At 49.1% G+C, this 57,671-nt stretch carries 38 protein-coding genes (2 of these 38 running past the window's edge); 17 read left to right on the plus strand and 21 right to left on the minus strand.

Going from position 1 to position 57,671, the window contains the following annotated elements; all coding sequences use genetic code 11:
• Positions 1-66: the start of a glycoside hydrolase family 5 protein gene (locus IE065_RS08975; RefSeq protein WP_189514174.1), read on the minus strand. The gene continues 1,566 nt to the left of window position 1, outside the view; 66 of the gene's 1,632 nt are visible here — the first part of the coding sequence; it begins with the start codon at positions 64-66; the stop codon falls past the left edge of the window.
• A 607-nt stretch (positions 67-673) separates the two neighbouring features.
• Here IE065_RS08975 and IE065_RS08980 point away from each other — a divergent pair.
• Positions 674-3,673, plus strand: coding sequence for a discoidin domain-containing protein (locus IE065_RS08980; protein WP_189514176.1), 3,000 nt, complete (start codon positions 674-676; stop codon positions 3,671-3,673).
• A 363-nt stretch (positions 3,674-4,036) separates the two neighbouring features.
• Here the strand turns inward: IE065_RS08980 and IE065_RS08985 are convergent, their stop codons facing one another.
• The 3 genes from IE065_RS08985 to IE065_RS08995 all read right to left on the minus strand — a co-directional run bounded on the left by IE065_RS08985 (position 4,037) and on the right by IE065_RS08995 (position 9,775).
• Positions 4,037-5,062 (minus strand): translocation/assembly module TamB domain-containing protein, encoded by a 1,026-nt coding sequence (locus IE065_RS08985; protein ID WP_189514178.1) that lies wholly within the window; start codon positions 5,060-5,062, stop codon positions 4,037-4,039.
• A gap of 187 nt (positions 5,063-5,249) precedes the next feature.
• Positions 5,250-6,380: a hypothetical protein gene (locus tag IE065_RS08990; RefSeq protein WP_189514180.1), complete on the minus strand. Its 1,131-nt coding sequence runs from the start codon at positions 6,378-6,380 to the stop codon at positions 5,250-5,252.
• 134 nt (positions 6,381-6,514) lie between these two features.
• Positions 6,515-9,775 (minus strand): right-handed parallel beta-helix repeat-containing protein, encoded by a 3,261-nt coding sequence (locus tag IE065_RS08995; protein ID WP_189514182.1) that lies wholly within the window; start codon positions 9,773-9,775, stop codon positions 6,515-6,517.
• 381 nt (positions 9,776-10,156) lie between these two features.
• Between IE065_RS08995 and IE065_RS09000 the strand changes: the two genes are divergently transcribed.
• Together IE065_RS09000 and IE065_RS09005 are read left to right on the plus strand one after the other, a co-directional pair.
• Positions 10,157-13,201, plus strand: coding sequence for an alpha-mannosidase (locus IE065_RS09000; protein WP_189514184.1), 3,045 nt, complete (start codon positions 10,157-10,159; stop codon positions 13,199-13,201).
• 253 nt (positions 13,202-13,454) lie between these two features.
• Entirely contained in the window at positions 13,455-14,225 is a 771-nt protein-coding gene (locus tag IE065_RS09005) for a hydroxypyruvate isomerase family protein (protein ID WP_189514186.1), read from the plus strand.
• Positions 14,226-14,385: 160 nt separating this feature from the next.
• Here IE065_RS09005 and IE065_RS09010 read toward each other — a convergent pair whose 3' ends face one another.
• Positions 14,386-14,802 (minus strand): hypothetical protein, encoded by a 417-nt coding sequence (locus tag IE065_RS09010; RefSeq protein ID WP_189514188.1) that lies wholly within the window; start codon positions 14,800-14,802, stop codon positions 14,386-14,388.
• A 722-nt stretch (positions 14,803-15,524) separates the two neighbouring features.
• On the opposite strand from IE065_RS09010, the gene IE065_RS09015 reads away from it, so the two are divergent.
• Positions 15,525-19,088, plus strand: a complete 3,564-nt coding sequence (locus IE065_RS09015; protein ID WP_189514190.1) for a hypothetical protein — start codon at positions 15,525-15,527, stop codon at positions 19,086-19,088.
• A gap of 101 nt (positions 19,089-19,189) precedes the next feature.
• The gene (locus tag IE065_RS09020) at positions 19,190-19,756 is read left to right on the plus strand and encodes a hypothetical protein (RefSeq protein WP_200163375.1); all 567 of its coding nucleotides are present in this window, start codon (positions 19,190-19,192) and stop codon (positions 19,754-19,756) included.
• A 73-nt stretch (positions 19,757-19,829) separates the two neighbouring features.
• Here the strand turns inward: IE065_RS09020 and IE065_RS09025 are convergent, their stop codons facing one another.
• The 3 genes from IE065_RS09025 to IE065_RS09035 are packed head-to-tail and all read right to left on the minus strand — an operon-like array spanning position 19,830 to position 22,646.
• Positions 19,830-20,624, minus strand: a complete 795-nt coding sequence (locus IE065_RS09025; RefSeq protein ID WP_189514193.1) for an enoyl-CoA hydratase/isomerase family protein — start codon at positions 20,622-20,624, stop codon at positions 19,830-19,832.
• 26 nt (positions 20,625-20,650) lie between these two features.
• Complete coding sequence (locus tag IE065_RS09030; protein WP_200163374.1) at positions 20,651-21,877, minus strand: CaiB/BaiF CoA transferase family protein; 1,227 nt, start codon at positions 21,875-21,877, stop codon at positions 20,651-20,653.
• Positions 21,861-22,646 carry an SDR family NAD(P)-dependent oxidoreductase gene (locus tag IE065_RS09035; protein ID WP_189514195.1) on the minus strand — a complete coding sequence of 262 codons (786 nt, stop codon included), beginning with the start codon at positions 22,644-22,646 and terminating at the stop codon, positions 21,861-21,863. Before IE065_RS09035 ends, IE065_RS09030 begins: the two co-directional genes overlap by 17 nt.
• A 195-nt stretch (positions 22,647-22,841) precedes the next feature.
• On the opposite strand from IE065_RS09035, the gene IE065_RS09040 reads away from it, so the two are divergent.
• On the plus strand, positions 22,842-23,855 hold the full coding sequence (locus IE065_RS09040; RefSeq protein WP_189514197.1) for a LacI family DNA-binding transcriptional regulator: 1,014 nt from the start codon (positions 22,842-22,844) through the stop codon (positions 23,853-23,855).
• A gap of 22 nt (positions 23,856-23,877) precedes the next feature.
• Positions 23,878-24,972, plus strand: a complete 1,095-nt coding sequence (locus IE065_RS09045) for a lactonase family protein (RefSeq protein WP_189514199.1) — start codon at positions 23,878-23,880, stop codon at positions 24,970-24,972.
• Between the two features lie 98 nt (positions 24,973-25,070).
• Here the strand turns inward: IE065_RS09045 and IE065_RS18365 are convergent, their stop codons facing one another.
• The 5 genes from IE065_RS18365 to IE065_RS09060 form a co-directional block, all read right to left on the minus strand.
• The gene (locus IE065_RS18365; protein WP_425491893.1) at positions 25,071-25,280 is read right to left on the minus strand and encodes a DUF6298 domain-containing protein; all 210 of its coding nucleotides are present in this window, start codon (positions 25,278-25,280) and stop codon (positions 25,071-25,073) included.
• Positions 25,281-25,418: 138 nt separating this feature from the next.
• Positions 25,419-25,706 (minus strand): DUF6298 domain-containing protein, encoded by a 288-nt coding sequence (locus IE065_RS18370; protein ID WP_425491894.1) that lies wholly within the window; start codon positions 25,704-25,706, stop codon positions 25,419-25,421.
• A gap of 82 nt (positions 25,707-25,788) precedes the next feature.
• Entirely contained in the window at positions 25,789-28,248 is a 2,460-nt protein-coding gene (locus IE065_RS09050; protein WP_189514200.1) for a glycoside hydrolase family 38 N-terminal domain-containing protein, read from the minus strand.
• A gap of 24 nt (positions 28,249-28,272) precedes the next feature.
• Positions 28,273-29,397: a glycoside hydrolase family 130 protein gene (locus IE065_RS09055; RefSeq protein ID WP_229792081.1), complete on the minus strand. Its 1,125-nt coding sequence runs from the start codon at positions 29,395-29,397 to the stop codon at positions 28,273-28,275.
• A gap of 199 nt (positions 29,398-29,596) precedes the next feature.
• On the minus strand, positions 29,597-30,730 hold the full coding sequence (locus IE065_RS09060; protein WP_189514202.1) for an extracellular solute-binding protein: 1,134 nt from the start codon (positions 30,728-30,730) through the stop codon (positions 29,597-29,599).
• Positions 30,731-30,973: 243 nt separating this feature from the next.
• On the opposite strand from IE065_RS09060, the gene IE065_RS09065 reads away from it, so the two are divergent.
• Together IE065_RS09065 and IE065_RS09070 are read left to right on the plus strand one after the other, a co-directional pair.
• Positions 30,974-31,441, plus strand: a complete 468-nt coding sequence (locus IE065_RS09065) for a hypothetical protein (protein ID WP_194500020.1) — start codon at positions 30,974-30,976, stop codon at positions 31,439-31,441.
• A gap of 118 nt (positions 31,442-31,559) precedes the next feature.
• Entirely contained in the window at positions 31,560-32,537 is a 978-nt protein-coding gene (locus IE065_RS09070; protein ID WP_189514204.1) for a Gfo/Idh/MocA family protein, read from the plus strand.
• Between the two features lie 95 nt (positions 32,538-32,632).
• On the opposite strand, the gene IE065_RS09075 is transcribed toward IE065_RS09070, so the two are convergent.
• A complete protein-coding gene (locus tag IE065_RS09075) occupies positions 32,633-33,373 on the minus strand; it encodes a hypothetical protein (RefSeq protein ID WP_189514205.1) in 741 nt (246 codons plus the stop codon).
• A gap of 104 nt (positions 33,374-33,477) precedes the next feature.
• Between IE065_RS09075 and IE065_RS09080 the strand changes: the two genes are divergently transcribed.
• Genes IE065_RS09080 through IE065_RS09090 form a run of 3 tightly spaced genes read left to right on the plus strand, consistent with a single transcriptional unit; the run spans position 33,478 to position 37,023 of the window.
• Positions 33,478-34,515, plus strand: a complete 1,038-nt coding sequence (locus IE065_RS09080; RefSeq protein ID WP_189514207.1) for a LacI family DNA-binding transcriptional regulator — start codon at positions 33,478-33,480, stop codon at positions 34,513-34,515.
• The gene (locus IE065_RS09085) at positions 34,512-35,807 is read left to right on the plus strand and encodes a Gfo/Idh/MocA family protein (RefSeq protein WP_189514209.1); all 1,296 of its coding nucleotides are present in this window, start codon (positions 34,512-34,514) and stop codon (positions 35,805-35,807) included. The genes IE065_RS09080 and IE065_RS09085 overlap by 4 nt, the downstream gene beginning before the upstream one ends.
• 16 nt (positions 35,808-35,823) lie before the next feature.
• Complete coding sequence (locus tag IE065_RS09090; RefSeq protein ID WP_189514211.1) at positions 35,824-37,023, plus strand: hypothetical protein; 1,200 nt, start codon at positions 35,824-35,826, stop codon at positions 37,021-37,023.
• A gap of 76 nt (positions 37,024-37,099) precedes the next feature.
• On the opposite strand, the gene IE065_RS09095 is transcribed toward IE065_RS09090, so the two are convergent.
• Entirely contained in the window at positions 37,100-41,002 is a 3,903-nt protein-coding gene (locus IE065_RS09095) for a DNRLRE domain-containing protein (RefSeq protein ID WP_189514213.1), read from the minus strand.
• Between the two features lie 76 nt (positions 41,003-41,078).
• Here IE065_RS09095 and IE065_RS09100 point away from each other — a divergent pair, with 76 nt between their 5' ends.
• On the plus strand, positions 41,079-42,392 hold the full coding sequence (locus tag IE065_RS09100; protein ID WP_200163373.1) for a substrate-binding domain-containing protein: 1,314 nt from the start codon (positions 41,079-41,081) through the stop codon (positions 42,390-42,392).
• 121 nt (positions 42,393-42,513) lie between these two features.
• Positions 42,514-44,526, plus strand: coding sequence for a hypothetical protein (locus IE065_RS09105; protein ID WP_200163372.1), 2,013 nt, complete (start codon positions 42,514-42,516; stop codon positions 44,524-44,526).
• A gap of 195 nt (positions 44,527-44,721) precedes the next feature.
• On the opposite strand, the gene IE065_RS09110 is transcribed toward IE065_RS09105, so the two are convergent.
• A complete protein-coding gene (locus tag IE065_RS09110) occupies positions 44,722-47,847 on the minus strand; it encodes an alpha-mannosidase (RefSeq protein ID WP_189514215.1) in 3,126 nt (1,041 codons plus the stop codon).
• 160 nt (positions 47,848-48,007) lie between these two features.
• On the opposite strand from IE065_RS09110, the gene IE065_RS09115 reads away from it, so the two are divergent.
• Positions 48,008-48,769, plus strand: a complete 762-nt coding sequence (locus IE065_RS09115) for a prepilin-type N-terminal cleavage/methylation domain-containing protein (protein ID WP_189514217.1) — start codon at positions 48,008-48,010, stop codon at positions 48,767-48,769.
• A 222-nt stretch (positions 48,770-48,991) separates the two neighbouring features.
• On the opposite strand, the gene IE065_RS09120 is transcribed toward IE065_RS09115, so the two are convergent.
• A complete protein-coding gene (locus IE065_RS09120; RefSeq protein WP_189514219.1) occupies positions 48,992-50,359 on the minus strand; it encodes an FAD-dependent oxidoreductase in 1,368 nt (455 codons plus the stop codon).
• 141 nt (positions 50,360-50,500) lie between these two features.
• Here IE065_RS09120 and IE065_RS09125 point away from each other — a divergent pair, with 141 nt between their 5' ends.
• The gene (locus IE065_RS09125) at positions 50,501-51,250 is read left to right on the plus strand and encodes an IclR family transcriptional regulator (RefSeq protein ID WP_200163371.1); all 750 of its coding nucleotides are present in this window, start codon (positions 50,501-50,503) and stop codon (positions 51,248-51,250) included.
• A 53-nt stretch (positions 51,251-51,303) separates the two neighbouring features.
• Here IE065_RS09125 and IE065_RS09130 read toward each other — a convergent pair whose 3' ends face one another.
• From IE065_RS09130 to IE065_RS09145, 4 genes are read right to left on the minus strand one after another with little or no spacing between them, the layout of a single operon-like run.
• Positions 51,304-52,638 (minus strand): Gfo/Idh/MocA family protein, encoded by a 1,335-nt coding sequence (locus IE065_RS09130; RefSeq protein WP_189514220.1) that lies wholly within the window; start codon positions 52,636-52,638, stop codon positions 51,304-51,306.
• A 5-nt stretch (positions 52,639-52,643) separates the two neighbouring features.
• Positions 52,644-53,306: a type II secretion system protein gene (locus tag IE065_RS09135; RefSeq protein WP_189514222.1), complete on the minus strand. Its 663-nt coding sequence runs from the start codon at positions 53,304-53,306 to the stop codon at positions 52,644-52,646.
• Complete coding sequence (locus IE065_RS09140) at positions 53,293-54,318, minus strand: right-handed parallel beta-helix repeat-containing protein (RefSeq protein WP_189514223.1); 1,026 nt, start codon at positions 54,316-54,318, stop codon at positions 53,293-53,295. The genes IE065_RS09135 and IE065_RS09140 overlap by 14 nt, the downstream gene beginning before the upstream one ends.
• 11 nt (positions 54,319-54,329) lie before the next feature.
• Entirely contained in the window at positions 54,330-55,982 is a 1,653-nt protein-coding gene (locus IE065_RS09145; RefSeq protein ID WP_189514225.1) for a right-handed parallel beta-helix repeat-containing protein, read from the minus strand.
• A gap of 432 nt (positions 55,983-56,414) precedes the next feature.
• Between IE065_RS09145 and IE065_RS09150 the strand changes: the two genes are divergently transcribed.
• Positions 56,415-57,671: the start of a hypothetical protein gene (locus IE065_RS09150; protein WP_189514227.1), read on the plus strand. 1,263 nt of this gene lie beyond the right edge of the window; the window shows 1,257 of its 2,520 coding nt (coding positions 1-1,257); its start codon is at positions 56,415-56,417; the stop codon falls past the right edge of the window.

Consider the following 57,671-nt stretch of genomic DNA (forward strand, 5'->3'; position numbering starts at 1 on the left):
AAAAATCGATCCGAAGCCCACTGAGAACAAGATTAAGAATAAGGATATTTTTCTTTTAATATTCATTACTAATTAAATTCAATAAATTCAAAATCAGCAAAACAGACGCTAAATCCGAACAGAATACTCGCAGCGCGAATTACCGAATGATGCATTGATCAAAAAGGGTTGTTTTTTTGGGAGGGGGGGAGGTTGTGCGCTCAGCAGTTAAGAAACAGGACAAGCACTGAGCTAACGGATTTCCTTTTGTCTTGGCTTTAATCGATTCCAGAAAGATGGAACGAGCAACACATACAGCCCGCAACTAGTTGCACAGACCAAGGCACAGATAGATGAAAACAGAATTATTTTGATTACTTATATCCCAAAATACATGAGTTTTAATTATCATTTTCTGACTAAAATCCATTAGCCTACTGGCATGATCCTGCAATCAATTGCGCAATGCTGACGTTGATCAGTAGCGACGTGTGTGCTTATCTGCTGGCACTAAGCAATCATTGTATTGCAATCCCCCGCCTCTCCCACTCGCCCCCCTACTAGCCTCACGTGCTCCCCTACTCATCCGTGCTCAATTCGCACCTCTCTACGCGTACCCCGAGCACTGGACACGAGAAGCTACTCCATTTTTTAGTATATTAACCCTAATAATAACAACTAAAAACAACAAGATATGTCCCCCCTATCTAAAATAAAAACGCGCGCTTTGCTCATCGTGATTACGATGTTCATGGCTTCTTGGCTACACGCCGAAACTGTCTATCTAGGTTCCCCGCACATACTACAATACTTCCATCAAGGTCCTTGGAATGTACAAGGTGGCGAATCCACAGTCGCCCATACATTCACCTTGCCAGACAATGGTGGCACACAGGTGAATTTCTCATTCGAGAATGCCCTGAAAGGGGTAGATGTCACGGATCCAAATGCTCCTGACACCACAGGTGCCCTACCCGCAACTTGGAGTCATCATGGCACCAACGGTATGGCGGCTGGTGAAGCGACGGTTGCCCGCTTCGATAGCGGCGACCAATTCTCACTCGTTGTAGACCATCAGATTGCGATTGAGGCATTCACCATGCATGAATACCAAGGCGGTGAAGAAGTTCGCATTACCTGGACCGACGAGGGTATCGCCAAATCTCTGAATCTCATTATGACCACCGCAAACGGTGTCATCACAATTGGAGGCAGAAGAGGCAATTACCCCCTATCCGATCCCATCATCGCTGATGCTAACACGCCGATTATATTCACAAATGTGACTCCTCCAAGCTCTGACCACTTGAGGCTCTGCAGCATCGCGTGCTCGTTGGTTCTCAATGCACCGCCTTACTACGAACCAAGTGATGACGGATTTGTCCAAATGTTTGGCGTCAACATTGCTGGAGCTGAATTCAATTCCGGCAATTTACCAGGAACTCATGGATACAACTACTTCTATCCCAATGAGGACGAAGTGGAGTATTATCACAGCAAGGGACTGAACTTAATTCGCCTGCCCTTCAAATGGAAGCGCCTACAGAATTCACTCTATGCGCCACTAAGCACCAACGAACTGGCTTTAATCGATGGCGTCCTTGCGCTCGCGGCAGCACGCGATATGAAGGTCATCCTCGATATGCATGACTATGGTCATTATGATGATGATGACATTAAAATCGGGAACCCTGCTCTGCCCCACAGTGCTTATGCTGACGTATGGCTGAAAATCGCAGATCACTTCAAGAATAACGATGCCATCTATGGCTACGGCTTAATGAATGAACCAGTCGGAATGGCCGCCGGAGGCGGCAACTGGCCAGTCGCTGCACAAACAGCAACGGACGCTATTCGTTCCGTGGATGCAAAAACATGGATCATCGTTGGAGGTGAAAACTGGAGTAGCGCCACTAAATGGCGTGCATCAAACCCCAATCTCGATGTGATCGATCCATCAGACAAACTGATCTATGAAGCCCACTGCTATTTTAGCAATGCAGGAAACGATAATTACGGCTCCTGGAGTGCAGAGCAAGTCTACCCCTATGAAGCCATCCACCGCGTGGAGCCATTCGTCCAATGGCTTAAGGAACGTGACGCACGCGGTTTCGTCGGAGAATATGGTATTCCCGGAAACGAGCCGCGCTGGAACGACGTCTTGGAAAACTTTATGGAGTACCTAGGTGCTAATGGCTTGAGCGCCACATACTGGGCAGGTGGCCGCTACTGGAACAACTATTCTCTCGGTGTCCATCCCTCAAGCAACTATACGGTCGACCGCCCACAGATGGCCGTTCTGACAAAAGACTTCGCCTACACCGTCACGCAGGAAGAGGTAGATATCGCCTATGCCAAGATCGCAGTCGCCAGCTCCATTCAAAATAGCTCCAAGAGTGCAGACAAGGCAGTCGATGGTGATGATGCCACATTCTGGAGCAGTTCATTTGCTGACGACGAATGGATCTACGTCGACCTTGAGCAGTCCTACGGCTTCGATCGCGTCGAAATCGTTTGGGAAAATGCCTATGCCAGTGAATATCGCATTCAGGTATCCAATGACGCCGCAAGCTGGACCGACATTTATTCGACCACCACAGGAAACGGAGGCACAGACACCCTCACTGCACTTGCTGGCAATGGTCGCTACGTTCGGCTTTACTGTGATGTCCGTGGCACAGGCTGGGGCAATGGTGTCCGTAGTTTTAGAATATACAGCAGTGAGTCCGGTGTTCCCGTAGCAAGTAACCTAACTGGAACGGACATTGGATCTACCGGCGCAGCTGGAAATAATAGCGAGAGTGGAGACAGCTACACCATTCAAGCGAGTGGCTACGATATCTATGGCACTGCCGATAGCTTCCGCTTCCTTCATCAAACAATGACAGGAGACGGAGAGATTACAGCTCTTGTATCGAGCTTGACCGCCACCCACAGTTGGGCCAAAGCAGGCTTGATGATGCGAGAATCTACCGATGCCAATGCAAGGAACGTCTTTGTCTTAGCAACCAACGGTACCGCAACAAACATGCAATACCGCTCGACCACCGGTGGCTCAACCGCGAACATATCTGGCACCGGAACCATCCCACACTGGCTTAGACTAAGCCGCAGCGGGGACACATTTACGGGCTATCACTCAAGTGACGGTGTCAACTGGACGACCATTGGCGCTCAAACCATCGCTGGCATGCCTACGAACTTGGAGATTGGCCTCGCTGCCACCTCCCATAACAACAGCGTGCTAACGACTGCAGTCTTCGATAACGTCACTCTACCCGGAGACACGACACCCACTGTGCCAACAAACCTCACTGAAGGCAAAACAGCCACCGCCAGTACTGAACAAAACTCGTCACGGTCTGCCGACATGGCCGTTGATGGAGATGGTGTTACTCGGTGGAGTAGCATATATGCCGACAACGAATGGATTTACGTGGATCTCGGACAAAGCTACGACATCGACGAAGTTGTCCTTTCTTGGGAAGCAGCCTATGCTAGCGGCTATCGAATCCAAGTCTCGGATAATGCATCAACCTGGACAGACATCTATACCACGACGACCGGCAACGGCGGTACGGATCAACTCACGAACCTCAGCGGCAACGGGCGCTACGTGCGCATTCTCTGCGAGACACGTGGGACGTCATGGGGCAACTCCCTCTATGAAATCGAAGTTTATGGCAGCCTCTAGGTTACCAGAGACCATTCCGGTTGAATCCTACTGAGCGTTAATCAATGGCTGAGAGAGGCCATTGAAACGTAGAGAAACAATAGTTTATAGAGGGTGCACGGCTTATTTGCCGTGCACCCTTTTTTTTCATTTTTCTTCCCCCCCCTCCCTCCCCGCCAGAGGCGAACGCATTTAAAGCCCACGTGTACCAAGCCCAAGTTTCACATCTGCTTGACCCACGTTCTGAGCAAATGGTTTAACGGCATGAAACGCCCAACAGAGTATCGACAAAAAAGCGGCTTCCTGAATTCAGGAAGCCGCTTACTAAATTATTCTTTTAGAAAAGCCAGTGACTTTCTATGAGAATCAGTAAACCGAGGTACCTTATTTAGTTTGACGACGACGGATTAATCCGACGGCCAGAACTGCAAAGCCGAAGCCAATTGCATAGTGTGATGACTCGGGGATCAGCGAAATGCTCGATCCGCCAATGCCAAAATCAGCAACTGCGAATGCGCCGGCATTCACTGCACCATCAAGTCGAATACGATCGGTGAGAAGCGATGCAGCAAGACCCGAATCCACATTCTCAAGAATCAGTTGGCCGGAACTACCGGTTAGGAAGTTCAGATAGCCGTCAGCACCTGCAGTGATCCCATTGTCCGTCGTGCCGGAAATGGTTATGGTGCCAGCAGTGAAATTAATCGTGCTTGCCGCCGCGAGACTTAACAGCGTCGCACTGACGTCGCTACCAGAAATCGTTAAGTCAGCCCCTGCTTGTTGGAGCTGACCAGTGATATCCACCGAACCGCCACTAAAGGTCAGTATGCCAGCTGTAGGGGCATAGGTTTGACTGAAATTAACCGTGCCACCTTCAATCTGAAAATTGCCCAAGGACTCGATAAAAGCTGCTGTGATGTTGAGCTCACCCGAGCTTACTTTTATCGTTCCTGGAGCTCTCAGGTTAATGGCATTAGTCGTAACCGTACCACCATTGACATGAAACAGCGTATTTCGATTGAAATCTCCTATCATCATTCTCGCAGAAGTTCCTGCATTGAAGCTACTACCCGAGTTGAAAATAAGAGTTGCGTCGCCGACCGTGTTGGTTCCGAACTTCATCCAATTGTTTCCAGTCGCTTGAATGAAGCTACCGCCATTCATGGTATATGTGGCACCACCACCAACAAGAAAATCCCCACCCGGAGTATAGACGACATCGCCAGAGTCGATAGTCACGCTGGTGCCCGATGTGGAGGTAGGAACGCCCGATGGGCTCCAGTTTCCAGCAGTTTGATAGCTGGTGTCAATGGCACCTGTCCAAACAGCTTGACCAAAAGCAGAGCTCGAACAAGCCACGCCTGCGACAAGGCATGCGATGGCTGGGGGGATAGAAGACTTTATTTTCATGTAATTTTGGGGGTTATGGGATGTATCGTCGATTTAAACTAGCATTCAGTATAAATAAGCTAACTGAATTGTCAAAAAAACTATAAAACCACAGTTCGCAACGCAATAGGTCTGTCATGCAATTGATTGCATCGAGATACATTTACAGTGTTTTTCAAATGCAGTTTGTGCTACTGCGAGCAAATGATCAGCTTGTCCGCGCGATCAGTCCATCGACAAGAGTCAGAGCAATGTCCACTCGGTCGTGCACCGTGGTAGTATAGCAGATATAGCGATCATCGAAACAGAATTGCGGATGCGGATGCAGGTGGCCGCACTGGGTAAGGTCTCCCCGAAGCGGACCGCGGTTTACTATTTCAATTTCCTTTCCGGTCACCGTGTTCTGGAAAATGACATGACAATCCGGCGTACCCGGATGGTCCATCCGGTCGGCCACAAGATAACGATTCGTGCGGTCAGAATGTGCATGCGAAAGCGCACCAGGCCAAATGAGAGTCTCTTCTCGACTTACCACATCTACTTTTTTAACACCAACACCATAATGCAAATACCAGATATGCCGCCCATCGGCAGACCACCATTCATGCCCGCTATGGCTGACGGGCGTGCGAAGGAGTGGTTCCGCTTGTTCACCACGGCGAATTAACCAAATGCGGTGATATGGAAGTTCGTGGTCGAATGGTTCGTGGTCCTGCCAATATTCGTGGGCAAATAATTGAAGATCAGAATCGTGGGGACTGAAGCAACCATGGTCATAGTATTCTCCCTCATACTTGTTCCAAAGCTCAAAGGGAGATCCATCTAGCGGCAGTGCTCCGATGTAGCAAATTGGTGTGCCGTCGCGCTGAATAAAGCGAGCATCCACGTTCAAGTTTCGGCGATCTGCTGAAAATGTTGGGTGGGTTGCGAGTAACGCCAGTCGGCCAGTTGCCAGTTCAGACGGAAAGCTGTTTACCAACTCTGCACAGTCGTTCGCACCGGTGCCACGCTTCCATATGTCGAGGTGATTGCTCCAGTAAGCTTCACCCGTGGTTTGATCGACCATAGCTGATTCAGCGGGAAACTGAGTTTCCGGAAACACTCGAACTTGCTCTTCATGAAAATCAACGACGCCCAGCACCTGCTGCGAATGCCTCCCTCCTGGCGGTGGAAATCCGCAGCGCAGCCAGAGGAAGCGCCCGTCGCTACTAAAGCTTGGGTGCGTATAATAGAACGACTGTTGTACCGGCGCAGGGCGCTCCGTCAGAATAAAGCTCTCAACCCCATTGGCTGGGTTCTCCCAAGATGTAAAAAGCTTCGAGGTCTCAGGTGTGGTCATTCAATATAAGTTAAAAACCACTGAGGAATTTTCAACCGCTATCACAATCAATAGGTTGCGGTGGGCCAGCTTACGTAACGCCGTCACGGGGGGGGGCATTGCCCTCAAATCCTGAGAGCAATGCCAAATCTCTATTATTGCACCGGCAAAAGTTCCAAGTAAACTGACTCTCCATACAACTGTACTTGATTATCAATAATCAGTGGTGTCGGTACAGTGACATTGGCCGACTCCTTGTAGCTCATCCACATGCGAGTGTTCCAAGTCGGCTCATAAGCAGTAACACCACTCACATCGACCTGAGCACTGCCTTTTAAATAAACTTGAGACATCCCATTATCCCACGCACTAATATCATTCAGAACCGCAGAGCAATTCGTCAACCATAGTCCCCATCCCAAATTATTAAAAACATCAACATTGCTTGCAACCATCTCACTGGCACCAACATTCCCAATTCCATTATCATTTTCGTAAAAGGCAGCCGTATGGATTTCACATGACATATTGTCGTGCGCTGAAAAACCTTCATCTGCATTTTGAAATGCTTCAACATATTCAAAAACAAGCCCTTCGCCGGAGCCATGCAGATTAAAACCGTCATTGGTCGCACCACTCGCTCGAATATTACGATAGATATGATGAGAGGCATTCTGAATTCGAACAGCGAAATATCGCGTTGAGATTTCCCACCCATGTCGGCTGACCCCGGGCAAAAGCTCCAGTTGGCTATTCCCTTCTGTGAGAAGTGCGTATTTTGTAAACTGGCCGTTATTAGCATCCTGAAGCAACCTCTCGCCTTGAAAACGAATGACAAACGGGAACGGCACGTTGATATCGCACACATATTTGCCACCTTCGATTCTAAAATCATCCAGTGGCTCGAAGCCAGTAATCGTTTCATCGTTCCCCTCAACGACAATCGGCTTTCCGAGTAACCCCGATTTATTGACATAAAGCGGTTCGCGGTAAGGGCCACTGCCTGGGGCTATGTTAATCACATCACCTGGCAGTGCATCTGCAACCGCCGACGAGAGGCTTGCATAAATGCTTCCGCCACGTTGGTCCACTTTGAGCATCCGTGGAGCGACTCCCCCACTGCCCCCCTGCGACATCTCGATGCCCGACAGAATAAAGTTGATCGGGCGACCGTACTTCCACTCATTCAAGGAATTACCGGGAGACTGAATACCCTTCCCACCAGAATAAGCGTCTACAGCAGAACCGACATTCAGCACGATTGAGCGTCCTGAAAACCCTGACTTCACAAACTCGATTGTGAAACAGTAATTCCCCACTCCCAAATTCAGTTCCGGAAACTCCAAGCACAGCCACTGATTACTGTGAATATTGCTTCCTTCAGGAATCACTCCGTAGTAAGTGGCAATCTCCTCGCGAGGCTCAGGGCTACCCTGACTGCACCGCGAAAAGGTTAAACGCAACGGGCATGCTAGATCTGAATTACTAGTAGAAGAATTAATTTCCAAGGCCAACTGCGTTGCAGTCAAAGCATTTTCCACTTGAAACTGCTGTCCCAAAGCACGCCGCCCATCGCCCTCGATCCAGTAGAAACGCAGCCCATTTGTATCTGCGGGGTTCACATAAGCAATGTCTTCGCTGATATTTGGCTTTCCGGAAGTCACACTGACCTCAAGCATGTCCTCTAGTTCCGTGATCGCATTACTCTCAATAATGGCATCTGACTGAATGACCGCGATAGGCTGCCCAAAGCCCAATCCATAGGAACTACCGGCAGTGGAGGAATCAATCGAATTAACGTCAGAGATATTGTTATCGCGAATGATCACATCCTTACTCGCGACAATACTGATCGCATCGATTGCGCATTTTTGAATCACATTTCCTTCGATCAAGATATTCTCATTTCCCTTGAAATACTGCGTCTGTTCTCCATCCGGTATAACACGGGCATAAAGAGAAATCGCTCCGAGAGTATAGCTGTTAACCGAAAAAACATCAGCCCCCTGCCCCACATTCGAAATCTCGTTGTTCTTAATCGTCAAATCATGAACCCAGCCCGCTTCTTTCCAGTATGCGAATTCGGGACCCGCGCTAATTGCTACACCCTTCAATCGCTCAAAACGATTATTTTCAACCACACCATTGCCGGCCATTAAGCGAAGCCCCCGTGCACGATGGTCATGGAAATAAGAATTCTCAATCACGTATCCAGAAGCAGCGCTCGCAAAAAACTCACAAAAAGCACCCTCGGCAGGGACATTCAAAACCGGTTCTTCAAACCGTATTCGAAAGAAGGTTGCATTGGTAAACGTCTGAAAGCTGGGCCAGATCTCATGAGCCACAGAAAACCAATCCTCAACCGACCCAGCAACCTGCTCAATACTCTCAATTACCGCAGTTTCTACCAATTGGAAATTCGGCTCTAAGATAAAACGAGCTTCATCCCCAGGACGTAGCACTTGATCAAATACTTGACCACCATATGGACGCATTGAAAGACATGTCCTTGAATCTTCCCACTCTAGAACAGGCAGCACGACTCCATGGAGATTCACCCCGTCATCGCCCATGTAGGCAAACTCGCACCCACTAATGATCGGCCCAATTCGCGTGTATGCTGCATTAAATCCGTCCGCAGAAGTGGACAGCAGTCGAGCTTCAGTTGCCCCATCAGGAATCGGGCCGGGAACCACTCGCAAGCGTTCGTAAATGCCAGCATCTTCTGCAAACCGAACCAAGATGCCTACGCCAGGGGAGGCATGAAGCGTGCAATCCTCTAAAACCAACCCCTCTGTTCGGTCTTTTATCATCACCCCTGCAACAGATCTAATATTGAAAGCGACTCGATCGCCAACTTCCACATGGTTAAACCCAGCGTCAGATGATCGAAAATGAACTCTACCATGCCGTTCATCCAAGGCCTCAAAGTCCTCTAGGTAGTAGTCAGGAGCGCCCACTTTCCACCGGTGATCCGTTTCCTCAAAGAGATTCATTCGCTTAACAAGGTAATCCGCAGTCAGGTCTGGATAACCGGTATGTATGGTGACATCAGCAGTCCGGTTCACGCTATTGACCGCAGTGATACTCCCTTGAGTAAATGGCAACGGATCATAGTCGATTGTCAGACCTCGTATCGTCAGGTTTCTACAGTTCTTAATGACCAGTGCACTTGCCTTTGGGTTCGTCGCAATAAGAGAAACGCCATGCGCATTAATTGTCACATCAGTCAGATCCTCAAGCAAAAGTCCATCAGTCGGAAGTTCATAACGACCCGGCGTTAAATCCACAACAGACGCCTGGGCGGGCGGAATTGATTGTAAAACAAGAAGTGCATCTGAAGGTTCACTACCTTGCACGAACTGGCCAGCCACTGCTGCCAAGATTATAGAAACGTAGAAGCGCGTGTTATTCATAGGGGTATTTTTAGGGGGGGGGGAGGGAAATCGAAAAAGTTTAAAGCGATGCCTTTAACTTCTCCGATCAAGCAAAACGTAATGAGATAAAGCCCAATACGTATTAGGTGAATATTGACACTTCAAACTCCTTTGCAAGAATAATCGTAAACATCCGAGTTGCGTCCCGTCTTAACTCGGTGATTCATACGCATGTCGCAACGGGATCTACATCCATGGCTTAGTCGCCCTTAAGAAGGGCAGACTAAAATTACTTGGCCATTATTAAATAACTTTTCTTCTGCAGATACGTGATGAGTATTGAATATACTGGCCTGATATGAAAATCCTTAAACGCCCACAACTAAAGAATCAAAATCAATAGCGTCTGCTTAGCTTTTTATGCTCCCACAACAACACCTTCCCCAACTGATCCCCAATCGAATAAATAGCGCGATCAAACGCCTTTCCAGCCAAGTTTGGTTTAATCGCCGCCCGGTTCAGGTTGAAGCTTCCAACCCTCAGGCTGAGCAAATAACACTTCAAAAAGGCAAGGCGCTCGTACTTAATCCGATAAAACATTGTTCGTTCTGGGGAAAGCTATTTGACCAGCGCTGGTGCCGTATCATTTTGCCTACCCCTGCTGATAATAATACTTGGCTTGAGTGGCAGGACCAAGGGGAGGCCACACTCTATATCGACGATAAGCCATATTATGGCTACAATGTCGCCCACCCATCTTGTCGTTTGCCTGAAGGAGCTACTGAGCTATGGGTACAATCCAGTTGTATTCAAAGCGCCATCTGGCATCCCAAGGCCGATGGGATGGAGGAAAGTGGCAGTTTTTTCCAAGGTGCCTTTATCGTTCAACGCAATGATGCCGCATGGGAGGCCTACCACGACCTAAAATGCCTCTTCGATTTGACCTTGGATCAGCGTATGCGTGAAAACCCACAGGTTGGTACGACGCTGAATGCTTCTGGTCTGCAAGCCCATGTGGATAAGTACTCACCTGTTTATCGTCGCCTTCTGAGCGACATGGACGCTGCGGTGGATACATTGGAACAATCTGGCATCTCAGAGATGCGGAAAAAGTTGGCTTTAGTTTATGAAACCTTCCACATGGAGAAGACTTTTTCACGTTGTGTCATCACTGGCCATGCTCACCTCGATCTAGTTTGGATTTGGCCCGAGCGAATGGGCGAACTGAAGGCTGTGAACATTTTCGCGACCGTGGACCGCTTGATGGATGACTACCCGGAATTTCGATTCGCCTACAGCCAACCGGCGAGCTACGAGGCGGTTTCTCGTCGCGAACCCGACCTATACCAGCGCGTTCTTGGGCGAATTAACACCAAGCAATGGGAAGCAACGGGCGCGATGTACGTAGAGTCAGACACAACGTTGGCTTGTGGCGAAGCACTAGCCCGAAGTTTTGTATTAGGCCAGGAAGGATTCACTGAAATTAATGGACAGCTCTCACGCCTTACTTGGCTTCCCGATGTTTTTGGCTATGCAGCTTGTTTGCCCCAGATCATGAGCCAAACGGGTGTGGACTACTTTTTTACGACGAAGATGACTTGGAACGCGATTAATCGATTTCCATACAGTAGTTTTATTTGGCGTGGGAATGATGGCTCTGAGGTGCTGGCGCATGTGACTCAGGAGTCTGGGTATGTCACACATATGACCATCGATAACATCAAGGCACCCATGCATTCCAATCAGCAAGCGGACGTCTACGAAGAGTATCTTTTGCCAACGGGCTATGGTGATGGTGGCGGTGGCCCAACACCGGAAATGCTCGAACGAGCACGGCGTCTTGGTTCTCTCCCTGGAATGCCATCGATTGAGTGGGGGCAGCCCGAAGCTTTCTTTGAAAGGCTCGAGTCTGTTAAGGATAACTTACCAGTTCATCAGGGTGAGTGCTATTTAGAGTATCATCGTGGAACTTATACAACGCATGGTAACTTAAAGGCCAGTTTCCGTAATTTGGAGCGAGCGTTGCAAGTCGCAGAGGCAGTCGCCGCCGCAACCGGTAACCGTTGGAATATCAAAGATTCCTGGAAGCGGCTCGTCTTTGCACAATTTCATGACTACATACCTGGCAGCTCAGTGTGGGATGTTTATATGGAAGGCCTACAGGAACTGGATGGAATTGCCGACCAACAAATTGAGACGGCATATAATGCGCTGAACGGTGAGGGTCGCGAATGCTTATTCAATCCGCACGCAGTAATGATACACAAATGGATTACAGAGCCAAATTCCGACACGAAGGCTTTGGTTTCCCTCCCTCCCCTATCCGGCTGTGAGCTGAGGGACGCAGTAGTCGATTCACCGGATCCAGTGAGTGTGCAAGGACGCGAAGTATCCAATGGCCTTGCCGCATTCCAGCTGAATGATTCTGGCTGGGTGGACCGTCTGGAGTGGGAGGGAATTTCCGTTCCACTCTCAGGCCCACTTGGGCAACTAATGATTTACGAAGACAAGGCGGCTCACTTTGAGGCTTGGGATATTGATCGCCATGTTTTGTCTAGCGGGCATCTTTGCGCATCGAAGGCAACCGTTATTGCCGTATCAGATGGCCCGCATCGGGGTGGATTTGCAGTGACACGATCTATCGGCAAACAGAGCCAGGCCACCGTGACCTTTCTTTTGGAGTCCGGCAGCCCACTAATGCATGTATCTGTTGAATTGGAGTGGAACGAACCTGAATGCCTGCTGAAGCTCCTAATTCCAACCGAATATACCGCCGTCAATGCACGCTTTGGAGCACCATTTGGGTCTGTCCAACGCTTTCAAGTACCCAATGGCCTAACCGCAGAAGCCATGTGGGAGGTCCCATTTAGTCGCCATATGGCAGTGTATGATGACGGTGAACGCGAAGGACTATTCGTCGTCACTGAAAACAAGTACGGCGCATCGGTCCGCAGTGGCCAAATTGGAATCAGCCTAGTGAGAAGCCCACGTGTAACTGGATATGACGATCATAGCCATGCATGGCCTCCGCATCTGACTCGCCTTAATATTGACTCGCCCTACAGCGACATTGGGAAGCACCACATTCGCCTAGCACTCGGGCGTTATAGTGCCGACTTGCCAAGAGAGCGTCAGCCTGCCTGCTTGGCAGACACACTTTATACTGAGCCATTATTCTATAAGGGTGCAGCAATTGAGTCAGCCGTTCTCTCAATCGAAGGTGGTGAGAGCTTGACGCCCTGCTGGGTAAAGCCGCTGGCAAACGAAGGATACGTTTTGCGCCTACACGAAGTAGCCGGTCAGAGAGGTCAATTACGGATGAAAGTACGCCCTGGGTGGAGGATGGCCTTGTCTCAAATTGGAGAAACCACTTCAGAACCCTGCAATGGTATTATTTCTTTTTTCCCCTATCAGGTTGTGAGTGTCCAGATATTGCCCGCCATTCATCAAAACAAAGAGGAGTGAGGTTCTCATAGATCAACCTGCTCTCCTGAAGCTGAATCACCGGTACGTTGATCGTATAGTATTGCGTATATAAATAAATGAATAACTGTTTAATTAAGGGTACAATTTAGCCTTTGCTCCATCAATTCATAAAAATATGTGCTTGCGCCTTTGACCCGTAATTATCTACAAATTCCACACGGTTCTGTCAAAATGATTGTTCGTCAAGTCTCTCGTAAGTTTGAACCCATCAGGAAAGCTACCCGGACTAATTATGAGTAAAATTAAGCAATCATTCTGTTGGTGGAGTTATGCCCAACGAGGCGTAGAAAATGAGGCACTTCTGAGTGCCGCTAAACGGATAGGCTACGAGGGGGTCGAACTAATTCAGCCTGAACTTTGGCCGATGGCCCAAGACGCGGGCTTGAACATCGTCTCGATCGGTGGACACAGCTCTATCAACGATGGGCTCAACCGGCCTGAAAATGCAGCGAAAATTGAAAGAGAGCTACGGACCAACATAGAGCTGGCCAGTGAGTATGGAATTTCTAATCTCATCTGTTTCTCAGGAAATCGCAATGGCCTCAATGATGATACTGGGCTCGCACAATGCGCTCATACGCTAGAGAAAGTGCTACCTTATGCTGAAAAAACAGGCGTCAAACTCATTATGGAGTTACTGAACAGTAAAGTTGATCACAGTGACTACCAGTGCGATCATACAGACTGGGGAGTTGCCCTGTGCGAGAAAATCAATTCTCCTCACTTCAAGCTTCTTTATGACATTTATCACATGCAGATAATGGAAGGAGATATCATCAGAACTATCGGCAAGCACCATTCTCATTTTGCGCACTTCCATACAGCAGGCAATCCGGGTCGCGGGCCTCTAGATGATAATCAAGAATTGAATTACTCAGGTATCTTTAAGGCAATCGCTGCAACGAGTTATACTGGCTACATTGGCCATGAATTCCTGTCAGATAACACGCCTGTTCAAAGCTTGGAGTCTGCCTTCAATCTGTGTCAAGCTAGCCTGAAATAAGTTAGCCCCCCCCCCCACACACACCACCATCCAGTGTAAGCGTTCGGCCAGCGACCCTCTCTTGACTGCCAATGGTAACGATTTGGAGCGCGTGAGTGCTCCAACATCGTCTTGGTTGATCATGTTTGGGAGTCGTCGCGGAGGTATTGGAAGGGACCGATTAAAAAAAAGGGGGGGGGCCAGCCATTACCATATATCTGAAAGTTGAGATATTGTGTAGTCGGCCACATGCGATCACCTCCCCATGGATTCCAGTTCCAGGAACTGGGATGGGTTCCTCATCAAATACGACAATCCAATCGGGCTCATTGTGCTGGCGAAAAGAAACGATCCGCCCGACGTCCAATGCGACCTGAAGCGTAACAGTCCCATTGCCGAGCGTCTCCACTGGCCCCAAATATTGATACCCTTCCCCCGCGCACAGGACTGGAGTCAGCAATAGCCACAGTGCGATAGATGTATGCTTGATCATGCAGGATGGCTTATCGGTCATGCGCACGATCTTTGGAACCGGCGGATGCTCATTGGATTTCTTCAGTATCCGGTAGCAGCATTGGATCGATCGTTTTTTAAACATTTACTCCATCTGGGTCCGGATCATTTAAAATGGATTCAAAATCAGACACAACGACGTTGACACGAACCCCATCAAGCCACTGCGATCGCCAAACGCAAGTACTCGAAACTGCCTTGAGGGCGTTTCAGATGCTCGGATCGGCGGTCGTCGAGGCCAGCGGATCGATCACTTCTCCATAGGCACGAATAACAAAAGTATCCGACCTCGCGGTGAGCTTACTTCCAATTGCGCTGAGGACATCCGCTTGGGTCAAGAACTGAGGTGAACCCGCCCCACTGGTGCCATAAGGTGGCGTAGGCTTTCTGACTTGTGAGCCGGACCTTCAATTTACCAGCCACTATTCCAGTATTCGTCTGATGAGTATTGGTTTCCGTACGCCCACATCACGGAAGAACTTTTCCGTTACCTTGACGCGAGTTATTGCCTATGAGCGGAGCTCATATGGAATTTTGGGCACGTGGTAATATTGCGAGAAATATTGAAACTAATAGAGAAAAATAGAAAAATAGAGAAATTAACTTGAATTATTGGGATAAATATAGAGAATTTCAAATATGGATCGTAATACCCCTAGGCACTTGAGCGTCCAGCTGGATCAGAGTTTATTGGCGTCTTCTCGTATAAGTAATCCGGGTAGTGCAAGTGGTATATGCATCGATCAAAAGGGAAGCCTCTCTACCACTCTAAGCAATATTGGCCATTTCAGATGTAGACGTAGGAGTATGCACCGCAGTCGTGGATTCGCATTAGTCATTGCGCTTTCACTGATGGGGTTGATGGTTCTATTGATCTTAGCTATTAGCACTTTGTTGCGGGTTGAGATGCTATCGACAGAGTCGAGTTTAAATTTAGCCCAAGCGCGTCAAAACGCGCTATTAGGTCTAGAGACAGCTCTTGGCAATTTACAGATGTATGCGGGTGATGATCGACGCGTTACTGCCTCGGCCGATATAGAGAATAATCAACCCAATATGCCCTTTTCGATCGTTTCTGCAGAGAATCACAACTGGACAGGAATTTATGATTCAGCGACTGGCAATTTACTCACCTATCTTGTGTCAGGTTTACTTGAGGATAAAGAGGCAGCCCGAAATTATGCTCCTGCTATCGACTCCGAAGGAAATGTTTTGAATACGGATCAAGTAATTTTAGTTGGATCTGGTTCGATCGATTTAGCGAATGATATCGATAGTAATGGCATGCCTGATGATGCTGTTGTTGTACCGAAGGAACCGATTTATGAAGGCCAACAGGTGACCGGCAGTTATGGATGGTGGATTGGCGATGAAGGGCTGAAAGCGCGCTATAATCTCAAAGGGAAACCAATAATAGCCTCAGAATTGCCATCTGATCGTGGCGCACTCGCTGCATTTCCTCGTGCTGATTTGCGAGTAGTTGAATCCATGTCTCTATTTCCGCAAGACAGTTCGCGAGTATTGGAAATAGCATCTGAAAACGAGATCGCATTGCTGAGCCCTCAATTAGCAGTTAGTTCACGAAACCATTTTCATGATTTCACGACATTCTCTACGGGATTATTGACCAACACGCGCGATGGTGGACTAAAGAGAGATATGTCACTGGCCTTTGAAATGTCAGACGCAAACTTCAATACTTCTGATCATTTTGCAGGCAATGAGAATATCCCATACGTTTCTTTTGCGGCAGAGTATGTGTTTTCAGAAGAGATTTCTGATGGAGCTATAGTACATGGTCCAACTTGGCATTTGCTACGAAATTTCTATCGTCAGTACAAAGATGTGTATTACGATGGATCAATACCGTCGATAAGAGCCAGGGCAGATAGTCCACTACCAAACTCGTATCATGCTGATAATAATGCAGGACATCAATTTGGCTTTGATAATCGTGTCAAATCTGATCCATTGGGCATGGATACTGAGGAAAAACTAGATTATAACGTAAATAGCTCTGTCGGGCCAAAATCAATTTTACGTGTTACGGATGCAGCGATCGCACCGGTAGTCACTCATATTGAATATCTTTTCAGCCTGCGCCTTAGGCCAGTTAATCCTGCGCGCGAAACGCCTCCAGATCAGACGTTTACCTATGCGGTTGATTTGGTCTGGGATCCAGTAGTCACCGTATGGAATCCTTACAATGTGAACCTTGAATTTACTGGCTTGAAAATCCATCCGCGAGCATTTCCGTTGAGATTTGATTTTGGGGCGGATAAAGAATTTATTTGCGATTGGTATGATACCGCCCCGCGAAAAGCCTTTAGCAACATTAAGCTAGAACAAATCACTGGAAATACGAGTGGGAGGCTCCTTGATTTGGTCATTGGTAGCGGTAGTGATCCAATCGTATTGGCACCTGGAGAAATTAAGGTTTATTCTCCAGGGAATACGAGTCCTCAGTTCTATTCAGACTTAGTGAATTCAAGTTCTCCTGCTCCCATTGTGGCGCAGGAAGGCTGGAATTCATCGGGTGGTGTTGCGATACCTTTAGGTATTACAGGAGACGACATGCAAAGCATGTGGATTCGCCTTGAGGATGCAGGAGACGCATTAATACAAAGCTATTTGGTTACTGATTGGTCCCGGAAAGATCGATCCCCCGACCCAGATATTACCCAACCAGAAATTTGCATCGCTACTTTCCCTCGACAATACCTTTACAATGCGTCTTTAGATTCAAACAATCTTTACCCTGTGGCATGGGTGCAGAATGGTGGGGCAGGCGTGGACACAGATCGTGGTTCTCCAAAGCTGGCACCCGACTTGAGCACTTGGTATAGATTCGCAAATTTACCGATTGGGGCGAAGTTTATCATCGCGCGTTTTGATGTCTACCTGAAGTCTGCGTCAGATACGGAAGCGATCGCACACGCAGGATTCAGCAATATACGAGCTCGAAATTCTACACCACTCATTCCCAGACAGGAAGAGCACTCGTTTCCAGTTCCTGCCTGGCGCAGAAAATTGGATGCCGCTGATTCAGTTTCGGCGGTCAATCTTGGTCAGGGAAATAGAGGTTTTTGGGGCCCTGATAACGCGAGTGGCGAATCTTTTGTTAGTATATACGAGGTACCAACTGCTCCATTGACAAGTCTGGGACAACTAATGCACGCCAATATCGGAATGCGAGGACATGACGCGTTGCATCCAGTCGGCAATTCCTTTGCTTCTCCGTATCTGCCCAAAACCGAGAAAGTCGCTATATATCGATACAAGAGGGACAACTCTGCCTACGATTATCCAACCTACGTACCAGATTATAGCTATTTGATGAATGAGGCGTTATGGGACGGATACTTCTTCTCATCTATAAGTCCGAAAACATTCGATGTCCACGGCACAATTAAGGATGTAGAAACGGTCTATAGAGATTTTGCACGTGGGGAGGAGAAACTTGCGAATTCACGTCTTCGCTTTGCGATGAACACTGAACAGTCTATTGATTCGGCCACTGCAAGTATTGCATCTGGGAATCAGATAAAAGCCGATGCTTACGATTGGTCGGCAGTCCATTTGACGAATGAAGGCGCGTTCAATGTGAACTCGACATCAGTGGATGCTTGGGCGGCTATTCTCGGTGGGCTGCGCGAAGGGGTTGTTCGATATTTCGACAGTGAAAGCGGATCGCTGCAGAGTGATTCGTTTACTGAAGTATCATATCCATTTGGAAAGTTCACCATGCCTAATGGCACCAGCGAAGAGGCATGGCGGGGATTCTCTCGCTTAAGTGATGGACAAATTAAAGTTCTTGCTGGAAATATCGTTGATCAAGTTCGCCGTCGAGGCCCCTTCATGAGTATGGCTGATTTTGTAAATCGTTCACTCACAGACGATGAGTATGGACTTGGTGGTGCTCTGCAGAGTGCTATATGGGAGTCGCAGATAGATTCGTTGTTTCCAATCAATGCAAATCCTGATTTCTTGGATGAGTCCACCGATCTCAGTGAGTTGGATTTTCTAAATTGGGACAATCAACGCACTTCAGGTGGACAGCGGCAAAAGGTGGCTTTGGGAATGGCCGGTTATCTGACTCAAGCAGATATCCTAGTGGCATTGGGTAGCATGCTAACGGTTCGTTCGGATACTTTCCGGATCAGGAGTTATGGTGAAGTGCTGAATCCCATTACTAACGAAGTCTCGTCTGAGGCCTGGTTAGAAGCAATTGTCCAACGTACGATTGAACCTGTTGTGCGTGAAGACAACAATCCTGCGAACCTGCAATACTACAGCCCAAGCATCGGTAATACGCTTGGACGAAAATTTAAAATAATTTCCTTTAGATGGCTAGATTCCGAACAAATATAATAGCTGCATTGGTCACGTGTTTGATCGTTGGTGCGACTGTGGCGAACGCAGATGAGTCCACTTCGTTTCACTTCCGGACACTTGGTTGGCAATCTTCGGATATGCCTGATTTATATTTCCAGTCGGCAGATGGAGAAGATCATCAAATCAAAGTTCCGCAAAGTTTTCGTTCCGAAGTATATACCTATACAGGAAATCCTGAAATAGTCTTTTATAAGATGAGATCTGCCGCCGATGGGTCGCAGGTGCGGGAACCCGTGTGCCGTTACATGGTAAATGGATCGAGTAAAGACTGGTTGTTCTTATTTGTCCGGGACGGAAAAAGCGGAACTATTCGTGTTTTCGGTATGGATGATTCGTTAGCAAGCTTCCCCTTTGGGAGTAGCCGTTATTTTAATTTATCGAATCGAACTTTAGGGATTATTTACGGAAAGAATAAATTCAAGATGGATCCCAATTCCTATGAAACTGCGCTTCCGGAAATAGGCCCTAATCAAAATGTTCAGTTGCAAATATTGGCCATACGCAACGAGAAACTACAAGATATATTCAACAGTCAATGGCCTCAGGAATCCAGTGTGCGTTATCTGATCTTCATTATTGAAAGCGAAACCCGCCGGGATCGAGTGGAAGTAAAATCGATCGCCGAATATAAACAATTAAACTGATTTTGCGTGGACTTGCTACATTGATATGCGAAGTCCTTATTTTTAGAGCATTTAGATAGTCTAACGAGGCGATTTACGAACCTGTTTTGGCTTTGCGCTGGCTTCGTTCGAGGCTGCGTTGGCAGAACGCCTGGATTTGTTGCTGACCTGCATCCGAGAGATAGTAAGTCTCAAGCAACTGGTTTTCTATAGCGAGATTTGCAGAGTCCACCCCCCCCCATGCAGAACGGGCAAGTTGTTTTAGAAGCCGTACTGGCTCCGGTGCCCGCTCGGCTAAAGCCTTAGCGAACTGACGGACGTCCTCTGCGAAGCTATCTTCCGGATAGATGTGGTTAATGATACCCCAAGCCTGTAATTGCTCCACTGAGGTGCCTTTTCCGGTAAGCAAGAGCTCCATTGCCCGGTTGATTCCGAGCTTTTTAGGTAGCCGTTGTGTACCTCCTCCGCCTGGTATCAAGTTTAATAGTATTTCAGGCAAACCAGCCTGTGATCCAGCGACTGCTAGGATCATATCGCATGCTAGGGAAATCTCAAATCCACCACCGAATGCAACGCCATTGAGCGCGGCAACTACCGGACAGCGGTGGCCTTCAATCGCGGCATATAGGCAGCGGCCACGGTTCTGAAAGCGGTTAAAGTTTGATTTCGTTTGCTGTGCATATTCCACGATGTCGGCTCCGGCCATAAAAGCTTTTCCAGCGCCAGTAATGACGACCACGCGAACTTTCTCATCGATGTTTGTTTGTTCTAACGCCGCGATGATCTCATTCATCATGTGTGCGTTCATGGCATTTAGCTTACTGGGGCGGTTGAAGGTCAATGTGGCCACACCGGCTTCAATGGACAGGATAATGTTTTCGTAGATCATTGGAGTGTAATTGAAGATTATTCTTCCTAGCCCACTGCTTCCTCGGTCACGACACCGGTCTTAAGTAAGTGATCGATGTCTTCGCCCGATATGCCATATTCTTCGAGTATTTCACGACTGTGCTGTCCGATGAGGGGGGGGGGGCGCTTAATGTCTCCCGGTGTCTCGCTGAGGCGGATAGGCACATCAGTCACGCGAATGCGACCAGCCTTAGGGTGTTCGATTTCTCGGAAGGCTTGCAGATACTGTACCTGGGGGTCATTCTCAACGGCTTTTTGTTCGTTCACCGGAGCAACCCAGAGATCGAGTGCGAGCATGATTTCCAGCCATTCTTCTGTTTTTCGGGTGAGAGTAATGGTCGCGATGTGGTCGTAAATTTCGTCGCGACGATCAAAAAGAACTTGGGGATCATTAAAACGCATAAGGGTAGGTTCATCTAGCGCCTCGACGACCTTTGGCCAAGGATTCATCGCAATCGAGAGATAGCCGTCAGCAGTTGGATAAATGCCGAAGGGTGCGCCGTTACCGGGGTGGGCAATGCCTGATTCAGGCCGAGTGAAGGCGCGGGCACCGTTTTGGACAGTAAAGAAGTCCTGCATGGAGTAAGCGAGAACTGACTGGAGCAAATTGACCTCGACCCGCTGCCCGCGCCCGGTCTGCTCACGATGGTAAAGGGCGGCGAGTACGCCATAGACAATATGTAACGCGCCAAGTTGGTCGCTCAAAGCAGTGCCGACTGCCACCGGTCCGTCGGATTGTTTGCCGCTAGCCATCACCACTCCCGCAAGTCCCTGAACCAGCAAATCTTGGCCAGGTCGATTTTGGTAGGGACCATCGGCGCCCCAGCCAGTGGCAGAGCAGTAGATGATTCCCGGATTGAGTTCATTGCATGTATCATAGCCGTACCCAAGTCGCTCCATGACGCCTGGGCGAAAGTTTTCCACAATGATATCGGCCTGCTTGATTAACCCACGAATAATTTCAACAGTTTCTGTTGATTTGAGGTCAATCGCGAGAGAGCGCTTATTTCGGTTCCATGGTAGGAAGCAAAGACTTTCGTCGCCGCCAACCCATTGATTGAAGAAAGTCATGCTCCTGTAAATGTCACCAGATCCCGGCTTCTCGATCTTGATAACATCGGCACCGAGATCTCCGAGCATTTGGGTCGCATAAGGCCCCTGGAGAAGCTGGGTGAAGTCGAGTACTTTTACTCCATTGAGTGCTTGTTGCATAATGTTAATTGCGTGGTTCATGGTAACGAGGGAGGGTGCAAAGGCCGCCATCGACAACTATGTCTTGGCCGGTTATGAAACTGGAATCATCACTCGCGAGGAATACCGCAACAGCGGCCACTTCCTCGGCCTTTCCCATACGTTTCATGGCATGCATGTCGATGAGACCTTGTTTCAAGTCTCCACCCTCTTTCGCCATACGTTCGGCATTCATAGGAGTGTCAATTGCCCCGGGGGAAATTGCATTAATACGGATGCCCTGCGCAGCAAATTCTCCTGCGAGTTGAGTGGTCATTGCGAGTAGCCCCCCTTTAGCCGCTGCATATGCCGTCCAGCTTGCCCAACTCCTATGCGCCTGTGTCGAGGAGAGGTTGATGATGCATCCTCTCCCCTGCTGCAGCATAATGGGAAGCGCAGAGCTTATGGTGCGATAGGCGCTTGTCAGGTTGGTATTGAGCACTCGGTTCCACTCGGCCTCAGGCATTTCTGTTATCTTTCCACCAATTGCAACTGCGGCGTTGTTGACGAGGATGTCGAGGCGACCAAATTGGGATTCCGCTAATGCGATGGAGGCACTAACGTCACTGGAATTGGTGACATCGCATTCAATGGCGATGGCAGCATTAGCATGCTGCTTGTTGATTGAGTGGGCAGCCTGTCCAGCGGCAGATAGGTCAATGTCTCCCATGATGACAACGGCACCTTCGTCAGCAAACTTCTGAGCAATGGCGAGTCCGATGCCATTGGCTGCACCAGTGATAATGGAGACCTTACCTTTGAGTTTTTTCATGAGCATATTCTTGTCAGAAAGCACGCCAGTAGAGCAAGGGGTAGACATTTCACACATTGGAAATGGATGGTTACATTATCCCTACGTTCTTGTGGCGATAAAGGAGTCAGAAAATAATTGTCTCTTATAGAAACAATTGCAATATTTAAGACGTTATCCTCAGCATTTTATGTATTCAGATATAGTTCCCAGTTCATGAATCCCCGTTTAACCCAAAAGAATATCGCGGACCAACTGGGTCTTCATGTTACGACCGTATCAAAAGCGCTGAAAGGTGACCTACGCATTGCCGAGGCAACTCGTCTAATGGTTAATAAGAAGGCAACGGAGTTGGGTTACGCCCCTGATCCATATCTTACATCACTGGCGTCCTATCGGAAGTCACAACGATCGAAAAATATCTACCGAGCAACGATTGGTTGGGTATTCAACCACGATCGACAGACAAACATGGCGATTTTTCCTGGCTATAGCGACATTCTGCAAGGAGCTCGCAAACGCGCCCAATGCTTGGGCTACCGTATTGATGAATTCTGGTTGGGCGAAAAGGGCATGACAGAAAAACGCTTGGCGGCGATTTTGGACGCGCGTCGGATCGACGGCGTGATCATTGCACCACAGTCGAATGTGCGCGGCAGCCTATCGTTGCCATGGCAGCGTTTGGCAGCTGTCAGCATCGGTCATACTTTAGTGAAGCCGGAGCTACCGATTGTTGCAACCGATCATTTTCGCGCGATGACGAGTCTACTCGAAATCCTTAGGGCGCGGAATTATCGACGAATCGGTATCTCCATGTGGCGGCAGGACAACGAGCGAATGGACCGCCGTGCCTACTCGGCATTTATGGCCCACAGTGAAGGTCAGGACATCGTGATTGATCTTTATGATGTGCTGGATCGGAATTACTTTATCGATTGGTTTACGCGAAATCGTCTTGATGCGGTCGTAGTCCGTAGTTCCGAGATAATCGGGTGGTTGCGGGCGGCGGGTTATGCTGTACCCGATAAAGTAGGCGTTGTTGGCTACACGCTTTCAGACGAGGAAACTGAATTATCTGGCATCTATCATAGCCACGCCCGAGTCGGCGAACTCGCAGTGGATCGCCTTGCCCGGATGTTGCAATTCGGCGAACGTGGTCTGCCTGATTGCTCGGAGCGTCTTCTTGTATCTGCGCGATGGAGAGAAGGATGCACGGTGCGTTCGGTATAAGTTATCTGGAGGCGGAATTACTATGACCGATAAGCCATTTTTACTCTATGTAGGCAGTTATACAGAAAGCATGCCTCATGTTTCACTGAACGAGGGCCAAGGTATTAGCGTTTTCGCTTTTTCACCGGGAGATGGCTCTTTGAAAGCAATTGGTGTGGCCCCAACAATCAATCCTAGTTACCTAGCCTTTAGTTCGTCTGGGCAGTATCTCTACAGTGTGGAGGAGCGCGCCAGTGAACAAGGTCCAGCAGTGTGTGCTTGGTGTGTTGATTCACGGACCGCGCTCCCTGTTTTGATCAATCGCCAGCTTTTACCTGGTGGGTATCCCTGCCACCTTACGGTTTCACCAAGTGGAGACTTATTGGCGATAGCATGCTATGAAGAGGGAAGAGTTTGCCTGTTGCAACTATTAGGGGATGGCTCTTTGGGGGCTATAAGCCAAGTTTTTCAGCATGAAGGTTCGGGACCATGTCACGTGCGCCAGAAGGGACCGCATTCACACATGGTGTCTTTTCTGGACGAGCGCACTCTTTTGGCGACAGATCTCGGTGCGGATTGCATCGTGGTTTACCGGCGCATAGCCTGTTCTGGTCTTTGGGAAAAACAGCAAGTTACCGCCTTGCCTAAGGGCTCGGGGACACGGCACTTGGCTCTGCACCCAGATGGACGACATGTGCTCGCGCTCGGTGAGTTAACGGGAGAAGTAACGCTGTTGCGTTGGAAGGACGACTATCTGATTACCATAGATTCCGCTACAAGTTTATCGGCCGAAGAAGCAGCAAGTGGAAAATCATCTTCAGCTGCAATCCGAATGTCTTTAGACGGACGAGTTGTGTATGTTTCGCACCGTGCAAGTGGTCAGGTAGTAACGTTGGTCTGCGATGCAGCAGCGGGTCAGATCCGAATAAAAGAAAACATACCTTGTGGCGGTAATATCCCCCGCGATATAGTGTTGTCACCAGATAACCGTTGGCTGCTTTGTGCAGCGCAGGATTCATCCGCAATCTTTGTTTTTCAGCGAACTTCTGATGGAGGACTTATCCCTGCGGGGCCAGCAATTGGGACTTGGGCGGGCACGCCCGTTTGTCTTGCATGGCACCCCGATAGCGGACGCTGAAGCTGTGCTTTATTACCATGTGACTTAATCCTTAAAATGCAACATGGTTTTGATGAGCCCACTATTTATATCCGATATACTAAGGAATCATTGAGCAGTTATCTTTTCAGGAGCAATAACCAGTCTTCAGCCGTCGGCTTGGTGATTTCTGTGCCGTGATGAGATGGAAGCTGCTGATTCATCAACTGCACTTGCCCATCTCCTCGGGGTGCCCACATTGTACCATCTGGCTGCCTTTGCCAATAACGTAAGACAACGACATCGATTTGATTTTTGCGCAATGGATCATCAAGAATCTCGTCGTTAATATTTTACTCGTTATTAGCGCTACCTTGATCCGTCTATTCGTTTCGTCTTCCCATTCAGCAATCATACCGAGAAAAAAAGCAGAAACTCGAGGGGGCCAGAGAATTGAAATACGTGTGAAAAAATAAGGGCTGAAGTAGCTAAGTGGCCAAATCGTATTTGCATAAGCCATCCCATGCAATTTCGATTTTAGAACTTTCCCATGGCATTTCAAAATAAAGTGGTTGTAAGTTCCCATCCTGTCGAGGTTCTGTAGAGTGATCATCACGGCGTCGGTCATACCAGATTCCTGGGCCACCGTGATAGAACGGCATGACATCACAAACCATCCGCTGTGCTAATTCCGTCAGATATTCAGTCAATCCAGAGCCAATTCTGCTTGGAACGATGTAATACTGACACCGGTATTTTCTCCTGCTGATGGCGATATTTCACCCATCCACCATGCCGTGTTGACTTGCCCACCCCATAAAGCTCTTCCATCTATCGTAAATCAACCATTAATGATTTTCATTGGTTAATCCTAAATGGTTTCAGTCCGTGGTTCAGAATTTGGCAGCGACGAATCGCTTCTTGCGAGCCAGCCAAGTGGCTTCCGAATTCCAACCGATAGTTGAACTCGTGGAAACCGCCGAGGTTTGCTTCAAAATTGGTTTCCCAGTAGTTGTTCATGAGCCATGCGTATGGCCGTACATTTTCAATGCGCAGGTTCGGATGGCCCATGAGTAGGCGCTTGCCAAAGTCAAGTGGCCCAAGTTGAAGGAGAGGGGAGTCTGGCATTGTGACCACTAGACCGTACCCTGAGCCGCAAATAGCATAGCCGTTTTGCAAACAAAACCAATCGGTGAGAGTATCGGGTAATTGATCCTGCCAGGGACGAATCGGGCCTCCGGGCTTGTCGAGGTAGAACTGGCCTCCGGGAGTTGAAAAGGGAAGAGCGAGAAAAAGACTTTCCGGCTCCCAAATGCATTTTTTCTGCATGTGAACGGTCACATCGATCCGAGGTGCGTTACGCCAAATTTTCAAAAAGAGCTTCAACCATTCCACGCCTTCGAGCGCATATGTGATTTCGACTAGAATGTGAATGTGTGTTGCTTTCGGGAAACAGACGTCCGAAATAACTCCGGCAGTTCGGCGGACGCTTTTTCCTTTTCGATTACGCCCAAATGAACGCCTAACGTCACACATACGCTCGCCGTCGTTCTCGCCGACGGGGGTGACTTCGTAAACAGGTGTAAACGGGGCATGATGACGATTCGCGTTGAGCAACTCCAATCCGTTGGACTTGTCTAGCAGGGAAGTAATTTCGCCGTTCTCGGCAAAATCTAGCCGAAGAAGTGGAGTCTCAATTCCTGAGTGGTCAACTCGACACTTGGAAGTGCTGGCTTCCCTTCCTTCCACATCGTAGTCTGCTCCTACTTCCGAAAAATTGCGCTGCAATGAGCGAATCGAGCCAGTGCCGGCATGTAGCTCGAATTCAGCCTCCTCATTCGCGGCCAGCTTAACATGGATATCAAATGTATAACCACGAGGTGCCTTACACTTGGAAGACCCCATGACTGATCCAGAATCCCGCTCGCAGATTTCTGGATCGGTGGACAGCTCGCCGAAGTCCCTATATTCAAGGTAGAGGGAGGCAACGTCGTCAACTGGTTCCGAGAATGGGTTGATGACTTTATAAACTAGCTTTTCGGTGGAACTAGGGCTGGTGTTTACTTTTTCACCGAGGATCTCTAGTATGTAATCTTGTAGATCCATTGCTGCTTCGTAGGCACCTGCAGCGGTTGCGTTTTTGCATCCACTTATTCCTTTTGAAATCAGGCCCCAGGGTGCCGACATCGAATCAGAGTGATTGAATGTATGCTCTGAAAAAAGCAGTAGGTTTTGTTCCAATCTATCTGATTTGGAAACGGATAATGTGATACCTTTCCTCTCCGCTAATTTTTTAGACCAGTGGCCGATACGCATAGCCTCCCTCGCTAGACGAACTTCGTTTGGATTGGCGGCGAGTCCGTCTGACCACCAGTCCGGCCAGTCTCCACTTAGGCGCGGAATCTCCTTCACTTGCTCTCGTACATGGCGGCAAAATTCGGATGGCGTCGCCATTGTTACCTGAATCCAATCGTCATTTCGTAGATTCCAATAGTTGACGAAACGGGCTATTTCAGCAGATGGTGGGGCGTTATCAGATATCGCGCCTGTGGCTTGCAGGAGCACAAAATCATGAGGATAACCATCGCGCTCCAATTGACGCAGATAGCGTGGCAATCTCACTGCAGCAATATCATAACAATCCATCTTACGTGTGGCTGGGCGTAACTCGTCGGTGAAACCATAGGTAATAACCGCGCCCGGCGCGAGGCCCAGTGCGTTACCCAGTTGATAGTGCTCCCCATTCCAGACGAGAAGTTCTTGACCTGAAGGAGTTTCCCAGAGAAACGGGAACTGACGTTTTCCAAGTGGAGCCAGTCCGTGATGCGAGTGGATGCTGGTAATAAAATTCGTGACGCCCGCGTCCGCTAGCGCCTGTGCATAACCCCAACTGAAGCCGTTGATGTCCGCCGAAAGCGCAGTGTCGAGTGGTAGCTCGTGAATGCGCGCAAATGCTGCAGATCGTTCAATCGAGGCACGCATCAGGTCATCATCAATTAATTCATTGAAATGCAAATAGGTTGCCGAAAGACCGATTGTGCCTTGCTGAATACAGTCAACAAGCTTACTCATTCGACTGGAGTCGTTCTGCTTCAACCACTGCTCGATCGACCAAAAGCACTCGTTAGTCCATTTGAAACCAGACAAAGATTCATCATTGCTAAGTTGGCTCGAAATATCGATTGCCTGATCCAAAAAAGAAACATGATGCCTAGCTATTCGGTTCTGCAACTGCGTATAGCCAATATCGGTGTGACTGTGATGAACGAGAAAGACTTTCCATTTTCGCTCTGGGGTGCAATCAAGCTTTTGTGGCATAGGACGTGGTCAATCTTTGGGTGTTTACTGACAACGATTTTTCGAAATCAATTCAATCCTCTGGCGAACGGCTTCCGCTGATCGACTACTGTCAGGTGGAGTGTTAAATGCGTAATCGAGCAATCGATCTACTGTGGTTGTTGCAACATGCATACGAGTATCGGACGAAGCGTAATAGATCAGGACGGAACCGTCCTCACGCTTCACCCAGCCGTTGCTGAATAATACGTTTGAGACATCGCCAACGCGTTCCTCACCCTCTGGAGCAAGGAAGTAGCCACCAGGTGCGGCAATGATTTGTCTCGGGTCGTCAAGATCAGTAACAAACAGGTAGAGGACATAACGCAGGCCAGCGGCGCAATTTCGGACGCCGTGCGCCAAGTGCAGCCAGCCTTTTTCAGTTTTTATCGGTGAAGGCCCCTGCCCATTTTTACTTTCCTTAATGGTATGATAGACTCGCGGCTCAATGACGGTTTCCTTTTCGACGCATGCACCATCCATGGTGGGAGTTAAGCCCCAGCCCAATCCCCCGCCAGAGCCGGCATCGATGAAGCTATCCTGAGGACGAGTATATAGCGCGTACTGGCCTTTAAGAAACTCTGGGTGTAAGACGACGTTGCGCTGCTGTGCGGAAGGTGTCACAAGGTCTGGAAGTCGTTCCCAATTGCAGAGATCTTTTGTGCGCACTATACCGCATTGGGCAACCGCAGATGAAGTGTCTCCAGAGGGTGCTTTTGGATCCTTACGCTCTGTGCAAAATAGGCCGTAGACGCATCCGTCCTCGTGCCGAGTCAGGCGCATGTCATAGATGTTGGTATCTGGGATTTCCGTTTCCGGAATAACGCACGGCTCCTCAATGAATTCGAAGTTTTCGATGCCGTTAGGACTCATGGCAACGCCAAAGAAAGACTTGCGGTCGACGCCCTCGATGCGACAGACAAGCGCGATTTTTCCCTCCCATTCGATCGCGCCGGAATTACACACTGCATTCACGCCAAGTCGCTCCTGCAGAAATGGATTACGCTCGGGCGATAGGTCATACCTCCATTCTAAAGGGACGTGAGCCGCAGTGATGATAGGGCTAGCGTAACGGGTAATTATTCCGTTATAAAATTCGCTGTCTTCGACATTCGGCGTTGAAAGCAGCATATCATGCTGATCGCGCAGTAGTTTAAGTTGAGACTCAAAAGTATTATGCATGGTTGGCATGGATGTTTTGGCGGATTTTTTGTGTCGATTCTTAGACGATAGTGCGCTTCGGATGCTCGGAAGGCTAAGGGGTTGTCTAATTGCTTTAATGTATTATAAGAATACAATTACATCAATCCAATCTACTAGGTCGATATAATTATTTGCTGTGGTAGAGGGAAATCAGGTCGCTGATTGAAACAATCGTATCCTCAATTGAGTTATTGTTAATCAGAAATGTGTGCAGATGAACTCCCAAGGACTCTTGAAAGGCTGGCCATGATTTATTGCGTGGCCGAGTGTAGGCTTTTTGAAGTGTGGGATAGGTTTGGCTGAAGAATCCACCGGCATGCATGTCGGCTTCTTTGTCTTCCCACGCTGTTCGGCTAGCAGGTTGACCACCTGAAACCGTGTAGTTGCTTTTCTGGTATGCCTGACCTGCCACATGACATGCATATGCAGCAGCTTCGCGAGGGAACTTGCACTGTGATGAGATGGCGATTCCGGCACCACCTAGCAACGCGTTGTCCTGCCCTGGAATGCCATGAAATTGGAGTTGTTTTGGTCGGTAGCCAATCCGGGAGTAGTTTGAATAACCAAAAGCTAATGGACAATAGGCAATATCTTCGCCGCGGCTCATGGCTTCGAGGAGTTGGATGGGGTTCCACTCTGTGCTTTGAGGATGTCCGTGATCTCGCAGCATTTGCAGTGCGCCCAAGGCAGCAATCAAAACCTCGCTCTGCTTTTCATTGGGTCGATTAGCGAGACTGCTATATCCGTTCTGCGCACATAGTGTGAGAAAGCAGCACATGGCGTCAGTTGGGCACAGGGGAGTGCAAAGATAAAGGCCTCTGGCTTTCAGGTTCGACGCAAACCTCGCTAGGTTGGGCCACGAAGTCGGAAGCTCATATTCATCGACGAGGTCGGGGCGGAATACTGCGACTTGGCACGCTGCATCGATCGGTATTGCCCATTGTTTGCTCAGGTATTGATAGCTGGCGTAGGACGGACCAGAGGAATCAGCGGCAAATTTAGATAATTCATCGGCACCGAGCAGTTGGTCAAATGGGCGTAGTGCATTAGAGTCTGCGGCTACACCGATGTGCGGGTGATCGATGATCAGTAAATCGTAGTCGTTGGATAGGTGGCGGAGATCGGCGTCGCCGAAATCCTTTAGTGTGCGCCTCACCCACTCTATCCGGATATTTTGAACAGTTTCGTATTCTTCGACAGATGCTTCGAGTGGGGCATAGCCGCGAGGATGGTCCCAAGTGATACCGCGTAAATGAATCATGGTTCTTAGAAATTTATTGACCGTATAAGTTGTTACGTTCGTTCCTCTTGTGGCTGCTCAGCGACTCAATTCAGAGTTGGTGTTGCTACATATCTATGATCCTCGTTGTGTGCTGCTTTAAATTACCACCTTTTTAGAAAAGAGTTGCAAATGTATCTAAAAGTTACAATATCGTTTTTGTTTTCCTAAACTTCAAACATTTATTGAGACCTCAATATGAATAAGATTATTAAACTTTCGTTGATGGCAGCCCTGATATTGCCCGTTTTCGCCCAAGCTCAGGCTTACCAAAAAGCAGAGGCTGAGAGTGCCTACAAAGGGGATGGCGGTTCCGCTAAGCAAGACGGACAGCTTGAGGTTAAGTCCGTCGGAGATGCCACCGTTGCGCGAGTCAAGGACTCCATGGCCCAGTGGGGTTATGTAACCTACTGGATGGGGCTGCCGACGCCAGCTGGCGAGTCGAAGATCCGTTTTCGTGTCCTCAAGACAGAGGAGCCAACCGCGCGTTATATCATTTACGTCAAGAGCGCCGAAGGTCAGCAAATGCTTGGCGATTTGGTAGTACCTGCCGATGCGGCAAATGATAGCTTCGTGGATGTAGATATGCCGGTAAACTTTTCATCCGAATGGAGTGGTATTATCGTAAAGAAGGCGTCTGGTGACAACTTACCGAGTCCATGGATCGATTCCGTAAGCGTGCTGCTCCAGTGATGCGCGTGCTTGGCTATAATATATATGATCATAGAAAAAGCCGCATCAGCCGATGCGGTTTTTTCTGTGGTGCGCAATTAGGCTACGGCCCCTTTTTATTAGTGAGAGAGTCTTTCTTATGACTGAATCAGAAATGCGATTAGTAGGAGTTGCCCTATATGGCGATGTCGGACATCAGCTTCACCACGAAATGCTTCAAGGCAAATATCCAGGAGCTAAACTCTTGGCGGTGGCTAGATTTCAGGCGAAGGCGGCGCAGCTCCTTGCGGATGCTGGAATTCCAGTTTACTCAAGCTTGGAGGAGTTGCTCGACGACCCAACAGTAGATTTGATAGTGTTCTGCTCACCGCGGAAAGATGAGCAGGGGGAGCAGATTATTCGTGCGCTGAATGCGGGGAAACATGCATATGCAGAGAAACCATGCTGTCTTACCGAATCAGCATTGGATCGGATCATCGAAGCCTCGCTGCGTACAGGAAAGCGTTTCCATGAAATGAATAATAGCTCGCTGGCGCAGCCCTATTTGGCGATGCGCGAAATAGTGACCTCTGGAGTCCTTGGAGAAATCATTCAGGTATTTAGCCAAAAATCGTACCCATGGATGGACTGGCGACCTAAAGATGAGCGAATCGATGGAGGCCTTGCCAGACAGGTAGGTATTTATAATCTGCGTTTCGCCGAACAGGTGGCTGGGATGAAGATCACCTCATTGAAAATGGAGGAGACGCCCCTCGGCATCCCACACACAGACAGTGATTGCAAACGTGCTATATCAATGCAAATGCGCTTCGAAAGCGGAGCGATCGGCAGCGCCATTGCCAACTATTGTTGCCCGCCTCCAAATGACTGGGGACAGTGGGGTTATGAAACGTTGCGAATATTTGGCGAACGGGGATTTGTTGAGTCTATTGACAATGGTCGGATTGGCATTTTGGCACTGAATGGGCAGAGCCCGAGTGTGCTGGATGTTACTGCACCCAGCGTGGATTTCTTTGAGCTATTCTTGGAAGAGATCGTAACCGAGGTGAATCTGTCGCCATTTACACTGGAAGAAGAGTTGCGTCCTGTTCGCTGGTTGTTGCGCATAAAATCCTGATCCCAACTAGTAAAAAACAAAAAACCCGAACCTTATCGGTTCGGGTTTTGAATGAAACTAGAAACTGTGTTTCCGCTTTTCTTGAAAACTTACACTTACGCTTTGCGTGACCGCCTACGCATTACCACGAGCACTCCAGCAATGCCAGCAACCGCCAGAACCGTGGTGGTTGGTTCAGGAATTGTTGCATAGATTGCAAACGCTGAGTCTGTCCCGGCGTTGCCGCCATCGATGTAGCCTTCATTGTAAAATAAGGCTCCACCAACATAAGCACTACTTGCATCCAGACCATCAATAGCGGTAGTGTATCCGATCGACGCATTGTTGGTTCGGTTGTTGAATTTTAGGCTAATGACATAGGAGGTGTTTGCCGACAGTGTGATTTCATCGCTGTCCGTTAGATCAAAACTGAGTATGCTGCCGTTTGAGATGCCTGCCACCGTTGTGTCGAAAGAGTAGCTATTTGCGGAGAGCAGGTTGTTGATGCGGTTATCAACGAAGCCAGGCTGGGTTGGGTCTTCAGATCCACCCATCTCCCAAATGTACAATGACAAGTCTGCAGTCATCTTTGGCGCACCGTATGAGAACTCGATCTTGTCTAGAGTTATTGCTGAGGAGCCTATGGTGATTGTTTGCTCCAGTTCATTGCCGCCTATGCTTACAAATCCGTCCGTATTGGCATTGGCGGTCCCGAGGGTAGGTACTGAACTCCAAGTCGTAGTTGGCGTATCTCCCAATGAGACGAGAACGTCGCCCTGCGCGACCGAGGTAATGGAGGCCAAGAGACCACCGAGTAGTGAGAACTTAATAAGTAATGGGGTTGTATTTACGTTCATAGATACGCATTAAGATTGATAATTATCGAGATGTCAAGCATTACGCATCAAATATTCTCTAATTTATGTTTGCAAGTTATCGGAAACTAGCGAAAATTGCCAAAATGAGCAAAAATAGTGTCGGCCTACAAGATATCGCCTCGCGGCTTAATTTATCCGTATCTACCGTATCCCGCGGGCTGCGGGATGCTTCTGGGATTCATCCGGAAACGCGCTCCCGAATTATTCAAGAGGCAGAGGCTATCGGCTATGTCGGCCAACAGCCCCGCGCTGGGTTAGAGAAGATTGAAGAGCAGCGAAAGCGCAATGTCCTCATATTGACGGGTGGTAGCACCACTCCTGGCGGTTATCTTGAGGGGTTGAGTCAGGCGGCTTCCCGATATGGCGTGTCATTGCATATCCACCATTGTCCTCAGGAAAGTTGCTCTGAGTTGTTCCTCGGCGAGAAGGGGCCTGTTTCGCTACTGGATGGCACATGTGATGGCGTTATTTTGGTGTATCGCTGGCCTTCTGAGATTGTGGAGACACTTGTACGACGAATACCAGTGGTTTCAATTATGCATGATTATCCAGGGCTTTCAATTGACTTAGTCGGGCTGGATACGGCTGGTGGGGTGAATGCACTTGTTCGCCATTTGCGAGATTGGGGACACAAGCGCATGGGATTTTTCGGTTTGATGCCGGAGGTGTCATGGTCCCGCGCGCGTTTTGGAGCATTTGCAGAATCGGTGACATATTACGACATTCCCTTAGAGATGGAGCATATCGTACGCTTCAATAAAGAGGTACTCAGCCATGGTGAATCTTACCGCGATACTAAGGCAATTGATCAGGTGGTTGCAGGAATTAAAAGCGGCGTTAAGGCATGGTTGGCCGCAGACGATTTTTCTGGATATTGCCTGAGTGAGGAACTGATGCGGCGTGGAATGAGAATTCCTGAGGACGTTTCAATTACCGGTTTTCATTTTCACGATTTTATGCGTAGCTCTCATGCGCCCGCTTTGACCAGCACTTTAGTTGATAACATCGAGATTGGTCGGTTGGCGCTGAAGCTAATGCTTCAACGCATTGATCGAGGCGGGAAAACGGTCCAAATGCTTGTGCCTGCGGAGCTCAAATCTGGACAATCCACCAGCAAATGAAATCGCTACCTCACGTATGTGTCGCTGGCATCGGCGGCTTTGCTCGCGTTCATCATAATGCCTTGTGGCAACTTGAGCGGGATGGGCTACTTTCTGTCCATGCGGCCTGTGACCCTGCTCTAAGTCATCTCCAAGATACCATCAATGAATTCGAACTAGGCTCTCGAGGAGTCGCGGTCTACTCTGATTTTGACGCGATGATAGGCTCGTTATCCGATCTAGAGACGAAGCAAAATTGGGCTTCGATTGCCGCGCCAATTCCCTTTCACGCAGTCATGCATCGCAAGTGCGTAGAAGCGGGCATTGCCTGCTACTTGGAAAAGCCACCTACGTTGGATCCGTTTGAGTTGGAACGAATGATCGCATGTGACCGTCACGCGGGGCTTCCAACGCAAGTTGGGTTCAATCACATTGGACAAAAGTCGCGCCTTGATCTTAAACGAAGAATTTTGGCGGGAGAATTCGGGCAGCTTCGCGAGGTGCGCTTTCTCGGTGCATGGAAAAGAACAGTCGGATATTTTGCACGAAGTCCATGGGCTGGAAGATTGGCGCGGGACGGACAGTTGTTGCTGGATTCTTGTTTGGGAAACGGCATGGCGCACCATATACATAACCTGTTATTCTTCTGTGGGCGTGAGGATCTATTTTCATGGGCGTCGTGTGCAATTGTCGAGGCCGAGTTTTATCGTGTTAATGATATACAGGGGCCAGACACCTTGTTTCTGCGTGGTGAAATTGACGGAGGGGTGCGCTTCCGACTTGGCTTGACCAATTCGTGTGACGACGATGATCTTTCGGTTGAAGAATTGGAGTTCGATGACGCATCTGTGATCATCCACCCCAATACAGAAATTATTATTCGTCATCGCTCAGGCGTGGTTGAATCCCTACCGCTGCCAAAGGATTTTCCGCTTGTCTCTAACATGCGTCGTTACCTGGCTTATTTCAATGGAGACATCGATCGGCCAACCACCCTACTTCAAGACTGTAGGCCGGTGGTTGGCTTGAATGCCTTGGCGTTTCAGGCATGTAATAGGATCCATCACCTGTCAGACGATTTCGTTAATCAATTACCGGGGGCGACTTCGATGGATTATGTTAATTATATTCCTGGGATTGTTGAGATGCTTCGTGATTTCGTCGATTGCGGGTTGTTCCCATCTGAAACGGATTGTCCCTGGGGACAGCCTGGCGGGCGCGCAACATCCGGTGATTGCGCCGAACTGCCGGAGAGAATTAAGCTGTTACTTTCGGAGACTGATCCAGAATGTGCAGATTTGATTTCTGTTTAACCATTTATTTAGACATATGAGTATTGATTTAAGTGCATTGCTAAATAGCCCGTTGCTACAGCCTTGGAAGGATCCGCAGAGTGGTGTCGTCAGCTATCTGCTGGCCAACAACGCGGCACCGTTGCAGCAATCGTTTTATTATGTAAACCCCAGCTTCTCGCGTGATGGGCGATATCTCTGGATTTACTGCGCATTCCCTCCTGGTGGATTAGCGAATTCGGGACGCACGTTGGCAGTTGCTGATTTTGCCGATGGAGAGATTCGGCATTTCCCAGAAACTGATTTTCTCGACGCATCTCCTATGGTCGATTTTGACACGGGTGAAGCTTATTGGTGCACCGGGCCAGAAATCTGGAAGCGCGGACCGGGTAGAAATGACCCCTGCCATTTTGTCAACGCCTTGCCCAATGATCTCGTTAAAAACCGTAGGCCGTGGCGCATTGCCACGCATTTGACCATTTCCGCTGACCGACGTTGTCTTAATCTCGACTCGACCCTTGGGCGTGAGACGCACATTGGCGCTGCTCCACTCAACGGTGATCCAGTCGAGATATGGGAGACGATGCATGCGGGATTCAATCATGGACAATTCAGTCCGGTGGATTCAGATCTTCAATTGATCGCACAGGATTCCTATGTTGACCCAGTTACGGGGGAGATACCTCCGGTTAACAACCGAATGTGGCTAATTCGCCGTGGTGAGAAAGCCCGTCCGATTTATGCGAATACTGCGGGAGGAGAAAAAGTCGTGGCGCTTGATGTCCATCGTGGTCTTCCGTCTCGGGAGGTAGATGATGGGCCTGGCATGCACGGCCATGAATGGTGGGGAGGCGATGGGAGCAAAGTTTGGTTTATTCACTATGGGCACGGGGTGAAATTCGTAGAGTGGCAAACGGGCCATGAGGAGTTGGTCTGGAGCTTTGATGGCGTTTCGCATGCTCATTCGAATACTGCAGGGTCACTCATCGTGGCGGACGCGTTGCCACCTGATCGCCCGGACTATAGTAAGGTTGCCTTCCTAAATCGAGCTACGGGACGTACGGTAGAAATCCTCTCGTATGTGCCACGGCTCGCTGCACGCATAAATCGGTATCACATTCATCCTCATCCACAGTTTTGTTTAGATGACCAGATGATTTGTTATACCACCACCGTAAATGGGCGGGTAAGCGTGGCCCTGACTCCAGTAGAAACGCTTATCGAAGCGACTGCTTAGACTATTTTTTAAAGAGAAAAGGCCGCCGAAATGTTATTCCGGCGGCCTTTTTTATGCTAAGTGTTTATTTGTTGGCTTACTCAATGAGCAGTTCACCCTCCCGCCAGTTTGCGGCAGGTAGTGTGATGGATCCACTCGAATAAGTTATGCTGAGTTGTGTGCCGCTTTCGTCATAGAAGCGCCACTGTTTGCCAGAATCTGGAGCCTTCAGTCCGTTGAGTGTGATGTTCGGCCCAGCAATGTCATTTCCGGCTGTACTGATGTAGGTGCGACTTATGCTTAGATTCTCGCTAGTGTTAATATCTACTTCATCTTCCGTCACCAGTATAACTGTAGCAAATCCGCTCGTGCTGGTAATGTCCAAGTATTGCAAATTTGCCGGAGACGAGCTGTCCAGCGTACCGCTGAAGACCTCAGCTTGGTCCGCCGCACCAGTCAGCTGATTACGGGTCGTGTCTTTAATGATCTCGCCCGTGTCGGCAGTTAATTGACTACCACTAGGCGATCCGGTCATATAGGAAGCCGTGTCCTGCCCACCGGGTTTGGTTCCGAAAGTCTTGCGAATTTCGTGTAAGTTTTGCCAACCAGGTTGGTAGTCATACTTATTAGCCATCAGGTTATTGTAGTTGGATTCCCAGATCGGATCGTCTACATAGATCGTGATTGGTGATTGAGAGCGCGCAAACAGGCCACGGCGGAAAATAAGACCGGCAGTACGCATATGATCCTGCATCATCAAGTCGCTAATCATATCGCCCAACTGCTGAGTCCGAGAAACAGGATCACCCTGGCCGTCGACGGCGACATTGCGATCGCCATGATTCCAGGAAAACCAAGTGATGCCGGACCAGCCTTGTAGCAGACCATACGTAGCTGCGCCTGCGATGAGCATCGTGCGCTTCGGGTCGTCTTCTGCTGAGTGGCTTACGCTTTCTCGTTGGTTGAATTCGCCGATAACGAAGGGGCGATCAGCTACAGTTGATCTTGAAACTGAGCGAATCCAGTCGTCCAGAGTGTCGGTAATTTCCGGGCGAACGTAGCCGTGATTTTCAATGTAATCACCCATTTCGGCATTGAGTTTGAGTGGACGTTCGCCGCGCCATAAGTTGGAGAAGATGAACGCCTTGCTGTAGCCCAATGAAGTTACATGGTCTTTCATCCGCTGGAAGTGTGCGCGATCAAGTCCGTCCAGAAAGTCAGAGCGCGCCTCTTTTTGTGACGCGGTGCTGGGGCTGTATATGTCGCATGGGGTGACGCCATGAGCGCTGGTGTAATCGCTCCATTGGTCATTGAGCATGTCCGTCCAATAACTGACCGCCGGAAAGCTATTGCTGAGAAACTGGTTGCCGGCGACAATCACATATTCAGATGCGAATTCGTTGATCGTCTCTACCGCGTAAACTTGAGGGTCTTCACCATAACTAAGCCCTGTGTAGGGATTCACATGGGTTAGCAGAGCCGTGGTGAACTCTTCGTCGATCAAGGCTGCACGCTCGTCAAAGACTGGCAGCATTTTCTTCTTATCAATGGAGAACTGCCAATTAGCGGCATTGAGGTCCTCAATCGCGTCCTGCCAATCCTCTTCGTCAGTAGAATTTGTTGAAAGAATCGAGACGTCCCCAGGTAAATATTTCCGGGAAAAACGCGTGGAGAAGGTAACGTAGATTCCATGTTCACGAAGCCGCGCATTTAAGTAGTCAAAGCGGTCAAGTGCTTCATCATCCAATTCCCGTGAGGTGTCATTTTCGTAGGTGACCAGTGCAGCGATTTCCGACTGTGTGTTCCAGTCGAGGCTCGAACGCAACATGTGATGCCATCGGACACAATTGACGCCACGGTCAGCGAGGAAGGCGGCATAGGCGTCAGCCATTTCGTGATCCGGATAAAACGCGACAGAATTTACGGCCCAGAAGCGAATCGGTGAGTTATCACTCACGCGCACAAACTGGTCGCCATCGACGGTGAGCGACTCGATAAGTCCTTCGCCTGGTGGTGCGGGGCGGACGCCACCGTGGTAAGTAACCTCCAGTCGCGGTGAGAAGGTATCGTAGCTGCCATCTCGCCCTTTCAGGCCATCATAGGTGTTATCGCCAAAGAGGACTAGACCATGATTTGAGATTGATCCAGAATACCACGCTTGGACAATGTCGGTTACATCAACGGTCACCCAATTGTCGTTTGAAATGCTAGTAAATATACCCTCTGATCCGAGAGAGCTGTCGTAATCAATGTCTGCGATGGGGCCGGGGGAGGATGCAGAAGAGTTGCCCCAGTAAGCTGTTGGCGATCCGCCATCATAGGCACGATAATTCCAAGTAGAATCTGTGCTATTCCAGTCCTTGAGAAGAGGGTAGGCGGTGAACGTCTGTGGAGCACTGCCCCATTGGCTCTTCATGTATAGATGAAGCACTGCCGTATCGATTGTGGCACCAGAGGTTGGGAGTTGCTTGAGGCTATCGCCAATGATCTCTTCGAAACGAATGAGCCCGGCTTTGGCAACTGACGATTGTGGTTGGCCAAAAGCGTAGATGTGTCCATCGGTAATTCGACTCAATGGAGAACTACCATCGATGGTGGCCCAAACGGTTGAGTGATAACCGTTTTGATCTTGTTGGAAATTGAGTGTTCCGGATTCACCGGATCCAGACTCAGCGTAGCTAATGTTGAGAATGGGAGAAAGTGCGCCATTGGTCATGGAGCGTCCGTACATGCCCTCGTAGTTGGCATCTCCGAAAGCAATGATGCCATTATTTGGAATAGTTCCCTCATGCCAAGATTGGACAATATCAGTGACATCAAGCGTGATCCAAGCGCCGCTGACAGCACCGGTGTAGTTGGCTATCTCGTGAATGGATGCATCGTAGTCGACATTGGCGACAGGGCCAGCAGTGGCAGATGAGCCACCTCCCCAGTAGGCCGTTGGAGATCCATTGTAAGCACGATAGCTCCAAGTGGCCGTGCTGCGGTCCCAACTGGTCAACATAGGGTAGAGGTTGAGTTCCTGTGTGCCCCCCCCACCCCACTGGTTTACCAGATAGATTTCGATGCTTGCGGATTGGATCGTGACGTTGCTTGTGGGAACTTGGCCGCCGCCGCTTCCGAAAATATCGTCGAATTGAATCAGGCCGGGCTGCGCGGCAGTTGCTCCAGGTTGACCAAAAGCATACCAACGCCAATCGATGATGCGACCCAAAGGATTGGCCTGTTGAATTGTACATGTGGAAGAGGAGCTATAACCATTTAGATCCTGTTGGAAGCTTGCCGTGGTTAGAGTGATTGGCTCGTATGTTATTTCCAGAATGGGAGAAAGTGCGCTATTGGTCATGGAGCGCCCGTACATGCCCTCATAGGTGGCATCTCCGAAAGCAATGATGCCATTGTTAGGGAGGGAGCTATCGTGCCAGGCTTGAACGATATCCGTAACGTCCATTGCGATCCATTCGCCACTCACTGCTCCTGTGTAGTTCGCTACTTCATGGATGGATGTATCGTAGTCAACATCAGCTACAGGCCCGGCAGTGGCGGCGGAACCGCCCCCCCAATAGGCTGTGGGCGAACCGTTGTAGGCCCGGTAGCTCCAAGTGGCTGTGCTGCGATCCCAACTGGTCAGCATAGGGTAGAGGTTGAGTTCCTGTGTGCCCCCCCCACCCCACTGATTTACCAAATAAACCCATATTTTGGCCGATTCAATAGAAACTCCAGATGCAGGCACTTGGCCGCCGCCGCTCCCAAAAATATCATCAAATTGAATTAGGCCGGGCTGCGCGGCAGTTGTTCCAGGGAGACCGTAGGCGTACCAACGCCAGTCAATGATTTGACTTAAGGGATTCGCTTGTTGAATCGTGCATGTGGCAGATGAAGTGTAGCTATCCTGATCTTGCTGGAAGTCAACGGTGGTGGGCGACCCGTGAGACAGCAGGGATAATGTTAGATAAGTAAACAATAGGTTGGCTAACTTGTAGCGCTTGAATCGAAGCATGGGTTTCTCCTTTGATAGGGATTATTGAGGGGTTGAAGGCCCATCGTGTAGCGATCATAGAGTTTATTCAATATAAATGTATCTTAAAAATACATTAAAGAAAAACCCAAAAGAGCTTGATGAATGTATCTTTTTAATACAAACATATGGTTTCACGAATTTATTCATGTTTCTATCGACTGCTCACATCCCGTTAATACACGCTTCCAGCGATGGTAGGGTGAATTTGACTGGTGAAGTTGGCCGAAAAACCGACAATGAGGCGATGCAGTCAAAGCTAGATGTCCAAAACATGAATGAAGCAACCCGCTATCAAGCTGCGCGAACGCTGATAAAACGCATGGTGTTGAGCGGTGAGGTTGGTCATAATCAGCAGTTACAGCCTGAGTTAGAAATTTGCCGAGAAACCAATCTTTCACGGACTACTGTTCGTAAGGCTATTTCTGATCTGGTCAACGAGGGCCTGTTGGTTCGCTACCGGGGACGTGGAACGTTTGTGAATATAAGCCGCACATCGTCTCAGAAAAAGTTGTTAGCGTTATTATGCTGCCAATATCCAAACGTATCCGGCGCTTATAATTTGCTCATCCAAGGGGCTCAGGAAGCGGCGTCTCGCTTGGGTTATCAATTGCTGCTGGCAAACGATTACAACGAAACTGAAGCGGCACTTGAACAGGCGATGCATCTCAATGAGCTCCGTGTGGCAGGGACAATTATTGTGCCCTTGCAGACTCCGACATCCAACAACCCGACCAGTCGTATAATTCGGGCTTTACGCCAAGCGGGCCAGCAAGTTGTGCTGCTCGATGAAAATTCTTCAGATGACGAATTAGTCAGTGTAGTTAGCCAAAATCGCGAATCAATGCGCGAACTGACGATGCACCTCGTGCAGCGTGGTTACCGAAGAATTGCCTTTCTTACTGGCACAAAGACCCAGGAGGTAGCAGAGCGCGAAATGGGCTTTCGCCAAGCAATGGAAGAAAAAGGACTTGAAGTGCCTCCAGAGTATTTCCTTGAAGTTGCGGGACGTGACCCAGCTTCGCAGGGGCGGCAGGAAATCGATGTCTTTATGGCTATGCGTACACCACCAGAGGCGATTGTATGCCTTCACGATTTAATTGCGCTCAATGCCATGGGGCGTTGCGCCGAGCGAGGTTGGCGTGTGCCGCAGGATATCGCTATAGTTGGCTTTGACGATTTGCCGCAAGCTCAGATGAGTAGCCCACCATTGACGAGTGTTCATCAACCACTACGAGAGGAGGGCAAGCGCGCATTGGAGTTATTGGTTGAGTTGCTGAATGGGAAGAAGCTGGTTGGTCACCATGAGCGATTGCCTTGTCGCTTAGTTGTCCGTGATTCCTGCGGCTCCACTCTACCCCAAAAAACCTGATCTTCAGTACTCGATAAGGCACTAAGCAATCCTCACAACATTTACTGTCGAACCCCTAATCGTTTCACTAATATTTAAACGATCATAATACCATATTAATTCAACAATAAATCTATCCCGTATGTTTATACAGACCAGCTTGCGCCGAGTTATTTTCGGCCTTACTTGCCTTACGGTTGGAAGCTTAGCAGCTAATGAGAAACAACAGAGTTCGAAGGCTGCCTTGCCCCCGCCCCCCCTACCTGAACTCACTATAGAGGGCGCTAATTTCGTCGCTCCAGATGGGCATGTCGTGCGTTTCTGGGGAGTGAATTCGACATCTTTCTATCCAGAGCATTCCGTGGCGGATGCCTATGCAGACAATTTGGCGAAGTGTCAGATCAACCTACTACGTCCTCACCACTTGTTTCGCCAAAGCCTCGACTGGAATCCTGGAATGGGCAGCGGTGCGATTGTTGATTACCGTAACGATTCACGAACATTTGATCCGGTCATGCTCGATCGTTTCGACTACCTCAATGCGGCTCTCCAGCGCAATGGAATCTACTTGGCGATGTCGGTTCATTTCTCCCGGCGCTACGTGCCAGGCGATGTAAAAATCATCGAGACTGACAAAGCGGATGAGGCTGCCTGGATGTCTGCCTTGAGCGAGCTCAACGGTTGGAACTGGAAAAAAGCTATCGATGTTCGCAAATCGCTGCCGGTCATTGATGAGCGTGCCGCTCGGCTTAATGAAGAATTCATCACTAAGCTAATGAAGCACCGCAATCCTTACACTGGGCTGACTTACGCACAGAGTTCGCAAGTGTTGACTTTGGAAGTTATCAATGAGTCTTCCCTGCAATACGCGATTACTTGCGGTAATCGTTACCCAGAATACTGGCAAAATAAACTTGAGGCCAAATGGGCGAACTTTGCGACCGAGAATGGACTCTCTGATCCGGGTGATTTTTATAAGCCATCGACTCAAAAGGCAAAGGCGCTTCGTGATCGATTTCTCCTTGAGCTTGATGAAGCCTATTACCAGCGGATTCGCAATGTCGTGCATGAAACGGGTAGCGAGGTGCCGATGATGTTTTCTAATCTATGGCGCGGTGAAGGCGCTCTGGCTATTCAGTCTGAGCACTCCGAAGTAATTGAAAACCACGCATACATTGACCCACTTGTCGTGCGTAACGCAAAGGATGGCTTGGGCGATGCATCGTTAAATGCACTAGTAGACAAACCGTATTTTATCGGGGAATTCAACCAGGCTGAAGGAGAGAGGAATATTCGTGAACAATCGCCCTACCGAACCATGTTGATGGTAGCTGCTGCGGCCTATGGAAATTTTCAGGACTGGAGTGGAATCGTCTGGTTTGCTTGGAATCATGGAACACCGGCGATTGCTCCAGATGGAAAGTCTGTTTCCGAAGGCCGGGAGTCTAGCCTTGGCAACATGGTTGCAGATGCAATGATGACCGATCATTTGCGCACTGCAGGCCTCATGTTTCGTCGGAGCATGGTCGCTGAAAGCAGTGATCCTATCGCTCTCTGGATCGATGAGCCTTATCCGGGCGATAATAATTACCACAAGCTAATGACCGGGAAGTTCCGCGTGCAGTCAGGATGGTTCAACCGCCATGGAATACGTCGTTCTTTCGGTCCTGAGCCCAGCGGCCAAGCTTCGGAGCCTTGGTTTAAGGAGTCAGCTGGCGATGTTCTTGTCAGCGACACAGGAGAAATCATCAAGGATACCGTTCGCCGCCAGCTTACCGTTACAGCGCAGGAGGCTGAGGCTTTCAGTGGATTCCTCGATGAGGCAGCTCCAGCCGGTCTTTCACATTTGATTCTAGATGGCGAGAAAGACTTTGCGACTGTCATTTTGGTTGCGAACGACAATAGGCCTCTTTCTAAGAGCAAAAGTCTTCTTATCAGCCGCACTGCCATGAATCCCGAGCAACAAGAGATTGATGGTCCAAAGGTCATTTTGGCAAATATGGCGCAACCGAGTGGAGGCCAATGGAAATTCAAAGTAACCAGACCATCATCGATAAGCGAAGCTCAGTCGGTCGCACTTAGCGCCGATGCGAATGGCCGTTTGATCCTACCCACCGATGTTTGGTACGAAGCTGAGCTGGTTTTAGCAAAGTGATGTCCCGGCTGCATCGAATGCAGGGATGAAAAAGCGAGGTTGATATATTCAACCTCGCTTTTCTTATGGGTGAATTCGAGCATGCTTTTTGTAGTAGGTAAGCTAGCCTTTCCGACTTGGATGCTAACACGAACCATATATACTGTTGATCACTAGACTGTTTCGTCTCTCTTCTATTTCACTTTCAAAATAGGTTCATTTTGATAGTCGAACGCTGCGAATACCGAAGGGACGGTTCCAAGTTTTCTCAGCAGAGGGTTCTTCAAGCATATTACAATCTTCCATCTTGGAGAGATTCTCATCTGGTGATAATTCCAGCATGGAGGCACCTCCGGCTGCGTCGTATAGCCGGACGATGACACCATCGCCATTTTCGGCGGGCTTGACTGTTTCCACAACCGCGTTTGGAGGACAGTACGCGAGGAGCGGTGTATCGGCAATTGTTGAACCTGGATGAGTTAGTATTGGCGTGTTCAGTTCGTAGGCGGGCCTTACGACGGATTCGACGGAAAAACTGCCAGTATGAGGCAACAGGGAATAAGTGAAAAAATGGAAGCCACGGTCTCCGCGAGGGTCAGGATGCCCTCCCCCCTTCATTAGTGAGAGCCGCACTTTACCTCCGCGCACCGAGAGGCCGTATTTGCCGTCATTGAGCAAGGCTACTCCGAAATCTGACTCTGAGAGGTCGCTCCATTTATGCTGGCTTACTTCAAAGCGTGCACGGTCTTCAGCGAAGTTTGCATGGGTGTTCCGCTGCAGATGTCCAAACTGAATTTCGTTTCGCGCCATTGGACAGTGGATTGCTAGGGGAAATTCTACCCCGAGGTACCTATGTGGTTCCTCCCATTGGATTGCCGTTTCAAAGTCTACTTGGGCTGTGTGTGAGTGGAACACCATGTCCTGCTGTAGCCAGGATCGTCCGGTCAGATTAACTTTGTAGCGAAGTCGTAGCTGGAGTGGTCCATTTGCCACGACCTGCAGTTCGCCATATGAATTGATCGGCGTGAGTTTTCTTTCCATGTCCTCATCAATATCCCAGTTGTCCCACTGTGCGGGGATGTCTTCTCCAAAGAGTAGGTTGTTGAGCGGTCCACGATAGCTATCGCGGAGCTCACGCCCACTATCTAGGTCTACCCAGGAGGCGATGCGTCCTGCTGGGTCTAGCTCAAGGCGCGCAAAAGGTGTTAGGATTGTGGAGCCATCCAACTCAAACGGCGACCCTGACTTTTGATTTGCGGCACTCGCATCTTGCTTACTTATAGCAGAGAAAGCGGATGCGCCTAGCGGAGGTAGGTTGAGCCCCTCCAAGATGTGCCGCCGCTCGCCCCATGGCGTTTCGATGGTTTGTGTGATGATCCCATCGGGTAATGAAAGGTCCGCAGAGATCCAGCCTGATCGTCGTGTCCAATTCAGCGAATTATGAAGACTGAAGGTATCTATTTCAGGAACGGATAGTGAATCGAGTAATTCACTACTGAAAGCGCGCGCGTCGGATACCAATTCGTCCAGTTCGCGAATAGCACGGTCATGTACCGCCGGGATGGAAGTTCCCGGAAGAATGTCATGAAATTGATTTATCAGCAGGACTTTCCACAGTCGTTCGAGCCGCTCGTGGTCGATGGAAATATTCGCCAAGCTCGTACGCGCCGCGCAATATTCGAGATTGCGCAAGGCAAACTCTGCGCTGCGGTTCAGTCGTTTAATGGCGGCTTGCTGGGTGAAGACGCCGCGATGGCCTTCAACATATAGCTCCCCGCAGTAGAGCGGTGCTCGTCGGGCGTCCTGTTGTAGTTCCACCATGAAAGCCGAAACGGAAGTGTATTCACCGCGCGGGCAACCGTCGACGTCCGCCACACGTCGGGCAATTTCCAATGTCTCAAAATCGGGACCACCTCCTCCATCGCCTTTGCCAAAGGATATCAAGCGCGCCTGATTAACATCAGGGTGGCGGACGCAATTTTCTGTTGTGCGGAAGTCCTTGGGGCCTGTTCCAGCAAGCTTATTGATGAGTGTGCCAGGGTCTGGTTCGCAATGGATATCATTGAAGTGAGTGAAGATTTTCGAACCGTCGATGCCTTCCCACCAGAATGTATCGTAAGGGAAACTGTTAGTTTCATTCCAACTCAATTTCGTCGTTAGAAAGTAGCGAATATTGCATCCAAGTAGAATCTGGGGAAGAGCAGCTGTGTAGCCGAATGTATCGGGGAGCCAGAATGTGTCTGATGTATAATCAAAATGCTCCTGAGTAAAACGTTGGCCGTAGATGAATTGTCTAATCAGCGATTCGCCGCCTGATAGATTAACATCAGGTTCGACCCACGCTCCCCCGTTCGGCTCCCAACGGCCTTCCTTGGCGCGCTGCTGAATACCTGTGAAAATGTCGGGGTAGTGTTCGCGCATAAAATCCGCATGGACTGCGGAGCTTTGAATGAACCGGTATTCCGGATACTGGTCCATCAGGCGAAGGGCATTGCTGTATGTGCGGGCGCATTTGCGTATACTCTCGTCGATCGTCCACAGCCAAGCGGTATCCATGTGCGAATGGCCAATGAGGCCTGCTCGTGGTGCCGAGTCTCCGTTGCGTTTAGCTAGAACGGATTGTAGGATTTTCGCGGCCCTGCAAAGGCCGTCTCTCCAAATTGTTTCCTCTACGGTGTCAGGTTCTTCCCAGACTGTAGTGAATACGTCGCTAAGTGCAGCGAGTAGCTCTCCTTTTCGGAAACTACGCTCGGGCAGGGCTTCGCTCAAGGTTCTAGCGATGTGCAGATCGATTACGAATTGCAGAACTTGGTCGTCTCGTCGGAGCAAGACTATATCCTTGAATTGACGAATGTATGGAGGCCGGTAAGCGTCTTGGGTTTCCGGGGTGTCTCCTGGGTGCACTCCCACGATTTCATGTCCAGCATAAGCTTCTACTGCGATTTCGAAGCATTCCCCGGTGTTTGTTGACTGACTGAGCAAGAGTGTGTGGTGGTTTCCACGAATGTTCTTGTAGCTGGCATGATTAAAGATGCCTGCTGGCTTTCCATTGATCCAGAGCAATGCTTCGCAGCCGCCGGTATTAGCCGCAATAAACAGCGGTTCGCTGCGACCGTGATCAACCCTGTAGCTCGCGCGAAACCAAGCGCTGCTTCCTGACCCACCCCATTGAAGGCCGTCTGCAGCTGGTCGCCAACTAGCCCGGTCATCAGGAACAGAGCGCCAATGCTTGTCCGTTTCCAGATAGTCTACGGTGAGAGTCGTACAAGAGCGAAAGATGAACGAGCGATAATTGCTTTCAATACGCTCTAGCTTTGCGATCGTTTTGGGATGAGTAATCATTTTGGAAGAGTTTAAGACGAGCGTTCAAATGTCGTTTCAAATAGATATCCTTCCTTTTAACGATGGATCTGTAAAATGTTTTATTTAATAACAATTGAATTTCATCGACTATCTATTCCCATATTTCAAAGAGAATCAAAACCTTGACTGTTTGTATCTTATGAATACATTAATAGCTATGTTGCTTTTGAAAACCCCAATCCTTGACCGATCCCGCCAACTGCGGTGCCGTACCAACCGTGGATTTACACTCACCGAATTGTTGGTTGTGATCGCCATACTCGCCATACTAACGGCGATATTAATACCAGCAGTTGGCCAAATACGAACTTCTGCTCACAGTGCCGCTTGCGCTTCCAATTTACGACAGCTTGGGGTGGATTTTCGGCAATACTTGAATGACTATGGAGATATTGTTCCAGTGGGTTGGGTTGATAAAAACACACAGAAGGAACTTGATCTCCCATATGCAGGCGGTTGGTTGGATTACTATTCCGGGAGTCTCTCAGCGGATCAAAAAGGTATCATCGGTTGTCCAGTTCAACGCGATGAGAAGCACGAGATTTGGATAGCAGCCGACAAGACGAACACTGAAATCAGACAAATAAGGACCTATGGATTCAACGGAGATCTTGGTTTTAACTTGCGAGAAGGGAAACCGAAGCCAATGCCAATTGCACGGTATGAAAACCCATCCAAGACTTTACTAATGGCTGATGGCAATAACGATGATATGGATGGCCATGCCAGTTACTATAATTCCAACATTAAGCATTATCGCTTGCCCGAGGACGTGCACAGTGGGAAGTCCAATATGCTTTTTCTTGATGGGCATGTCGAAAGTCTTGGATTAGCAGAAATTTCGACTGAAGTATCGGAGAGTTCTGAAGGGCGTTTATTTTGGTATGGAACCAGAATATAAAATTGATATCCGTGACGTAATCCCAATTTCCCATGCCATTGGCAGTGCCAGAGAAAGCACGAGTCATCTAATGGAGTTCGTGAGGCGCATGTGCGTCGTCGGCGTTCATACCATCAATCCCCGGCACCATCATCATCGGCATCGACGCTGCTGGCCAGCAAATCAAAAAATAGCTGTCGCACATCCTCCACCCCGCCAACGATTTAACCTGCTCCCCTAAAATCAACCAACAGGATTGATTGATTTCAGGTTTTCGTAAATGGACGACAACCCGGATTCTCCTGCATCAATCAGAGCGTTCTCCATTACCTGTCGAATCTCATAGCCGCTAATGTCAGATAGATTCGCTTTTCCCTGACTGGCTAATGCAACAGCTGTGCCAGCGGCCTCCCCCAAAGTCATACAGGTTGGCATCACACGAAAACTTCCAGCGGCTTCGTGAGTTGCACTGATACAACGACCAGCTACGGCCAAGTTTTCGATACCCTTCGGCACAAGGCACTCCCAAGGAATTCCGTATGCACTAGCCACCCCCTCCATCATTTCAAACTGGGTATCACTGCCTTCTGGATTATGGACGTCAATTGGGTAACAGCACAGAGTGACACTGGATTCGGGAATGCGACCATCGCGAACATCAGAATCCATCAAAACGGCACGGCCGATAATCCTACGAGATTCACGGACACCAATTTGCGGACCAGTTTGCAGGAGATACGCACGACTAAAGCCTGGCACATAACGAATAAAAAAGGAGCATAGTTCCTCGGCCTGGCGTCGCCCCTCAATTTCAGCCAAAGTTGTCTCCTTAGCACAGCATGAACTCAGTCCATTAATGCGGGTGCCATTGATGGTCACACGTGTAGGATCACAGGGCATGGACCAAATCATAGCAATCTCGTTGCGCGGGATTGACCAAAGCCCTTGTTGATACGCATCGGCAACTTCATCGCTAAAGTGATCACCGGCCACCGCATATTTGCCATTGACCATAGGTAGCCCGGCATCCTGCCAAACATTGGGATCGAATCCACCTAGCTGAACAACCATCGACATTGGTTGCGTTTTACTATCGGATCGGCGCCCGTGCGTCATTTCGGCTCCGGCCAATGCGCAAGCATCGCCATCACCAGTAGTGTCAACCAAGTAACGGCATCGCACTTGGGTGGAGCCTCCCTTGTGAACAAAAGTAACAAGCCACCCATCCTCAACTCGCTCAACCGAAGTCAGCATAACGTGAAATAGACACTCCCCACCCGCCTCAAGGAACAAGCGCTCCATGGTGACCTTGCAGCTTTCTGGCTCGAAGAAGTCCCCCTGTGAAACGGGATCGTAGTAATGCATACCGCGCTCATTCTGGCGACGAACAAACTCGCGGTAAATGGCACCCGACAAGTTTTGGGTGCCGCTGTGGTGATTGAGGTAACAGCTAAGACCAGCCGCAGTTCCCATGCCGCCAAGATAGCCATGCCGATCTGCTAATAATACGCTAGCCCCGCCCCGCTGGGCAGCCAGGGCAGCACCAAATCCAGATGAGCCACCACCAATAACGACGCATTGCTTGTGGATTAATGAAGTAGAAAACCGCATACTAGTAGTATAGTATTCACAAAAAATTCTCAGCAAGCATACCACACGCCCCACAAACAATCGCGTTCCACTATTGGAACGTTTGAATGTACGGTAGTAATTCTCAATTGACTCTACGCCAGTACGCTATTGATAGATATCGTGGCCCTAGGAAAATCTCCACTTAGCAATGGCATAGCCGCAATACGCTTAATGGTTCAAAGTGGCCATTCTTGGGGAGTTACTGCATTGGCTAAGGAATTGGGTATGCCGAAATCCTCGATTCACCGTCTGTTACAAAGCCTGATTGAACTCGGTTTTGTCCAGAAGATTGAGCAAACCAAACGCTATACAGTTAGCGCTGATATCTTTGAGTTTATCCATGAAATCGCGACGCACTTCGGTAAAAATCGAAGCTTGGGTGAATGCCTTTGGGAAGCTGCAAGGACGTTGGAGTGCAGCGTCTATCTTAACATGCTTGGGCACCAGTGTTCCTATGTGATCTGTGCTGCCGGTGAAGAGGGCAGCACATCAAAACTTGGCCTGCATGCGAAGAGTTATGAATCTTCCGCTGGTAAAGTACTGATTGCACAAATGGATGAAGCAGAGTGGCCACGATATGCGCCGCCTAACGATGCAGAGAATCCATCGCAGAAGAATCCCCAATCGGAACGCTTTTATGGCCAATTACGCGAGGCGCGCGACAAACGCGTGGCATGGAATCTGCGTGAATCAAGTCCCAATTACGTTTCGTTGGCTGCAGTCGTACGAGAGCCATTTATAACGCAACCACGTTTGGCAGTCGCCTTACTCCTGCGCTATGAGGAACTGCGCTTACGCGATCCCGATGAATTGGAACAAGCAGTTCTCGTCTTAGCCGATGAACTTGAGCATATACTTGGGCTACACTAATATCCGCGGCGAATGCTGCCAATCCGGCCAGCACACAAGTGAGATCCACCATCCTAAATTAACTCACTCAGCCGAGTCGCTTTTGGAGACAATGGAAACAGATCCATCATTTTTACGGGCTGACCTGTCGTGATGGATCGATTACCCGCGGCACCCACCAATAACGAAGCAGCGCCCTGCTGATGCCCAGCATTTCGGCCAAGACTTTCAGGCGGTGGATGGGGGGAAAACATTTGTTCCTGAATCAAAGGATCAGCACCGCCATGTCCGCCTTCGGGCATATTGATCGGTATGTTCTGAGAGTCTTCGAACAATCGCTGAAGCTTCAAGCTAGCCCCACGCGAAGAATTTGTTTCAAATTTGATATCGCGATCGCCAGTAATGATATGAGCGGCATGTCGTTCGTAATATTCGATTCGCCCCTCATCTCCGGATATGGATACCCGGAATCCCTCGGCAGGACAATATGCATTCAGAGAATAACTGGCAATAACGCCGCTGCGGTAACGTATCGTGGCGCTTAGGGAGTCCTCAATATCGATGTCGGCGCGAAATACATTTTCATCGCGGATGTAGCCGCTATCGGATTCTGCCTCTCGGTAAAGACCATTAAGCGTTGGATCACCTTCAAGGTTCATTCGAAATGGATCGCCTTCGGATTCCTTGATGCCGGTATATCTTGGATAGCGTGTCAACGGCTCTTGACCACGCGCAATAGCGTTATCCCGCCCATAAAATGCCAGGGAGCCCATGGCGAATACCGTTTCCGGAATGGAATCAATCCACCAGTTAATGAGATCAAAGTGGTGCGTCGATTTATGCACGAACAGCCCGCCAGACAGCTCTTTGTAGCTGTGCCATCTGCGGAAATAATCGGCTCCATGAGCGGTGTTGAGCATGTATTCAAAGTCCACATGCTTCACCGATCCAATTGCCCCACTGGCAATTAGCTGACGGACTTGTGTGGCTCCCGGAGCCCAACGATAGTTAAATGTCGTACGAACGCTGCGCCCCGTACGCCGAACTGCATCATCAATCACCGCAAATTTATCCGCGTCTGTCGTGAGCGGCTTTTCGCAGATAACATCCGCGCCAAACTCCAAACTGTGAACAATGAACTCATGATGCAGATAATCGGGCACACAGACAATAACGGTGTCTGGCTTCGTTTCACCCAGCATACGGTCAAAATCCTCAACCCCGTAATCCGGAACCGAATCAATGCCGTATTCACTACAAAGCCGATTTTGGTGCCATCGGCGCCGTGTCGCGCTGGAGTCGCAAAGTCCTACCAGTTGACAACTATCGCGATAAGTATCGGCAATCGGATCAATAAACATGGGAATACGACCCCCCGTTCCCACGGCAGCATATCGATGTCGAATCATAGTATTTACTTCCGAATGTTCACCAAATATTCTTCGACACGCTCATCGTCGACGGCCATTGATTCCACGTGACCGTCAGCCATAAACATGCTCATCATCTCATCATGGCGAGCTTCCAAACGATGCTTGCCTCCCCATCCATTTACATTACCACTCAACGAGACATAACCAGCGCCATTTGCCTCGTGCTTTGTCTCTGCCAGTATGGCTGTGGTTGAAGGATCGGACAGAGTCATTAACCTCGGTGCATTTGAAATTGGTGAGCCGCCAGTGAGATTTATGGCATACGTTCTGTAGGCTTCCATTGGATAAGTGTGACGATGTGAAGGGCAGATAAAAACGCCCGTGTCACCGTGCTTAGCGAAGGGTACCTCTAGTTGTCTCATCATCAGAATTTGCCAAGAAACCTTGATCTCAGGATTCGTCGGATCAGCCTGCATCGACAATGGCAGTTGGCCATTGTGTTCTTGGGAAAACATGGTCAATGCTTGCCCAAGCTGCCTCAAATTGCTGGTGCACGTAGTATTATCCACCTTATTTCGAATATGTCCAACTACGGGTATAAGGATAGCACCGATAATCGCAATAATGGCGATTGAGACAAGGAGCTCGACTAGCGTGAAGCCGTGCGATCCATTAGAGGTATTATGAGATTCAGTGAACATCATTAGGGGTAGTTTGATTATAATAAGTCGGCTCTCCTGAGCGCCAAACGAACCTATGCGACAGAACGCTGTTCGAAACCTTGTTCATGTTTGCTGATTCGCTATAAGTCATCCATGGCTTTTCTTTATTCCCGTTTTGGTAAACTTCTAATACGTCGCACGAGGCATCGACTTCCTTGCGGATCAGCAATTGTGTAATTCCATTTCCCCAAGTACGAACATTTTCTGCATAAAACCCAGCTTCACCCGAAAAAGCCAGGCCCAGACCAAGATTATCGTAAAAGTCTACATTCTCCAACCTTACATACGATTTACCTATATTGAGTAAGCCATTGTCGTTCTCGTAGAAGCGACTGTTTCTGATGGTTAATTCCACAGTATCATGTGCGGAAATTCCTTCATCAAAATTTTGATAAACTTCAACATTATCAAATACCAATCCACTACTTTTCCCATGTAAATTAATTCCGTCGTTAAGTGATCCTGTCACGACTAGATTGCGATAAATATGATTAAAAACGGTCCCAAGAACCACAACAGCATCACGGCTGGAAATTTCCCAACCCTCATCTGAAATCCCGCGCGAAAGAGATATCAATCCATTCGACGGATCATACTCGACTCCATACTCAAACTCACCATTTGTATGCTGCTTGATTCGCTTGCCCTCAAAGCGCAAAACAAACGACGAATCCGCTTTGACGCTGGCATTACCATTCTTGAACTTAAGCGGTTCAAAACCGGTGATTTCATTTCCGTTGCCTTCTATAATAATTGGGTCACCCTCAGTTCCTGAGACAGGCACGCGCAACACTTCCCGATAAGGACCAGTACCCGGTTCGATCCAAAGCGTATCGCCCGCCCGAAGTACTTCAGTGGCGCTCGCGAGAGTCGCATAGGCATTCGAATTGCCCGGATCGACCTTAATCACCTTAGCAAAGGATGTCGTCGGGATTAATGCAGTGCAAAGGCTTAAAGCCAAAGCAGTTTTCTTGAGCTGTATCAGGGTGAACATAGGTAATAATCTTAATCGACAAGGACTTCGGTAGAATTGTTTATGCTGATCGGTAAACTGGCATTAAGCCCATAATCAACACCACACTTCGGGGAACTGTCTAAGTTTGTGTCTAGGATGGTGTTATTGCGGATAACGACATCGCGGGATTGATTAAGAAAAATTGCTGGGCCGCCAGTTTCCTCAATCAAATTGTTTTCGATGATAATGTCATGGTGCTTGCTCGCGGGCCATGGCGCCTCTGACGAGGCTCCACGGTGAAAGACCGAAATCGCTCCTGGTGCGTAAGAACTCTTCGCTTGTAGTTTGGGGTCAAAGCTCACGCTAATAATTGTATTGCCGACTATCTTAATATTCCTGACCCAGCCAGCCTCGCGGAAAAAGGCAAGCTCATGCCCCAGTTTGATAGCGGCTTGTTTTACATTCTCTATGCGATTATTCTCTATTAGACCATCCGATGACATAATGCGCATACCGCATCCTCGATGGTTATGGAAATTGTTTTCGCGAATGATGTAACCGGGAGCGGATATAGCAGGAATGTCAATAAAATCCCCAGTTTTCACCGTTAACGGCCCTTCGAGTTCCAGGCGATAGACGGTATATCGACCCGGTTTAACGGCATACGATTTCCAAACCGACTTGGCAATTGAGGCAAATTCTTTTGCGTCTGCCTGATCAACAGCAAATTCCGAAACGGTAGCGGTCCCCTTGATGTCGAATGACTCAGGGTCCATTGAGCGTACTTCATCGCCTGGCCGAATCACTGAAGCATAACCCTCGACTGAGTAAGGCCGCAACAAATAGACAACGTTGCCTTTTACCTTTGCGACATAAAACGCAATGCCATGCAGATTCACTGCATCGTCTCCCATGAACGAAAAATCGCAGTTTTCCAAAATGGGCCCCGTGCGCGCATAGGCGTAATTAAATCCATCAGCACAAGTCGAAAACAAGCGTGGCACATTAGCGCCTTCAGGCGTTGGCCCACGTTCAATCCGATAGTTAAAGTAATTTTCACCATCCATGAATCGGCAGATAACCCCAATCGAAGGAACGGTCCAAATAGTGACATCCTCGATTCGGACATCACCACTGTTTTCGATTCGAATTCCGCGTGAATGTCGAAAATCTAGAACGATGTAGTCCCCCTGCTCTATTGCATCAAATACATGTCTACGATCCGAATAGAAAGTAAGCACGCCCTTGCGTGGAGTGATTGCCTTCGCCTCATTAGCATAGATATCGGGCGCGCCTTTTTTCCAATCAAGCGTATTCGGGTTAAAAATATGTGCACGCCCAGTGAGGAGTTTTGGCGAAAGATCTGGATAACCATCATGCACGTCAAAGAACACTTCGCCCGTCTCTGGATTTTTACTTTCAACGGTTGCTTGAGTGAATGGCAGCGGATCAAAGTCGATCGTAAAACCGCGCAAGACCAAACCCTTACAGTTCGTGGCAAGAATACCGCCGTCATTCCATTGAGTGAAGACCAGAACTGCCGCATCACCCTCTAGTGTAAAATCCGTCAACCCGTCTAGACGCAATCCGTCATCCAGTCGGTGCTCACCTGCGGGAATCACCACATGATTTTCACCCGTAGCTACAGCGTTATCTATTAGCGTTTGCAGGCCATTGCCTGCGCTTGCAAGTATTGGTAACATAATAAGAAGTATGTAAGCTAAGTGACGCATATTCAGATTCTGGCCTTTACGAAATAACAGCCACTTGGCCATTCAGTGAGGTTGCAACATAACTAGGGTAGCCTTGCATCGTATATCAAAATCCCTGATGATGAGCCAGACATCAAGCGCATTGGTTTTCCAAGCGTCATCCGTGTTCCACAACTGGAACGGCCAATTAGAAAGACCCCGTTAGCATAACAGTATCTAGCGCTCCAGAAGTTGCCAATGCACCAGAAGTTCCAATAGTGGAACGCAGGTCGTCCAATAAATAACCTAGAGACTGACATATAGCTGATTCTAATGAAAAATGCAGCCACAGTTATTTACCCACCAACATTCGACGGTGACAGCGAAACCCCACAGAAAACGTATCGCCGAACGAAATGTCAGGCCACATTGAATTTATAAATCATGAAATGGTTCAACAACAGCAATCTCATCCCCATAGCCGCAATTTTGCTAACTGCACAAACCCTACTGGCCGATCAAGTGCCGCACATTACTAAAATGAACGATTGCACCGTATCCCTCCCCCAGGAAGCCCGCTTCATTGCAGTAGATAAAACGAATGCTCCAAAAGCCTGGTGCTTGGTGGAAAACACCGCTAACAATCAACGAACGCTCCGGCTAGATTTACTGATCAACCGCCCCAGGGAAAAGCCTGAGCTTCAGTCGCAAACGCTACGCCTCGCAGCCAAGGAGGCGCAGCAGGTGAGTCTCCCATCCGCATGGTTTGATCAATACGGAATTTATCGTCTCGAATTCAGGCTCGTCGAAGGCGAAGACGCCTCGCCTTGGGCCAACGATATCCTTGCAGTTTACCCCCGTAATCCTCAACCCGAACTGGGTGAAAGCGTCATGCCGATAGGCTTTGCCACAGGTGCCGCTCTTTGCACGCCTAGGCTGCTTGAATTGGCTGCTTCACTCGGCTTCGAATACTATCGCTACAACGCGGTATGGCAACACGTGCAGCCGCAAGAGGGAACTTGGAACTGGGAGCGCATTGACAACTATCTCGACCTCGTGAAGCGTTATAATTTTCAGTGGCATGTGACGACTACTGGTTGTCCCTCCTGGGCGACAGAGCAGCGATTCGATCCCCCACCGCTGGACGCTTGGCGCGAGTGGATAAGCGCTCTGGCCACACGCCACTCGGAGAGCATGCAATTCTGGGAAGTGTGGAACGAGCCGAATATCAGCTTTTTCAATGGCTCGGTCGAAGAATACACTCAGCTTCAACGCGTGGCCCATGACGCGATCAAGGAGGCATCCCCGAGCACCGTCGTTACATCGGGTGGTTACGCAGGCATGAACCATCACAAGTCAAAACCGGGTGCTTTCGAAGCCGCCTTTTTAGAGCACCCGCGCGCCTATGACTGGTTCGCATACCATATGCACGACGCTTTCCCTCAGTTTTATAGTGATCTGCACCACCAACTCGCAGCCATTCAACAGCGCACGGGCAAAACCGATGTCCCGATTGTCTTTACCGAGACCGGCTACGACACTCGCCACGGGCAACGCTTCCAGGCTGAAACTTTATTAAAAAAAATGACCTACGCCGCCGCCATTGGAGCCAAGAGCTATACCTGGTATAACCTGATGGATCGCGCTGGCGGGAATGAATCCAACCGGGCAGGGAAGACCTTCGGCCTGATCTCGAATCCT

Origin of the sequence: Cerasicoccus arenae, from assembly GCF_014651635.1 — a bacterium.
GTDB lineage: Bacteria > Verrucomicrobiota > Verrucomicrobiia > Opitutales > Cerasicoccaceae > Cerasicoccus > Cerasicoccus arenae.

What these genes read in the sequence shown, in the direction of transcription:
- IE065_RS08980 (WP_189514176.1), top strand. Translation starts at nt 674, where the DNA reads ATGTCCCCCCTATCTAAAATAAAAACGCGCGCTTTGCTCATCGTGATT.
- IE065_RS08985 (WP_189514178.1), bottom strand. Translation starts at nt 5,062, where the DNA reads ATGAAAATAAAGTCTTCTATCCCCCCAGCCATCGCATGCCTTGTCGCA.
- IE065_RS08990 (WP_189514180.1), bottom strand. Translation starts at nt 6,380, where the DNA reads ATGACCACACCTGAGACCTCGAAGCTTTTTACATCTTGGGAGAACCCA.
- IE065_RS08995 (WP_189514182.1), bottom strand. Translation starts at nt 9,775, where the DNA reads ATGAATAACACGCGCTTCTACGTTTCTATAATCTTGGCAGCAGTGGCT.
- IE065_RS09000 (WP_189514184.1), top strand. Translation starts at nt 10,157, where the DNA reads ATGCTCCCACAACAACACCTTCCCCAACTGATCCCCAATCGAATAAAT.
- IE065_RS09005 (WP_189514186.1), top strand. Translation starts at nt 13,455, where the DNA reads ATGAGTAAAATTAAGCAATCATTCTGTTGGTGGAGTTATGCCCAACGA.
- IE065_RS09010 (WP_189514188.1), bottom strand. Translation starts at nt 14,802, where the DNA reads ATGTTTAAAAAACGATCGATCCAATGCTGCTACCGGATACTGAAGAAA.
- IE065_RS09015 (WP_189514190.1), top strand. Translation starts at nt 15,525, where the DNA reads ATGCACCGCAGTCGTGGATTCGCATTAGTCATTGCGCTTTCACTGATG.
- IE065_RS09020 (WP_200163375.1), top strand. Translation starts at nt 19,190, where the DNA reads ATGCCTGATTTATATTTCCAGTCGGCAGATGGAGAAGATCATCAAATC.
- IE065_RS09025 (WP_189514193.1), bottom strand. Translation starts at nt 20,624, where the DNA reads ATGATCTACGAAAACATTATCCTGTCCATTGAAGCCGGTGTGGCCACA.
- IE065_RS09030 (WP_200163374.1), bottom strand. Translation starts at nt 21,877, where the DNA reads ATGAACCACGCAATTAACATTATGCAACAAGCACTCAATGGAGTAAAA.
- IE065_RS09035 (WP_189514195.1), bottom strand. Translation starts at nt 22,646, where the DNA reads ATGAAAAAACTCAAAGGTAAGGTCTCCATTATCACTGGTGCAGCCAAT.
- IE065_RS09040 (WP_189514197.1), top strand. Translation starts at nt 22,842, where the DNA reads ATGAATCCCCGTTTAACCCAAAAGAATATCGCGGACCAACTGGGTCTT.
- IE065_RS09045 (WP_189514199.1), top strand. Translation starts at nt 23,878, where the DNA reads ATGACCGATAAGCCATTTTTACTCTATGTAGGCAGTTATACAGAAAGC.
- IE065_RS09050 (WP_189514200.1), bottom strand. Translation starts at nt 28,248, where the DNA reads ATGCCACAAAAGCTTGATTGCACCCCAGAGCGAAAATGGAAAGTCTTT.
- IE065_RS09055 (WP_229792081.1), bottom strand. Translation starts at nt 29,397, where the DNA reads ATGCTGCTTTCAACGCCGAATGTCGAAGACAGCGAATTTTATAACGGA.
- IE065_RS09060 (WP_189514202.1), bottom strand. Translation starts at nt 30,730, where the DNA reads ATGATTCATTTACGCGGTATCACTTGGGACCATCCTCGCGGCTATGCC.
- IE065_RS09065 (WP_194500020.1), top strand. Translation starts at nt 30,974, where the DNA reads ATGGCAGCCCTGATATTGCCCGTTTTCGCCCAAGCTCAGGCTTACCAA.
- IE065_RS09070 (WP_189514204.1), top strand. Translation starts at nt 31,560, where the DNA reads ATGACTGAATCAGAAATGCGATTAGTAGGAGTTGCCCTATATGGCGAT.
- IE065_RS09075 (WP_189514205.1), bottom strand. Translation starts at nt 33,373, where the DNA reads ATGAACGTAAATACAACCCCATTACTTATTAAGTTCTCACTACTCGGT.
- IE065_RS09080 (WP_189514207.1), top strand. Translation starts at nt 33,478, where the DNA reads ATGAGCAAAAATAGTGTCGGCCTACAAGATATCGCCTCGCGGCTTAAT.
- IE065_RS09085 (WP_189514209.1), top strand. Translation starts at nt 34,512, where the DNA reads ATGAAATCGCTACCTCACGTATGTGTCGCTGGCATCGGCGGCTTTGCT.
- IE065_RS09090 (WP_189514211.1), top strand. Translation starts at nt 35,824, where the DNA reads ATGAGTATTGATTTAAGTGCATTGCTAAATAGCCCGTTGCTACAGCCT.
- IE065_RS09095 (WP_189514213.1), bottom strand. Translation starts at nt 41,002, where the DNA reads ATGCTTCGATTCAAGCGCTACAAGTTAGCCAACCTATTGTTTACTTAT.
- IE065_RS09100 (WP_200163373.1), top strand. Translation starts at nt 41,079, where the DNA reads ATGTATCTTAAAAATACATTAAAGAAAAACCCAAAAGAGCTTGATGAA.
- IE065_RS09105 (WP_200163372.1), top strand. Translation starts at nt 42,514, where the DNA reads ATGTTTATACAGACCAGCTTGCGCCGAGTTATTTTCGGCCTTACTTGC.
- IE065_RS09110 (WP_189514215.1), bottom strand. Translation starts at nt 47,847, where the DNA reads ATGATTACTCATCCCAAAACGATCGCAAAGCTAGAGCGTATTGAAAGC.
- IE065_RS09115 (WP_189514217.1), top strand. Translation starts at nt 48,008, where the DNA reads ATGAATACATTAATAGCTATGTTGCTTTTGAAAACCCCAATCCTTGAC.
- IE065_RS09120 (WP_189514219.1), bottom strand. Translation starts at nt 50,359, where the DNA reads ATGCGGTTTTCTACTTCATTAATCCACAAGCAATGCGTCGTTATTGGT.
- IE065_RS09130 (WP_189514220.1), bottom strand. Translation starts at nt 52,638, where the DNA reads ATGATTCGACATCGATATGCTGCCGTGGGAACGGGGGGTCGTATTCCC.
- IE065_RS09135 (WP_189514222.1), bottom strand. Translation starts at nt 53,306, where the DNA reads ATGATGTTCACTGAATCTCATAATACCTCTAATGGATCGCACGGCTTC.
- IE065_RS09140 (WP_189514223.1), bottom strand. Translation starts at nt 54,318, where the DNA reads ATGTTCACCCTGATACAGCTCAAGAAAACTGCTTTGGCTTTAAGCCTT.
- IE065_RS09145 (WP_189514225.1), bottom strand. Translation starts at nt 55,982, where the DNA reads ATGTTACCAATACTTGCAAGCGCAGGCAATGGCCTGCAAACGCTAATA.